Raw genomic sequence first — 56,948 nt, 5'->3', positions numbered from 1 at the left:
GGCCCCGCCGATCTCACCCGGCTCGATCTCGGCTGGCAGAAGTTCGCCGGCTGCGAGGTCGAACTCGCCGAGCCGCACGGCCTCGCCCAGCCGATCGTGATGGACGCGACCGTGGCGCAGGAGGACGGCTATCGCTTCGTCTATTGCCTGCCGTTCGCGGCGACGCGGATGTTCATCGAGGACACATATTACAGCGACACGCCCGATCTCGACGCCGCGCTGCTGGCCGAGCGAATCGACGCCTATGTCGCCGCGCGCGGCTGGCTGCCCGAGCGCGTGCTGCGCGAGGAGACCGGCGTGCTGCCGGTCGCGATGGGCGGCGATTTCGAGGGATATTGGCGCAGCGGCGGCGCGGGCATCGCCAAGGCGGGGATGCGCGCCGGGCTGTTCCATCCGATGACCGGCTATTCGCTGCCCGATGCGGTGCGGCTCGCGGCGCTGGTCGCGAAGGCGAGCGATCTGTCGGGCGCCGCGTTGCACGATCTCACGCACCGCCATGCGCAACGGCTGTGGCGTGCGCGCGGCTTCTATCGTATCCTCGCGCGCATGCTGTTTCGCGCCGCCGACCCTTGGGAACGATACCGCATCCTCGAACGCTTCTACCGCCTCGATTCCGATCTGATCGGACGCTTTTACGCAGGGACGACGACGATGACGGACAAGATGCGCATCCTGTCCGGCAAGCCGCCGGTGCCGATCGGCCGCGCGATCGCCGCGCTCGCGGGGTCGCGCTGATGCCGCCCGCCGCCCGTTCCGCGATCGTCATCGGCGCTGGCTTCGGCGGCCTCGCGCTCGGCATCCGCCTGCAATCGGCGGGGATCGACACGACCATCGTCGAGGCGCGCGACAAGCCGGGCGGTCGCGCCTATGTATGGGAACGCGACGGCTTCACCTTCGATGCCGGCCCCACCGTCATCACCGATCCGGCATGCCTGCGCGAGCTGTGGGGGCTGAGCGGGCGCGACATGGCCGAGGACGTGGCGCTGGTGCCGGTGATGCCGTTCTATCGGCTCAACTGGGCGGACGGCGTCAGTTTCGATTATTCGAACGACGACCCCGCGCTGACCGCCGAGATCGCGCGGCTCAACCCCGACGATGTCGCGGGCTATCGCAAGTTCCTCGATTATGCCGCCGGCGTGTACGAGGAAGGCTATGTCAAGCTCGGCGCGACCGCGTTCCTCGATTTCGCGGCGATGATAAAGGCTGCGCCCGCGCTCGCGCGCTATCAGGCGTGGCGCTCGGTCTATTCGGTGGTGTCGTCGTTCGTGAAGGACGAGCATCTCCGCCAGGCCTTGTCGTTCCACACGCTTCTGGTCGGCGGCAATCCGATGACGACGAGCGCGATCTACGCGCTGATCCACAAGCTCGAACGCGACGGCGGGGTATGGTTCGCGAAGGGCGGGACCAACCGGCTGATCGCGGGCATGGTCACGCATTTCGAGCGGCTCGGCGGCGTGGTGCGGCTCGGCGACGCGGTGACGAGCATCGAGACGGTCGGGGACCGCGCCACCGGCGTCACCACCGCGAGCGGATGGCAGGCGCAGGCCGACATGATCGCGTGCAACGGCGACGTGATGCACATCTACCGCGATCTGCTCAAGACCTCGCGCAGCGCGCAGCGCACCCGGCAGCGGCTGGAGGGCAAGCGCTGGTCGCCGTCGCTGTTCGTCGTCCATTTCGGCATCAAGGGCACGTGGCCGGGCATTCCGCACCACATGATCCTGTTCGGGCCGCGCTACAAAGGGCTGCTCGCGGACATCTACGATCATGGCGTGCTGCCCGAGGATTTCTCGCTGTACCTCCACCACCCCACCGTGACCGATCCGAGCCTCGCGCCCGAGGGTCATTCGACCTTCTATGCGCTCGCGCCGGTGCCACACATGGGCAAGTTCCCGGTCGATTGGGCGGAGATCGCGCCGGTGCTGGAAAAGCGCATTCTCGACGAGGTGGGGCGGCGGCTGATCCCCGACATCCACGACCGGATCGTCACCAAGTTCAGCTACACGCCGGCGGATTTCGCGGGCGACCTGAACGCGCACCTCGGCAGCGCCTTTTCGCTGGAGCCGATCCTGACGCAAAGCGCCTGGTTCCGCGTCCACAACCGCGACGACCAGATCCCGAACCTGTATTTCGTCGGCGCGGGTACGCATCCGGGCGCAGGGATTCCCGGCGTGGTGGGAAGTGCCAAGGCGACGGCGGCGTTGATGCTGGAGGACTTGAAGTGAAAAGTCTCGTCGCCCCGGCGCAGGCCGGGGCCGCCGCGTTACTGAGCGTGGCCGTCGTTTCGAACGATTACGCAACGGCCCCGGCCTGCGCCGGGGCGACGCTGTGAAACGCCTCGCGGTGTACTGCGGGTCGGCCTCGCCGGCTGATCCGGTTTATATCGACTCCGCCCGCCAGGTCGGCCGCGCGCTCGCCGAGCGGGGGATAGGCGTGGTCTATGGCGGCGGGCGGCTCGGGCTGATGGGGGCGGTCGCCGATGGCGCGCTCGAGGCGGGTGGCGAGGTGATCGGCATCATCCCGACCGCGCTGGTCAGCGCCGAAGTCGCGCATCGCGGCTGCACCGAACTGCGCGTCGTCGAGACGATGCACCAGCGCAAGCAGGCGTTCACCGATCTCTCGGACGGCTTCATCAACCTGCCCGGCGGCACCGGCACGATGGACGAATTGTGGGAAGCGCTCAGTTGGGCGCAGATCGGCTATCACGCCAAGCCGGTCGGGCTGCTCAACGTCGCGGGCTATTACGATCACCTGATCGCGTTCGTCGCCAAGATGGGCGAGGTCGGCTTCCTGCGGCCGCAGCACCAGCGCATCCTGATCGTCGATGACACGCTAGACGGGCTGCTCGCGCAGATGGCGGCGCACGAACCGATCGAGACGATCACCAAGATGCGCAAGGCGGATCTGTAAGCCGTGCCGTCCCCTCCTCCGTCCGGGCTGAGCGGGTTTTGAGCGTTTCGGAACCCACCCGCGCCGAGACGGTCGCCGCGGCGCAAGCCTCGATCGCGCACGGCTCGAAGAGCTTCGCCGCCGCGAGCCGGCTGTTCGACCGTCCGACGCGCGAGAAGGCGTGGCTGCTCTACGCCTGGTGCCGCACCTGCGACGATATCGCCGACGGGCAGGAACACGGCCATGCGATGCGCCGTGTCGCCGATCCGGCGCCGCGCCTTGCCGAGATCACCGCCAAGACCGACGCCGCGCTGGCCGGCGCTCCCGTCGGCGATCCGGCCTTCGACGCGCTGCGCATCGTCGCCGGCGAGACCCGGCTGCCGCACCGCTTCGCGCGCGATCTGATCGCCGGCTTCGCGCTCGATGCCGAGGAATGGCGACCGCGCGACGAGGCCGACCTGTACCGCTATTGCTACCATGTCGCCGGCGTGGTCGGCTGCATGATGGCGATCGTGATGGGGGTGTCGCCCGAGGACGATGCCACGCTCGACCGCGCCTGCGACCTCGGCATCGCCTTCCAGCTCGCCAATATCGCGCGCGACATCGCGGAGGATGATCGCGGCGGGCGATGCTATCTGCCGCAGGCGTGGCTCGCCGAAATGGACATCCCGCCGGGCGAGCATATGAAGCCGCCGTTTCGCGACCGGATCGCGGTGCTCGCGCGCCGCCTCGCCGACCGTGCCGCGCTGTACGAGGCGAGCGCGCGGCAGGGCGCGCCGGCGCTGCCGTTCCGATCGGCCTGGGCGGTGCTGTCGGCGGCGGCGATCTACGGCGCGATCGGCCGCGCGGTCGCCGCGCGCGGCGCACGGGCGTGGGACAGCCGCGTCACCACCTCGCGCGCGGACAAGGCGCGCTTCATCCTGCGCGCGCTCGGCCAGGCGCGCGGGCGCGCGCGCATGACGATCACGCCGCGCCCGGCGGATCTTTGGACACGGCCGCGCTGAGCTTCGCTTTCACGCGCCGCGCCGACACTGGCGAGGCGCGGGTCTCAGAGCTTGCCGAATTGCGCCTCATACGCGGCGCGATCGCCCGCGACGAGCAAGCGCGCCTGCTCGATCCAGCGGTCGCGCGCCATGCGCCCCTGAAACGCGCCGAGCCGCGCGTCGAGCGCTTCCGCTTCGGCGGGGGTGAGATCGGCGATCTGGTCGAGGCGGGTGTAGCCGAGTTCGGCCAGCGTCGCCGCGAGCTTGGGGCCGAGCCCCTTGAGCTGGGTGAGGTCCGAGCCGCCTGCGGAGGTCGAGGCGGGTGCGGGTGCCGGCGGAGCGACCGGCGCCGGCTCGGGTGCCGGCTCACGGGCGGGCGCGGGTGCCGGCTCAGGTACCCGCTCTGACGCCGGTTCTGGCGCCGGTCGGGGCGGGGCGGCGGGCACGGCCGGAACGTCGTCGCCCATCGGCGATCGCGTCGTCGGCGGCGCGGTCGCGCCGGCTTCCTCGGCGATCTCGCGATTCTCGGCGACCTGCCGCTCGGCGCGGCGGCGGCGGCGCACCAGCACGCCGCCGCGCCAGATGATGAGCAACGCGGCGAGCGCGAGCACCACCATCAGCGCGATGTGGACCGCCGTGATCGGCCCCATCGCGTCGATCGACGCGGTGCTGTGCTGGGCGCTCGTCGTGGTATCCATAGCTATGCTCCCTGGGCGTCAGCCCGTCCTAACGCACGAGCGCGGCAAAGCGCTACCGCGCGAGCGCCTCGGCGATCAACCGGCGTGAATTGGCGATGCCGTAGAGTGCGATGAAGCTGCCCATGCGCGGCCCCTGGCTCGATCCGAGCAGGGTTTCGTACAGAGCCTTGAACCAGTCGCGCAACGTCTCGAACCCCCCGACCCCGTCGAACTGCGTCTTGCCGATCTCATAGACGATGTTCTGGATCGTCTCGGCATCGGCGTCGGCCGGCAGCGCCGCCAGTTCGGCGTCGAGCCGTTCGAGCGCGGCCCGCTCGACCGCATCGGGCGCGCGCTTCACCAGCGTCGGCGCGACGAAATCGCGGCCATACGCAATCGCATAGCCGATCAGCCGGTCGAGCTCGGGATAGGCCGCGGGCGTCGCATCGGGCACGTAATTGGCGAGATAGCCCCACACCTGCTCGGCGGTCGCCTCGCCCATCACGCTGACGAGGTTGAGCAGCAGCCCGAACGTCACCGGCAGCGTCCCCTCGGGCAGCTTCCCATCATGGATGTGGTGGACCGGGTTGCCGAGCCGCTCCTTCACGCCTTGTGTCGGATAATTGGTGCGGAACTGCCAATATTCGTCGACCGCGCGCGGGATGACGCCCATGTGGAGCGACTTGGCCTTCTTGGGTTCGCGATAGGCGAAGAAGGCGAGGCTCTCGGGGCTGCCATAGGTCAGCCATTGCTCGATCGAGAGGCCGTTACCCTTCGACTTGGAGATCTTCTCGCCCTTCTCGTCGAGGAACATCTCGTAGTTGAACCCCTCGGGCGGGCGGCCGCCGAGCACGCGGCAGATCTTCGAGCTTTGCGTGACCGAATCGATCAGATCCTTGCCCGCCATCTCGTAATCGACGCCGAGCGCGACCCAGCGCATCGCCCAGTCGACCTTCCATTGCAGCTTGGCATGGCCGCCGAGAATCGTCTGGGTGATCCGCTCGCCGTCATCCTCGAACGCGATCAGACCGGCGTCGGCATCGACCACCTCGACCGGCACCTGGAGCACGATGCCCGACTTGGGGCTGACCGGCAGCACCGGCGAATAGGTCGCGCGGCGATCGGCGCCGAGCGTCGGCAGCATCACGTCGAGGATCGCTTGATAGTGGCGCAGCACCGCCTTGAGCGCATCGTCGAAACGGCCATCGGCGTAATAGTCGGTCGACGAGGCGAATTCATAGTCGAAGCCGTAAGCGTCGAGGAAGGCGCGCAGCCGCGCGTTGTTGTGCGCGGCGAAGCTCTCGTGCGTGCCGAACGGATCGGGGATGCGCGACAGGGGCTTGCCGAGATGCTCGGCGAGCATCGCCTTGTTGGGGACGTTGTCGGGCACCTTGCGCAACCCGTCCATATCGTCGCTGAACGCGATGAGGCGGGTCGGCTGGTCGCTGAGCGCGTGAAAGGCATTGCGCACCATCGTCGTGCGCAACACTTCGTTGAAGGTGCCGATGTGCGGCAGGCCCGACGGGCCGTAGCCGGTTTCGAACAGGATCGGCGCGCCGCCTGGTTTGCCGTCCGGATAGCGTTTGAGGAGCTTGCGCGCCTCCTCATAGGGCCAGGCTTTGGATTCGAGGGCGGCGGCGCGGAGGTCTTCTGTCATGGTACGATGCCGACTAGCGCCAAGTGAGTCGCGCGTCACCCCCGTGGCGATACCGCGCCGAAGCGCGGCATCGTCCGGTCCATCACGCCATGATCTTGTCGAGCGCGGTGCAGAAGTCCTTCATCTCGGCGGCCGAGCCGACGGTGATGCGGCTGACCGTCGGCCAGATCGGCCACGAGCGACCGATCTCGATGCTCTGCTTGCGGAACGCCGCCTGCACGTCGCGCGCGGGCTTGGTCTTCCAGTCGATCATGAACATGTTGGCTTCGGTCGGCTTGACCTCGATCCCCTTGTATTTCTTGAGGTGATCGAGCGTCAGCCCGCGCGCGGTCCGCATCTCGGCGCGGCGCTGCGCGATCAGCGGCGCGGCGGTGAGGCTGGCGGTCGCGCAGGCGAGCGAGGGCAGCGGCAGCGCGCCGGACTGCATGCCGCCGTCGTAGCGCATCATCTTCATCAGATTGTCCGGGTTGGTCATGATGAAGCCCATCCGCATGCCGGCCATCCCGAAGATCTTCGAAAAGGTCCGCATCACGATCACGTCCTTGCGCTTGGGCGCGAGGTACGATGCGGTCGGCACGCCGGCGAAGTGCGTATAGGCCTCGTCGATCAGCACCACCGCGTCGGCGGGCTTGTTGTCGAGCAGCCACTCGATGTCGGCGAGCGGGGTGATCGTGCCGGTCGGGTTGTTGGGCGTGCAGATATAATAAAGCCCGGCGTTGGGATCGGCGGCGACCATCGCTTTTACGTCGTGGGTATAGTCCTTGGTGAGCGGCACCGCCTTGACCGGCACCTTGAGCCACTGCGCGGTGCGCCCCGCCAGTTCGAAGGTCGGATCGGCGGTGACGAGGCCGCGCCCCGGCGAGCAGAAGGTGACGACCGCGCGCGACAACGGATCGCTCGACCCGGGCCAGGGCGCGACATGATCGTAGGGCACGCCCTCGACCGCCATCACCGCCTTGATGAAATCGCCGCGCTCGTCGTGCGGCGCATAGCGGTTGCCGCTGGCGATGATCGCCGCCGCCGCTTTCTGACCCGGTGCGAACGGGCCGGTCCAGCATTCGTTCGCACCGATCCGCACGCGCGCGGTGGGTGCGGGATCGGGCACGCCGCCCGACGCCCAGGCCGGGCGGCCGAGCGTCGCCGCCGCCGCGCCGACCCCGAACACCGCCGCGATCCGCGCGAGATCGCGCCGGCCGAAGCCGCGGCCCAACAGATCGTCCTGAACCTCTTCCGTCACCATCACGCTATCCGACATGGTTTTGCCCCTGAGAAAAAGTGAGAATTGCCAATAGATCGTTGAGCGATTCAGCGCAGATGCAGCGCCTTCATGAACATCGTCATCGAGATTACGACGAGATACAGGCCGAACACCTTCTTGAGCGGCGCCGCCGGCAGATTGTGCGCGACCGCGACGCCGTAGGGCGCGGTCAGGATCGACATCGAGGCGATCGCGAAGGTCGCCGGCAGATTGACGTAGCCGAGCGATCCCCACGGCAGCCCCTTCTCGCCGAAGCCGGTGATCATGAAGCCGATCGCGGTCGGGATCGCGATCAGCACGCCGATGCCCGCCGCGGTCGCGATCGCCTTGTGGATCGAGCGGCCGCACAAGGTCATCACCATGATCGCGATGCTGCCGCCGCCGATGCCGAGCAGCGAGGAGAAGGTGCCGAGCCCCCCGGCGATCGCGACGCGCGGCGCGAGGCCCGGCATGGTATCGGAAATAACGAAGTTGCTGAGCTTGGGCACGAGGAAGTTGACCGACATCAGCAGCACGCCGATCGCGAAGATCAGCAGCAGGATATGCCCGTCGACATGGTCCGCCAGCACGACGCCGGCGGCATCGCCCAGCACCAGCCACGGCGCCCAGGTCTTGAGCACTTCCATATCGACCGCGCCGCGCTTGGCGTGCGAGCGGAACGAGCGGATCGAGGTGACGATGATCGTCGCCGCCGACGTGCCGATCGCGACATGCGCATATTGCGATTTGTCGCCGCCGAGCAGCGGCAGCAGATACACCAACGCGGGCACCACGATGAAGCCGCCCCCGACTCCGAATATGCCCGCCGTGAACCCGGCCGCGAGCCCCGCCGCCAACAACGCCATCAGCGGGACGAGCCACGCCGTCATTTCCACCGTCATCAAGAACAACCCCCTTGTCGATCGTTCGTGCGCCTGTTCCGGCGCCGCGCCCCATTGTAACGAATCACCCAGAGCGAACCGCCATCGGAAATATCCTGCGGCAAAAGTTTTTCTGGGTAGGGCGTTGTTTTGCGCCGCAGCATCAAAGTCAACTCAATATGATTGCCCGACAGGAAAACGCGACGATCGGAGCGGGGCTGTGGCGCATTGGGCACAGCGCGGCGCGTGGCCGCATGTCCAGGCGGTTTTCCGGCCGACGCGCGCCGGCGCTTCGCGCGACTCGGCGGGGTGCGGGCGTGTCGGTGTCGGTCGGGCGGCTCAGCCCGCCGCGGCGGCCCGCAGCAGCATCGGGAAGCCGAGCTCGGGCACGAAGCGCGCGCCGATTTGCGGCTCGTGCGTGACGGTCCGGTTCCGCCCGGCGTCCTTGGCCGCGTACAGCGCCGCGTCGGCGCGGGCGGTGACGTCCAGGAAGAAGCGGTCCGCCGCCTCGCTCGCCGCGACGCCGAAGCTCGCGGTCAGCGGTGCGGCGACGTCGATCGCGCCCCGGTCGGCGGCGGCGAAGCGCTGGCCGATCACGCCCGCGAGCCGCGCGCCCTCCCCCGCCCCGGCGCCGGGCAGGAAGATCGCGAACTCCTCGCCCCCGGTCCGCGCGGCGACGCCGCCGGGGGGCAGCGCGGCGGCGATGATCGCGGCCAGCCCGGCGATCACGCCGTCCCCGGCGAGATGCCCGAAGCGATCGTTGACGCTCTTGAAATGGTCGATGTCGCCGATGATCATGCAGCCCTCCAGCGGCAGCGCCGCCAGCGCCTGTTCGAAACCGCGCCGGTTGAGCAGCCCCGACAGCGGATCGGTGATGGCGTCGCGCGCATAGCCCGCGACCACATCGAGCAGGATCGCCGCGAGCGCCGCCAGCCCCCACACCATGCCGAGGATCGCCGCGACCGACTGCATCTCGAACCCGTAGATCGTGCGCAGATAAGCCGGATGCCCGGCGAGCAGCGCGAGCGTGACGAACACCCCGCGCCCGGTGGTTTCGAGCGCGACCAAAGCGGTGATCGCGAACAGCAGGCGATCGATCTTCAGCGTGACGCGGCGGCGCATCGCGATCAGCACGGGCAGCAGCAGCAGCCCGCAACTGATATCCGAAGCGACATATTCGAGCGGCTGGTTGCGCGGGCCATAGATCGCATAGCCGCACACCGCCATCGTCGCCGCGGCGATGCCCAGCCGCGCGAGGCGGTGGCGATGCGGCCTGCCGATGTGGTGGAGCAGCCCCTGCCCATAGCCGAGGAACGACAGCGCGAAACAGCCGTCGGCGCCCAGCGCGCCGAGCGGAGCATCCTGCACGCTCTGCGGGAACAGCGGCATCGCGAAGCCGACCGCGCCCCACAGGAATCCGAACGCCCACCAGGCCGCGCCGCGCCGATACCAGCGCCACACCAGCCCGAACACGATCGTGAAGATCGCCATATAGGCGGGCAGCAGGAAGGCGAACGGACTGTCCATCGTCAACTGCCGCCGTCTGCCCCCTGCCCCGCCCGACTGCTAACCATCGTTGGTTAACGAAACGTTTGCCAGCGGCGCGTCAGTTCGCTGCCGCCACCGCCTCCAGCGCGGCGTCGATCGCCGGGGTGGCGCTCGCGCCCTCGGGAATGTCGTTGGCGAACAGGGCGAAGGTCAGCGTGCGCCCGCTCCGGGCGATCAGCCAGCCCGACAGCGCCGAGGTCGCGTTGAGGCTGCCGGTCTTGGCGAACAGCCGATGGTCGAGCGGTGTGCCGGCGAACCGCCGCGCGAGCGTGCCGTCGGCCCCGCCGACCGGCAACGTCTCGCGCCACGCCGCGCCCCAGCGCTGGCCGGAAATCCAGCGCAGCAGCGCGACCATGCCGCGCGGGCTGACGCGGTTGTAGGTCGACATGCCCGATCCGTCGTAAAGATCGAACGCGGCGCGCGCCACGCCCGCCTCCGCCAGCATGCCGCGCACCGCCGCCTGTCCGTCGGCGATCGCGCCGCCGCCCCGCACGCGCCCGATCCGCCGCAGCAGCAGTTCGGCGTGGAGGTTCTGGCTGGTCTTGTTGGTGATCCGCACGTCCTCGGCGAGCGGCGGTGGCACCAGCCGCGCCAGCGCCGGCGGCTCGGGCGGGTGCGCGATCGCCGCGCCGCCGCGCCGGGCGGGATCGTCGCCGGGGCTGGGCGGCCGGTGCCGCGCCGTCGCGTGCCCGCTCACCGTCACGCCCCGCGCGCGCAACAGGGCGCGAAAAGTCCACGCCGCGTACTCGGCGGGATCGTCGATGCCGAGGCGGTCGCGCAGCGGCGCGGCGCCGCGCGCGATCGTGCCGGTGATCCGCAGCACGGGGCGGTTCGGCGCGCGCTCGAAGCCGATCGCGGTCGCGCCGCCCGCCACGGTGATCGCGGCGTTCTCCACCGTGTAATAGGGGCTGGCCGTGACGCGCGGCGCCGCGCCGAGCGTGGCGGCGGGCGTCACCGTGATCGGAAGTTCGTTGTCGTCGAGCGTCAGCGCCGAAACACCGGTGCCCGAGCGGGTCTGGATGGTGTTCCAGCTCATCCCGGGGCTCCAGCGCAGGTCCGGGAACCAGCTATCGTCGCCGATCACATCGCGCACGACCCGCGTCTTCGCCGCCACGGCGTCCGCGAGCGTCGCGAGGCAATCGACCGTGCAACCGGCGGCGCTCGACAGCCGCGCGTCGCCATGCCCGGCGAGCACCACGTCACGCCCCTCGATCCGCACGCTCGCGCCGCCTTCGATATCGGGCCGGGTCAGATCGCCGAGCATCGCGAACGCGGTCGCGGTGGTGAAGATCTTGGTGTTCGAGGCCGGGACGAAGCGATCGTCGGGACGGACCGCGACCAGCTCGCGCCCATCGGCATCGACCACGAGCAGCCCGATTCGCGTGCCCGCCGGCGCGGTGGCGAGCGCCGCCGCGACGCGTGCGTCCACCGCCTCCGGTGCCTGCGCGGCGGCGGGGACGGCGAGGACGAGACACAGGGCAAAGCATAGGGGCAGCGCGCGCTTCATGCGCGGCACCGTAGCGCCCGATCACGGCACCGCAAACTTGACGCGGACTCCGTCCCGCGCGATGATCGGACGGAACCAACAGCCAACATTCAGGGAACTTCGAAGCATGGCGAGCCGCGTGCAGCCGCCGCTATGGCGTGAGACGGTGAAGGCTGGGGCGGTGCGCAGCACCCGCGTGATCGGCGCGATGGCGATCGTGATCGCCGTCGTCGCGTTCGTGATCGCGCTGGCGAGCTATCATTCGGGCGATCCCTCGTTCAACACCGCCTCGGCGGGGCCGGCGCGCAACTGGCTCGGCCCGGTCGGCGCGTGGAGCGCGGACCTGATGCTCTTCCTGTTCGGCCCGCTCGTCGTGCTGATGCTGCCGGTGCTGATGCTGATCGCGCTGCGGCTGTGGCGCGACGTGCCGGTCGGGCGCTGGCGGCTGATGCTGCTGCTCGCGACCGCCGGCGTGGTGCTGATGGGGACGACACTCGCGCTGATCTCGGCGACGGCGGTGCTGTGGCTGCCCGCCGGCTGGGGCGGGCTCGCGGGGCTCGCGATCGCCGAGTCGCTGCGCTTCGCGGTCGGCTTCGTTCCCGATCAGCAAGCGATGCTGTGGACGGCGCGCGCGCTGGGCGCGCTGATCGGGCTCGCCGGGCTTGCGTGCTGGGCGTCGAGCTTTGTCGTCGGGCTCGACGGCGCGAGCATTCCGAGCCGCATCAAGGCGCTCGCCGACCTGCGCGAGCGCGACCGTGACGGGCTGATCGAGGACGTGCCCGATCGTGTCGTCACGCGCGATCCCGCCGATACGCCGCGCATCAGCGTGCCGCGCCCGGTCGCCATGCCGGACGACCGCCCCGCGCCGGTCATCAGCGACCGCACGATGGCGAGCGCGGCGCCGCCGCGCCCGCGCGCGCAGCAGACCTCGTTCGATCTCGGCGACAGTTCGCAATTGCCCTCGATCGACCTGCTCAAGCCGGCCCCGCCCCCGACCGGCGGGCCGATCGACAAGGCCGCGCTCGAACGCAACGCCCGTCTGCTCGAATCGGTGCTCGACGACTTCCATGTGAAGGGTTCGATCGTCAACGTCCGCCCCGGCCCGGTGGTGACGATGTACGAACTCGAGCCGGCGCCCGGCATCAAGGCCAACCGCGTCATCCAGCTCGCCGACGACATCGCGCGCAATATGTCGGCGATCTCGGCGCGCGTCGCGACGATTCCCGGGCGCACCGTGATCGGCATCGAACTCCCCAACGCGCGCCGCGAGATGGTGGGCCTGCGCGAACTGATCGACGCGATCGAGGACGAACCCGGCTCGCTGCCGCTCGTGCTCGGCAAGAACATCGCCGGCGACGCGGTGATCGCCAACCTCGCGCCGATGCCGCATCTGCTCGTCGCGGGCACCACCGGCTCGGGCAAGTCGGTGGGCTTGAACAGCATGATCCTGTCGCTGCTCTACCGGCTCCGCCCGGACCAGTGCCGGATGATCATGATCGATCCCAAGATGCTCGAACTGAGCATGTACGACGATATCCCGCATCTGCTCTCGCCGGTCGTCACCGATCCCGCCAAGGCGGTGCGCGCGCTCAAATGGGCGGTCGAGCAGATGGAGGATCGCTACCGGCAGATGTCCTCGGTCGGCGTGCGCAGCCTCGCCAGCTTCAACGACAAGGTCCGCGCCGCCAAGGCCAAGGGCCAGCCGCTCGGGCGCAAGGTCCAGACCGGCTATGACCCCGAAACCGGCGCGCCGACCTATGAGGAGGAGACGCTCGACTATCAGATCCTGCCGCAGATCGTGGTGATCGTCGACGAACTCGCCGATCTGATGATGACCGCCGGCAAGGAGGTCGAGTTCCTCATCCAGCGGCTCGCGCAGAAGGCGCGCGCGGCGGGCATCCACCTCATCATGGCGACTCAGCGGCCCTCGGTCGACGTCATCACCGGCGTCATCAAGGCCAACCTGCCGACGCGAATCTCCTTCCACGTCACCTCGAAGATCGATTCGCGCACCATCCTCGGCGAACAGGGCGCCGAGCAACTGCTCGGCAAGGGCGACATGCTCTACATGCCCGGCGGCAAGGGCATCGTCCGCGTCCACGGCCCGTTCGTGTCCGACGACGAAGTTCATGCCGTGGCTGACCATTGGCGCTCGCAGGGGCGGCCCGATTACATCCAGTCGGTCACCGAGGAGCCCGAGGAGAGCTTCGCGATGGACGGCGCGCCCGCCGGCGAGGATTCGGCCGAGGACCAGCAATATCGCAGCGCGATCCAGTTGGTGTGCGAAAGCCAGAAGGCGTCGACCTCGTGGCTCCAGCGCCAGCTCCGCATCGGCTACAACTCGGCGGCGCGGCTGATCGAACGAATGGAGAAGGACGGCATCGTCGGCCGCCCCGACCATGTCGGCCGCCGCGAAGTGCTGCGCGATCGCGAGGGGAATCCGGTTTGAGGCGGTGAGATTTCCCCCGTTCGTGCTGAGTAGCGATTGAGTAGGGCCGAAGGCCCGTATCGAAAGCGTATCGAAGCACGGTAATCGCGCGGGGCCTGTCCTTCGATACACCACCTCGATACGCCCTGCGGGCTACTCGGTGGTTACTCAGGACGAACGGGGGATATGCACGGTCCTGAGGCATCGATTTCCGCATCGACTGCGGCGGGCACGCGATCCGCAGCCTCTGTTGACGATGGTTCAGAGCGGGTTCAAGCCACGCCGCGTAAGCGCGACCGCAGAATTTCGGGAGTTTTGACATGATCCGTTCTCCGGCCTGGGCGCTGCTCGCGGCGCCCGCCCTCATCGCCGCCGCGCCCGCGAACGAGGATCTCGCGCTCGTGCAGAAGCATCTGCGCAGCATACAGACGATGACCGCCGCCTTCACCCAGACCGATCGCAACGGCAAGGTCGTGACCGGCACGCTGACGCTCAAGCAGCCCGGCAAGATCCGTTTCCAATATCAAAAGGGCGTGCCGATCCTGATCGTCGGCGACGGCAAGGCGCTCACCTTCATCGATTATTCGGTGCGGCAGGTGCAGCGCTGGCCGATCGGGTCCACCCCGCTCGGCGTGCTGCTCAACCCCGATCGCGATATCGGCGGCATCGCGCATGTTGTCGACAGCGGCGATCCGCGCATCGTCTCGATCGACGCGACCGACCCCAAGCACCCCGAATATGGCCGCATCAATCTGGTCTTCACGCGCGACCCCGCCGCACCGGCGGGGTTGCGGATGGAAGGCTGGGTCGCGCTCGATTCGCAGAACAACCGCACCACCATCCGCCTGTCCGACGAACGCTTCAACGCCCCCGTGTCGGACGGCATGTTCCGCTGGAACGACCCGCGCAGCAAATCGCCCAAAGGCTGAGCTTCCCCGCGCAACACAATATTTCCAGGGGGAAACACAATAACGCGAATGTCATCCGAATCCGGCCCGGCCGTTCATAGTGGCGACAGGTTCGGGGGCCTAGATCGGTCTTGCGGTTGCGGGGACTTCGAGATTTCCCCCTGTTGCTCGAAGCTCCGCTCCCCGCCTGCGTGACGAACGCCGGTCGGCCCTCGCTCCATGCCCCCGGAGCGAGGGCCTTTCCTTTTAGAGTATCGCCCGTTCGTCCTGAGCGAAGTCGAAGAACGTGTTACAGGCGGTGCGCTTGGGACGCGCACTTCGACTCCGCTCAGTGCGGACGGTGGCGCGCAAACAACCGCGCTGGCGCCGCGCCGCCGCGATAGCTACATGCCCGCAATGCCTTCCTCCGTCGCCGACACGCTCAAGATCGTCTCCTGGAACATCAATTCGGTGCGGTTCCGCATCGAGATCGTCGAACGCTTCCTCCGAGACGTCGCGCCCGACATCCTGTGCCTTCAGGAGACCAAGGTGATCGACGGCGATTTCCCCGCCGCCGCGTTCAAGGCGCTCGGCTACAAGCATATCATGCTCCACGGCCAGCGCATGCACCACGGCGTCGCGATCCTCAGCCGCGTGCCCTTGGTCGAGGACGACCGGCTCGACTGGCAGGCGAATCGCGAGGCGCGGCATATCGGCGTGCGGCTGGCGAACGGGATGCGGATCGAGAACGTCTATGTGCCGGCGGGCGGCGACGTGCCCGATCGCGACGTGAACCCCAAGTTCGGCCAGAAGCTCGATTTTCTCGAGCGGATGACCGCCTGGTCGCAGAGCCTGACCGCGCCGACGCTGCTGGTCGGCGATTTCAACATCGCGCCGCTCCCTTGCGACGTGTGGGGGCACAAGCAGTTGCTGGGCACGGTCAGCCATACCCCGATCGAGGTCGAGGCGCTCGACCGGCTCAAGGCGTCGAATAGCTGGGTCGATCTCGGCCGGCATTTCCACCCCGCGCCCGCGCGGCTGCATACCTGGTGGAGCTATCGCTCGCCCGATTTCACCGTCAACGATCGCGGGCGCCGGCTCGATCATATGTGGGCGACCGCCGAGGTCGCGGCCAAGGCGGTGTCGCATACCGTGTTCGAGGCGTGCCGAAGCTGGCTCAAACCCTCCGATCACGTGCCGATCATGACCGAGTTCGCGGCATGAGCGACGCGCGCCTCACCGCGCTCGCGATCGACGCGCTCCGGCGCGGCTGGCCGATCGCGATTCGCGGGACCGACGGCGATCTCGCGCTGCTGCCGATCGAGACCGCTGATCCCGCCCGCCTCGCGGCGTTCGATTCCGAGGGCCGCGCCCCCGTGCTGCTCAGCGCCGGCCGCGCGGCGACGCTCAAGCTCGCCAACCAGCGCGACGCCGCCGTGCCCGACGCGCCGGTGCTGATCGAGCGCACGCGCTGGCTCGATTTCGCCGCCGCGACCGCGCTCGCCGATCCGCAGTTCGATTTGCAGAACCCGCTGATGGGTCCGTTCCGCGCGATTCCGCTCGCCGAGATGGCGGCGGCGGGCGCGGCGCTCGCGCTCGCTCGGATCAGCGGGATGCTGCCGGCATTTTTCGCGCTGCCGGGCGGATCGGCGGCGCTGACGATCACCCCCGCCGACATCGCCGCGCATGAGGACGCCGCGCGCCTCACCATCGCCACGCACGCGCGTCTGCCGGTGGCGGGCGCCGAACACGCCGAGATCTATGCGTTCCGCACGCCTGAGATGCCCGGCGAGCATGTCGCGCTGCTGATCGGCACGCCCGACGGCACGCCGCCGCTGGTGCGGCTGCACAGCGAATGCCTGACCGGCGACGTGCTCGGCAGCCTCAAATGCGATTGCGGTCCGCAACTCGACGCGGCGATCGCCGCGATCGCGGCGAGCGGCTGGGGCATCCTGCTCTATCTGCGGCAGGAGGGGCGCGGCATCGGCCTCATCAACAAGCTGCGCGCTTATGCACTGCAGGATCAGGGCTTCGACACGGTCGATGCCAACACGCGGCTCGGCTTCGCGATCGATTCGCGCAATTTCGCGGTGGCGGCGCGGATGCTCGCGCTGCTCGGGCAGGATGCGGTGCGGCTGCTCACCAACAACCCCGAGAAGGTCGCGCAGCTCGAAGCGGCGGGCATCACCGTCACCGAGCGCGTGCAGCACGTGCTGCCCGCCAACCCGCACAACGAACGCTATCTCGCGACCAAGCGCGACCGGACTGGGCATCAGTTCTGATCTGCTCCCTCTCTGATCAGGAGAGGACACGAGGGCAGAAAGTACCGGGCTTCGCACCTTTTGCCCCTCCCTGGAAGGGAGGGGTTGGGGGTGGGTTGCTCTCCGTATTAGGCGACGGCATCCTCATGCGATGCCTCGAATAGCCCCTCACATGACGGCAAACGCTCGCCTGTTGCGCAACGCCGCAACTGCGGAGGAGCGCGCCTTGTGGTCGCGCCTTCGCCACCTGCGTCCCCGCTTCACGCGACAACTTCCGATCGGCAGCTATATCGTCGACTTCGCGTGTCGCTCGATCAAATTGGTGGTCGAACTCGACGGCAGTCAGCACATCGATGCCGTCGCTTATGACGACTCGCGCACGCTATTCCTCGAGAGCCTTGGCTCGCGTGTCTTGCGATTCTGGAACAGCGAGGTTCGCGAGAATACCGATGGCGTGGCCGAAGCGATCATGGCAGCGGTCGCGCATCGTCTCGGGCCGACCCACCCCAAACCCCTCCCTTCCAGGGAGGGGCTTTAGTCTAGCGCCCGACGACAACCGCCCCACCTTCCCGAACGCCCCGCCCATCCCCATCTCCGCGCCCTCGCTCGCGCGATTTTGCCGGCGGGAGGGTGCGGATGTCACACGCACCCGCTAAGGGAGCGTCATGACCGAGATCACCGTCGCTGCGCTGCAGCTCGCCTTCAGCAACGATATTGATGCCAATATCGCCCATGTCTCAGAACTCGTCCGCGAGGCGGCGGGGAAGGGCGCGCAGGTGATCCTGCCGCCCGAACTGTTCGAGGGCGAATATTTCTGCCGAGTCGAGGACGAGGGGCTGTTCGCCACCGCCAAGCCCACCGCCGAGCACAAGGCGGTGCTGGCGATGCAGGCGCTCGCCAAGGAGCTGAACGTCTATATCCCGACCAGCTTCTTCGAGGCGGACGGGCCGCATCACTACAATTCGCTGGCGATGATCGGCCCCGATGGCGGGGTGATGGGCGTGTACCGCAAGAGCCACATCCCCGATGGGCCTGGCTATGAGGAGAAATTCTACTTCCGCCCCGGCAATACCGGCTTCAAGGTCTGGCCGGGTCCGCAGGCGACGCTCGGCGTCGGCGTGTGCTGGGATCAATGGTATCCCGAGACCGCCCGCGCGATGATGCTGATGGGCGCCGAGATCCTGTTCTACCCGACCGCGATCGGCAGCGAACCGCATGACGCCGATCTCGACACCTCGCGGCTGTGGCGGCGCGCGATGATCGGCCATGCGGTGTCGAACGTGGTGCCGGTGGTGGCGGCGAATCGAATCGGCACCGAACATGGCCAGACCTTCTACGGGCACAGCTTCATCTGCGACGAGCGCGGCGATCTGGTCGCGGAGTTCGGCGCGGGCGAGACGGGCGTGCTGACCGCACGGTTCGATCTCGATCGCGTCAAGCGGCACCGTGCCGCATTCGGGTTTTTCCGCGATCGCCGGCCCGAGCTGTACGGGCGGCTCTCGCAGGACGTGTGAACGCTATCATCGGCCCGGTTCCGCAGCTCAACCCCGCTGGACACCGTGTCGTCGCATTAATGCAATTGTAATTGCAAATTTTGCACTTGCGAGCAGCCGTGTTGCGGCGCACAAAGAGTGTGCCTTTCAGGCATCCTCTCCTAAAACTTTCATGGCCGGTCTCGTACCGGCCTTTTTTTTTGATTTCGACTCGGCTACGCCTCCGATTGTCGTAGCCGCCGTATCGAACATAAGAACGCCCTGGGGAGGACGCCGCCGGTAAGACCGGCACCGGCGATTGCGATAGCGCGGGGGATCGAGCGAGGCGCTCTCCCCCGTGCTCGTGTTTCAGGCATACCGCATGGCCGGCGCTGCCGCTCCACATCCCACCCGTTCGTGCTGAGCGAAGTCGAAGCACGTGCCAAGTACGTGGCGTTTGGGGCACGTGCTTCGACTTCGCTCAGCACGAACGGTGGAAAAGGCTAGCGCGCCCTCTCACCCCCCGCGCAGCTCCAGCGCGCGCGCGAACACCGCTTCGAACATCTCGGCGGTCAGCCGCCCGGTGTTCTGATTGTAGCGCGAGCAGTGATAGCTATCGATCAGCACGCGCCCGTCGGGCATGCGATGCTCGGCGAGATGCGCGAACCGCGCTTTGGGGAGCCGCCCGCCGAGCACCTTGACGGCCGATTGGTGCGCGATCTGCCCCAAGGCGATGAACACGCGCGCCTTGGGCAGCACCGCCACCTGATTCTGGACGAAGGGGCGGCAGGTGCGGATTTCCTCGGGGCTGGGCTTGTTCTCGGGCGGCAGGCATTTGACCGAATTGAGGATGATCGCGCCCTCCAGCCGGAGCGAATCATCGGGTCTGGCCTCGTACACGCCCGAGGCGAGGCCGAATTTGGCGAGCGTCGCGAACAGCAGGTCGCCCGCGTAATCGCCGGTGAACGGCCGCCCGGTACGGTTCGCACCGTGCTTGCCCGGCGCGAGGCCGATGATGCCGAGCCACGCATCCGGGTCGCCGAGCGCGGGCACCGGCGCATTCCACCAGCCCGGATATTCGACGCGCAGCGACTCGCGCAGCGCGACCAGACGGGGGCACAGCGGGCAATCGTGCGGCGGCTCGGTGTTGGGCAGCGGGCTTGGCGGCGGGCCGGCGGGCACCGACTCGGAGGGTATGGCACTTGGGGTCAGCATCGCGTTCGCGTAGGCGGGTGCCGCCATGCCGACAAGCTATGCCCTCGCGCTCGGATCGAACCGCCGCGGCCGCCACGGCGCCCCCGCCGCCGAACTGCGCGCCGCGATCACCGCGCTCGGCCGGCTCGGGGACGTGCGCGCGGTCGCGCCGGTGTTCGACACCGCACCGCTTGGCCCGTCGTCACGGCGCTTCGCCAACAGCGCGGTGGTGCTGGAGACGGAGATTGATCCCGCCGACCTGATCGCCGCGCTCAAGGCGATCGAGCGGGCGTTCGGGCGGCGGCGCGGGCGGCGCTGGGGCGAACGCGTGATCGACCTGGACATCATCCTGTGGAGCGGCGGGCGCGTGCGGATGCCCCACCTCGCCATCCCGCACCCGGCCTTCCGCGCGCGCCGCTTCGTGCTCGATCCGCTCGCGCGAATCGCCCCGCTCTGGCGCGATCCGCAATCGGGGCGTACCATCCGCCAGCTTGCCGCGCGGATACGCGCGGTTGACCGGCGGGCGAACCGTCCCTAACGGGCGTCCTTCGGTTTGGGGGCTCGTAGCTCAGTCGGTAGAGCAACGGACTTTTAATCTGTAGGTCCCGGGTTCGAATCCCGGCGAGCCCACCACCGCCCGAACCGCCGGTTCAGCAATCCGCAAGGTTTGCACCGGCATCGGGACCATGCAGGATCGGCCCGGGAGGCTTGACGATGCTGCGACATTACATCGTATCATGGTCGTCATAGCCGGAGCCTCCCAGCCCATGCCCCTTCGAATCCTGCTGCTATGCGGCTGCGCGCTGTTCGCCACGCCCGCCTTCGCTGACGATCAGCCGGCCCCGGCCCAGGCGCCGGCGAATCAGCCAGCCGACCAGCCCAAGGACATCGTCGTGACCGGCCGGCTCGACGCCGCGCGCGCCTCGATCCAGCCGAGCCTCGGCGCGACCACCTATTCCATCTCGAACGCGACGATCCAGGCGCTGCCCGGCGGGGACAACCAGCAGCTCAACCAGATCCTGCTGCAATTGCCCGGCGTGTCGCAGGACGGCGCGGGGCAACTCCACGTTCGCGACGACCACGCCAATCTGCAATATCGCATCAACGGGACGATCCTGCCCGAAGGCATCGCCGTGTTCGGGCAGACGCTTTCCCCCCGCCTGGTCGACCGATTCGATCTGCGCACCGGCGCGCTGCCCGCGCAATACGGGCTGCGCACGGCGGGCATCATCGACATCACCACCAAGAGCGGCTTCCAGAACGGCGGCGAGGTTTCGCTCTACGGCGGCAGCCGCGGCACGATCGAGCCGAGCGTCGAATATGGCGGCAACACCGGCAACACCAATTATTTCGTCACGGCGAGCTACCGCCACAACGATCTCGGCATCGAATCGGTCGATGGCAGCACCGATGCCCTGCACGACACCACCAACCAGTATCAGGGCTTCGTCTATCTCGATCACACCATCGACGACGGCAACCGCGTCTCGCTGATCGGCGGCTATTCGGACCAGCGCTTCCAGATCCCCAACCCGCGCGGGCTGCACCCCGACAGCGGCTACAGCGTCGGCGGCGTCACCGATTTCCTCAGCGATGATCTCGACGAGCGCCAGCATGAGAAGACCGCGTTCGGCATCCTCAGCCTGCTCCACGATGCCGGGCCGGTGACGCTGCAAGGCTCGATCTTCGCGCGCTACTCGTTACTGCAATACACGCCCGACGTGCTCGGCGAATTGCTGTTCAACGGCATCGCGCAGGCGGCGAAAAAGCAGGATTTCACCACCGGCGTCCAGGTGGAAGGCGTGTACCGGCTGAGCGGCGCGCATACGCTACGCGGCGGCTTCGTCGTGACGCGCGACCACGGCACCAGCCGCACCAGCACGCAGGTCTTCCCGGTCGACGCGTCCGGCGCGCAGACCGGCCAGCCGATCGCGATCGCCGACAATGGTTCGGCGACCGAGATGACCTACAGCGTCTATCTCCAGGACGAATGGCAGCCGATCGACCACGTCACGATCAACTTCGGCGGCCGGTTCGACCATTATGACGGCTATCGCAGCGAGCAGCAGCTCAGCCCCCGCGTCAACGCGGTGTGGTCGCCGCCGGGCGGGTTCACGATCCATGCCGGCTATGCGCGCTATTTCTCGCCCGCACCCTTCGCCAACGTCGCCACCACCACGATCGCCAAGTTCGTCGGCACCAGCGGCGCCGCGCCCGGCACCTACGGCGACGTGCCGTTCGCCGAGCGGCAGGACTATTTCGACATCGGCGCCGAACAGAAGATCGGCCCAGTCACGATCGGCGTGGACGCCTATCACCGCCGCTCGCGCAACCTGCTCGACGAGGGCCAGTTCGGCGCGCCGATCATTTTGACGCCGTTCAACTACCGGCGCGGGCGGATCGACGGGATCGAGGGCAATATCAGCTACACGCATCGCGGCTGGCTGATCTACGGCAATATCGCCCACGCCAAGGCGCAGGGCACCGACATCAGCAGCGGCCAGTTCAATTTCGATCCCGCCGATCTCGCCACGATCAGCCGCCAATATATCTATCTCGACCACGACCAGACCTGGACCGGCTCGGCCGGCGCGTCGTACCGTTTCGACGACGGCATCCTGCGCGACAGCAAGCTCGCGGCGAGCATGATCTACGGGTCGGGGCTGCGCCGAGACGGCGCGGTGCCCAATGGCGGCAAGCTGCCCGGCTATGCGGTGTTCAACATCAGCGCGAGCCACAGCTTCAAGGGGCCGGGCATCGAGGTCCGCGCCGACGTGTTCAACCTGTTCGACCATGTCTATGAGATTCGCGACGGCTCGGGCGTCGGCGTCGGCGCGCCGCAATATGGCCAGCGGCGCGGGTTCTTCTTCGGGATCAGCAAGAGCATCTGACAGAGTTCCCGCACGCTCCGCTCGACGCGCGGTGTTCCGAACCGGGAACAGGTTAACCCTCAATGCGCCTTCTCAGACCCTTCGCGCGCGGGCATTCCCCGCGCCCAAGGGAGTCTTGCCGATGCGTCCTCTTCTTGCCCTCGCCACGCTCGCGCTCGCCGCGCCGGTCGCGGCCCAGAGCGGCCCGCAGCCGTTCACCGTCCAGGGCGGCCAAGGCTTCGCGCGGCTCGACGAGGCGCTGATGGCGATTCGCGGGCAGGACGCCACGATCCTGATCGCCCCCGGCACCTATCACCAATGCGCGATCCAGCAGGCCGGGCACATCACCTTCAAGGCGGCGGTGCCCGGCCGCGTTATCTTTGAGCAGACGACCTGCGAGGGCAAGGCGGCGCTGGTGCTGCGCGGCGACGGCGCGGTGGTCGATGGCATCGTCTTCCGGGGGCTGCGCGTCGGCGACGGCAACGGCGCGGGCATCCGCATCGAACGTGGCGATCTCACCGTGCGCAACGCGATGTTCCTCGACAGCCAGGAGGGCATCCTCGGCGGCGCGGGCGCGGACATGGCGATCATGATCGACCACAGCACCTTCTCGGGGCTCGGCCAGTGCGACGAAAGCCCGAGCTGCGCGCACGCGATTTATCTGGAGACGCAAGGACCGGTCACCGTCACCCATTCGCGCTTCGAGCGCGGGCGCGGTGGCCATTACGTCAAGGTGCGCGGTCCGCGCGTGACGATCGCCGACACCAGTTTCGACGATACCGCCGGGCATAAGACAAACTACATGATCGACCTGCCCAACGGCGCGACCGGCACGATCCGCGGCAACACCTTCGTCCAGGGCCGCGACAAGGAGAATTGGACCGGCTTCATCGTCATCGCCGCCGAAGCGCACGATCATAGCGCGGCGGGCCTGCGGATCGAGGGCAACACCGCCACCCTCGCGCCGGGCGAGACGCGCAGCCCGGCCTTCGTCGCCGACTATAGCCACGAGCGCCTCGCGATCGGCGCCAACACGCTCGGCAAGGGCGTCCGCGCGTTCGAGACGCGCTAGGCGGCGTTACGCCGGCACGATCTCGATGATGTCGAGCATCGATTCGAAGCGCGGCGCGGGCAGCACCAGCCGCCAGCGCTTCGGCCCGATCCGCTCGATATAGCCGACCATGTCGCGCAGCCGGTCCTGCCCGTAGCGGAACGGCTTGTCCTCGTCGCCATACACCATCGTGCCGAGGAAGACCGCGCGCGCGCCATCGGGGTAGAGCAGCCCGTCGGGGCGCTGCACGCCGCCGGTCTTGTGGAATTCGAGCAGCCCGCCGCCGCCGACGATCTCGCAGTCGGTCGGCTCGAACGCGGTGAAATCGGCCATCGCGGTGCCGTTGGCGCCGATCTTGTACACGGTGCAGCGATACGCGCCCGCCGGCGGCAGCGGATCGGTGAGCGCACGGTCGGGATCGGCGAGTTCGTGCAGGCCGTCGATCGCGGCGCCACGCCCGCCCTTGCGCGCCTTGTCGACCGCCGCCAGCCAGGTGTCGCGCCAGCCGCGCAGCCGGTTGCGATCGTCATCGGTGGCGACCAGCCGCCAGTTCCGTTCGGGCGCGACCGCGCCGGCGGGGGCGGTGCCGCCCGGCGCGGGCCGATCCTTGCCGCCGCAGCCGGCGAGCGCCGCGCAGCCGCACAAAAGCCCAACGATTGCGGCGATTCTCAAGCGATCGTCTTCCTTGTCATCGGCGCACACCTAACCACGCGGGCCGGGCGTTGCCAAGGCCGCGCGCCGGAAGCCGCTCACACCCCGGCGACGATGTCCCGCAGCGCCGCCGCGACACCGCGCGTCTCTTCCTCGGTGCCGATCGTGATACGCAGGCCGTTCGCCAGCCCCTGGCCGGGCAGCCAGCGCACGATATAGCCGCGCTCCATCAACTGGGTGTAGGCCGTCTCGGCGGTCAGCGCGCCTTCGAACAGCACCAGCACGAAGTTCGCCTCGCTCGGCACCACGCGCAGGCTCGCCGCGCCCAGCTTCTCGATTTCCTCGGTGAGCCACGCGCGCCACACGCGATTGTGCTCGCGCGTCTTCTCGATCCACTCGTCATCCCGCACCGCCGCGATCGCCGCCGCCTGGCCCGCGATCGTGCAGCAGAACGGCGCGCGGATGCGGTGCATCGCCGCGACCGCCTCGGCCGAGCCGTACCCCCAGCCGATCCGCTCGGCGGCGAGGCCGTGGATCTTGGAGAAGGTGCGCGTCACGATCACATTGGGGGCGGTTCGCGCCAGTTCTAGCGCGCCGTCGTCGTCCTCGGGATCGAGGAACTCGGCATAGGCCTGGTCGATCACCAGCATCACGCGGTTGGGCAGATTGGCGTGCAGGCGCGCGATCTCCGCGCGCGAGGTGAAGGTGCCGGTCGGGTTGTTGGGGTTGGCGATGAAGACGATTCGCGTCTTGCTGGTCATGCACGCGAGGATCGCATCGACGTCGGTCGCGTAATCCTTGTCGCGCGCGATCACCGGCAGCGCGCCGACCCGCCGCGTCGCGATCTCGTACACGGTGAAACCGTAGCGGACGTGGATCACCTCGTCCCCCTGCCCGGCATAGGCGCCCGCGATGAGGTGGAGAATCTCGTCCGATCCGGTACCGTAGATGATCCGGTCCGGTTCCAGATCATATTTCGCGCCGATCGCCGCGCGCAGTTCGGTCGCGCTCGCATCGGGGTAGCGTGCGAGATCGCCGCTATGCGACGCGAACGCGGCGATCGCCTTCGGGCTGGTGCCGAGCGCGTTTTCGTTCGAGGAGAGCTTGACGGCCTTCGCGCCGCCATCAACCGTCGATCGCCCCGGTATGTAGGGGGCGATCGCCATGATCCAGTCTTTGGGTTTGGGTGCCAGCATGGCTGTCGCTTAGCGCCCGCATGGCACCCGCGCTAGTCCCGAGCGCAGGTCGTGCTCAGGTGTGCTCAATCGGCACCAGAGCGGGTCATGGTTACCGTCGAATTGCCGTCCCGCGTCCGTGCCGAACGGGGGCGCGCAGGGCCGCGATGGCCTCCGCGTGCCCGGCACGGACGGGGTCGGCGCGGGCGTCGCTTACCGCTGCGGCCGCTTGCCGCGCAGCGTCGGTCGGGCGGTGTGGCGCACCGGCGCCGGCCCGTTCGCGCGGCGTGGTCCGCGCGGGGCCTCCTGCGGCCCGTTGGCGAGTTGCTCGAACTGCACCCCGCCCTCGGCCTCCTCGCCCTGGGTGCGCTTGACCGAGGCGAGGAACTTGCCCGCCAGCGCGCGCGGGATCTGGAACGCGGTCTCGTTGGCGGCGATGCGGATCGCGCCGACCTCGTTCTTGGTGATGTGCCCGCGCCGGCAGATCAGCGGCAGGATCCAGCGCGGATCGGCATTCTCGCGGCGGCCGATGTCCATGCGGAACCACACCACGTCGTCGAAGCCGGCGCGATGATGCTCCTTGCCCGGCGCGCGCTCGGCCGGACCTTCGGCGAGCATCTCCTCGGGCGCGGGCATGCGCGCGCGGAACGAGCGGACCAGCGCGGCGGCGATCTCCTCCGGGGTCTTCTGTTCGAGCAATTTCGCGGCGAGCGCGCGATCGTCCTCATCGACCTCGACGGGTTCGAGAAGCTGGGTCATCAGCCGTTCGCGATCGGCCTTGCGGATGTCGTCCACGCTCGGCACCGGCAGCCATTCGACCGCGATGCGCGCGCCGCGCAGCATCATCTCGACCCGGCGCTTGCGCTGATACGGCACGATCAGCACCGCGGTGCCCTTCTTGCCGGCGCGGCCGGTGCGGCCCGAGCGATGCTGGAGCGTCTCGGCGTCGCGCGGCAGCTCGACGTGGATGACGAGCGTGACCGTCGGCAGATCGATGCCGCGCGCCGCCACATCGGTGGCGACGCAGACGCGCGCGCGCTGGTCACGCAGCGCCTGGAGCGCGGCGTTGCGCTCGTTCTGGCTATGCTCGCCCGACAGCGCCACCGCCGAGAAGCCGCGCTCGGTCAGCCCGGCGTGGAGATGCCGCACGTTGTCACGCGTCGCGCAGAACAGGATCGCGGTTTCGGCTTCGTGGAGGCGCAGCAGGTTGACGACGGCATTCTCGATGTCGGGCGGCGCGACCGTGACCGCCTGATAGCTGATGTCGCCATGCCCGCGATCCTCGCCGACCGTGGTGATGCGCAGCGCATCCTTCTGGTAGCGCTTGGCGAGCGCGACGATCGACTTGGGCATCGTCGCCGAGAACATCAGCGTGCGGCGCGAGTCGGGGGTCGCGTCGAGGATCTGCTCGAGATCCTCGCGGAAGCCCATGTCGAGCATCTCGTCGGCCTCGTCGAGAATCGCCGCCTTGAGCTGCGACAGATCGAGCGCGCCGCGCTCGATATGGTCGCGCAGGCGGCCCGGCGTACCGACGACGATATGCGCGCCGTGGCTGAGCGAGCGGCGCTCGCGCGAGGCGTCCATGCCGCCGACGCAGGTCGAGATGCGTGCGCCGGCCTTGCCGTACAGCCATTCGAGTTCGCGGCTGACCTGCAGCGCGAGTTCACGCGTCGGCGCGATGGCGAGCGCGAGCGGCGCGCGCGCCGGCGGCAGCTTGCCGTCCTCGGTCAGCAGTTGCGGCGCGATGGCGAGCCCGAACGCGACGGTTTTGCCCGAACCGGTCTGCGCGGAAACGATCAGGTCGCGGCCTTCGGCCTCGGGCGCGATGACGGCGGCCTGGACGGGAGTCGGCGCGGCATACCCGCGTGCGGTGAGCGCTTCGCCAAGAAGCGCGGGAAGGTGGGTAAAGGGCATGATTTTCCGAATGCTGGACGCGCAAGTCGCGCGATAAGCGCGGCTCCATAGCAGATACGGCGGAGAAACGCACGCCCCTAAGAAACAGTGCCTTCACCGGCGAACCGGTGCGCGGTTTTCCCGCCCCCGACCGGGTCCGGTTCGGGACGAACGGTTCATCCAGCCCGGTCTTTCGCGATGTCGTTACGGAGCCATTCAGCCGCGACGCGGTTATCGTGCGGTATGGACGCAGGATCAGCCCGCCGCCCCAGCGCGCGCCAGCATTATTGGGATACGCTCCGCGCGGCGCTGATGCTGCTCGGCATCCCCTATCACAGCGCGCTCGCCTTTCAGGCGGGCGGCTGGATCGTCGCGACCCATCGGCACGCGCCGGTGCTCGATTATGTCGCGGAGGCGATCCACCTGTTCCGCATGCCGGCCTTCTTCCTGGTCGCGGGCTATTTCGCCGCGCTCAGCCTGACCAAATATCCGCCCGGCGGCTGGTTCCGCGCGCGGCTGACGCGGCTCGGCATTCCGTTCCTCGCCAGTCTCGTCACGATTATTCCGCTGCTCAACATCGGCTGCGAACTGTCCAACTTCGCACCCGCGCAGGCGCTCGAATCGTGGCGGAATCTGTCGCTCACCTCGGGCGGCTATTGGGTGCGGCATCTGTGGTTCATCATCGTGCTGCTATATCTGTGCGGCGCGACCGCGCTGGCGGCGCGGATATGGCCGGCCCTGCGCACCGCCCCGCTGCCCGAGGGGATCGACCGCTGGGCGGCGCGCCGCCCGCTCGCCACGCTGCTGCTGCTCGGCATCGCCGTCGGGCTGTTCGAGGCGGTGACGATCGAGCTGTTCTACGCCGCCCACCTCAACACCACGCTGCCGCAGGAGATTTTGCGGCTCGACGATCTGCTCGGCGCGTTGCCGTGGTTCGTGCTCGGGCTCGCGCTCCAGCGCGCGCCGGAGACGCTCGCGGCGATGGGCGAGCGGCGGGCGGGGGTGGCGGCGCTGGCGGTGGCGGCGACCGCGCTGGCACTGGCGTTCTACGGGCATAGCTGGCCGCCGCTCTATCGCTTCGTCGGCGCGGGCGCGGCGATGCTGGTGACGCAAGTGATCCTCTCGGTCGCGCGGCAATCGTTCGATCGCGCCAGCCCGGTCACCGACCGGCTCGTGCGCGGATCGTTCGTGGTGTATCTGTTCCACGTGCCGGTGATCGTCTGGCTCGCGCTGGTCGTCGATGGCGTCGGGCTGCCGCCGGAGATCGGCTTCGTGGTGGTGGCGTGCGGCACGCTCGCGGCGACGCTCGGCATCGCCGCGCTGATCGAGCGCTCGCCGGCGCTGAGCCTGCTCTACAGCGGCACGCGCGGCGCGGCGCGGCCGCGCGCACGGCGGCAGGTGATGACGGCGGTGGCGGCGGAGTAGCGCCCCGCGTCCGGTCCGGGGCGGGCGGACTATGCCGCCGCGGGTTCGTCCACCGGCAGGATCGCCGCATTCTCGCGCTTTTCGGGCCGGATGTAGATCGACGAGAGGATCGGCAGGCGCGCCTTGAGATCGGTCTCGATCGTCTCGATGATCGTCTCGGCGTCGCCCATCGTCAGCGAGTCTTCGAAATCGGCGCTGATCGCGACGAACACGCTGTCGGGCGCGGTGTGGATGGTGCGGACATGGTTGACCGAGGTGATGACCGGATAGGCATCGACGATCGCACGCACCTCGGCCACGATCGCGGGATCGGCGCCCTCGCCGATCAGCAATCCCTTCGCCTCCCGCGCGAGCACCATCGCGATCAGCCCGAGCAACACCCCGATCAGGATCGAGGCGACGCCGTCGATGCGCGGATCGTTGAAATGATGGCTCGCCCACACGCCGACCGCGGCGATGACGAGGCCGGCGAGCGCCGCCAAATCCTCGAACAGCACGATGAACCCGGCCGGGTCTTTCGACCGCCGCACCGCGCTCCACCAGCCGCGTCCGCGATTGTCGGCGGCGAATCCGCGCATCGCGAGCAGCCACGATCCGCCCTCCAGCGCGAACGCGATGGCGAGCACGACATAGTTGACGAGCGGATCGCGCAGCGGCTCGGGCTCCTCGATATGGACGAGCCCCTCGTACACCGACACACCGGCGCCGACCGCGAAGATCAGGATCGCGACGACGAAGCTCCAGAAATACAGCTCGCGGCCATAGCCGAACGGATGGTCGATATCGGGCGGCCGCTTGCCGCGATGCTGCCCGTAGAGCAGCAAGATCTGGTTGAGGCTGTCGACGACCGAGTGGAACCCCTCGGTCAGCATCGACGACGACCCGCTGATCGCGGCGGCGATGAACTTGGCGACGGCGATGCCGAGATTGGCGGCAAGCGCCGCGAAGATAACGAGGTTCGATTCCCCCTGCTTGGACGACGACATGCAATTCTCCCGGGTGCAGCCTCGGCGTAGCGGGTGAACGGTTGAGGGCCAAGCGGGTGTGTGTTATAACATACGTATGAACGCGCCAACCGAACACGTCCGCAAGCTCAAGCTCATCAAGATCGGCAATTCGATGGGCGTCATCCTGCCCAAGGATGTCATTGCCGGACTGCGCGTTTCTCAGGGCGATTCGATTTATCTGAACGACGCCCCGAATGGCTACAGCATGTCGGCGACCGATCCCGATTTCCTCGCCGCGATGGAGGCCGCCGAGGACATCATGCGCGAGGATCGCGATATCCTCGCCGTGCTCGCGCGCTGATGCCGCATGATCGAACCGAAGTTCCTCAGCGCGGCGGTCGCCTACGCCGTTCATGATCGGCAGTTGGCCGAACATGGCGGGCTGGCGGGCGTCAAGGATGCCGGACTGCTCGAATCGGCGCTCGCGCGTCCCGTCAACAAACATGCGTATGGGGAGGATGATCCCTGTGCGCTGGCTGCGGCTTATGCGTTCGGGATCGCGCGCAATCATCCGTTCAACGACGGTAACAAGCGCACGGCCTGGGTGATCGCGCGACTTTTCCTCAAGCTCAATGGCGTGCAGATCGCATTCGACAAGGCCGAGGCGATCCGCATGGTGCTGGCGCTGGCGGCCGGATCGCTCGAGGAAGATGCCGTCGCCGACTGGTTCCGTGCGAGGATCATCCCCGCCTAGCCGCTTGAGCATTTCGCGCAGCGCGCTACCGAGCGTTGCCAATGTCGTTGCTTGCCGCCCATGCCCATGATCTCGCGGACCTCGCCGCGCGCGACAGGTTGCGGGGGCTGTTCCCACGCAGCGGCGTGGACTTTTCCTCGAACGATTATCTCGGCCTCGCCACGTCGGACCGTCTGCGCGGCGCCGTGATGGAGGCGCTGGCGCGCGGGGTCGCGGTCGGATCGGGCGGGTCGCGGCTGCTCCGCGGCAACGATCCCGAGCATGACGCGCTCGAAGCCGAAGCGGCGGCGTTTTTCGGGAGCGAGGCGGCGCTGTATTTTTCGAGCGGGTACGCCGCCAACGCCGCACTGCTCGGCACGCTGCCGCAGCGCGGCGACCTGGTGGTGTACGACGCGCTGATCCACGCCAGCGCGCATGAAGGGATGCGGCTCGGCCGCGCCGAGACTGTGGGCGTGCCACACAATGATCCACAGGGGTTTGACGACGCGATCGCCGCGTGGCGCGCGCGGGGCGGCACCGGACGCGCGTGGATCGCGGTCGAGAGCCTGTACAGCATGGATGGCGACCGCGCGCCGCTGGAGGATCTCGCCGAGGTCGCGGCGCGGCATGACGCCGTGCTGCTGATCGACGAGGCGCACGCGACCGGTGTGTTCGGCGCCAACGGACGCGGGCTCGCCGCCGCGTTCGAGGGGCGCGAGAATGTCGTCACGCTGCGGACGTGCGGCAAGGCGCTGGGCTGCGAGGGCGCGCTGGTGTGCGGTCCGCGCGTGGTCCGCGATTTCCTCGTCAATCGCGGGCGCGGCTTCATCTTCTCGACCGCGCCCTCGCCGCTGATGGCGAGCGCGGTGCGCGCCGCATTGCGGATCCTCGCTGACGAACCCGAACGGCGAGACCGACTGCGCACCCTGGTGGCGCACGCCGAGGCCGCGCTCGCGCCGTGCGGCGTCACCCCGACCGGATCGCAAATCCTGCCGCTGGTGCTCGGCGACGATGCGACGACGATGCGCGTCGCGAGCGCGGTGCAGGCGGCGGGCTATGACGTACGCGGCATCCGTCCGCCGACCGTGCCGGCGGGAACGTCGCGGCTGCGCATCTCGGTGACGCTCAACGCGTGCGAAGCCGATCTCGACGGGCTTGCGCGCGCAATCGAAGGGGCGCTGGCATGAAGACGATCATCGTCACCGGTACCGATACCGACGCGGGCAAGACGGTGTTCGCCGCCGGTCTCGCGGCGGCGCTCGGCGCGGCCTATTGGAAGCCGGTGCAGGCGGGACTCGACGACGGTACCGACGCGGCGCGCGTCGCCGCGCTCGGTGTGACGCGCGTGCTGCCCGAGGCGTATCGGCTGAACACGCCCTGCTCGCCACACCGCGCCGCCGAGATCGACGGCGTGACGATCGACCCGGCGCGACTCACGCCGCCGAACGTCGATGGCCCGCTCGTCATCGAAGGCGCGGGCGGGGTGCTGGTGCCGGTGACGCGCACGCTGCTGTTCGCCGATCTGTTCGCACGCTGGGGTCATCCAGTGGTGCTGGTCGCGCGCACCGCACTGGGGACGATCAACCACAGCCTGCTTTCGATCGAGGCGTTGCGCGCACGCGGAGTGCCGATCCTCGGCGTCGCCTTCAACGGCGATGCCAATGAAGACAGCGAGGCGACGATCGCCGCGATCGGCGGGGTCAAGCGGCTCGGGCGGTTGCCACGGCTGGAGACACTCGATGCGGAGCACTTGCGGGCGGCGTTCGCCGACAACTTCCGGTTGGAGGATTTCGCATGACCTTCCCTCCCCCGTTCGTCCTGAGCGAAGTCGAAGGACGCGCCAAAAGCGTCGCGTTTGAGACACGCACTTCGACTTCGCTCAGTGCGAACGGGTGGGGGCGGTGAGCGTCTCCTCCTCCTCATCCCCCTCGCCAGTCTGGCACCCTTTCACGCAGCACGGCCTCGGCGAGCCGATCCCGCTCGTCACGCATGGCGAGGGTGCCGCGCTGTACGCGCAGGACGGGCGGCGGATCGTCGATGCGATCTCGTCCTGGTGGGTGACGACGCACGGGCACCGCAACCCGCGCATCATGGCGGCGATCGCCGCGCAGACGCAAAAGCTCGACCAGATCATCTTCGCTGGCTGGACGCACGAACCCGCCGAGGCGCTCGCGCGCGGGTTGATCGCCACGCTGCCCCCCGCGCTCACCCGCGTGTTCTATTCCGATTCGGGATCGACCAGCGTCGAGGTCGCGCTCAAGATGGCGCTCGGCTTCTGGGCCAATCGCGGCGCACCGCGCCACCGCATCCTCGTGCTCGAGCACAGCTACCATGGCGACACGATCGGGGCGATGTCGGTCGGCGCGCGTGGCGTGTTCAACCGGGCCTATGCGCCGCTGCTGTTCGACGTCGGCACGATCCCCTTCCCAGCCGCCGGGCACGAACAGGCAACGCTCGACGCGCTTGAGGCGGAATGCCGGGCGGGCGCGGCGGCGTTCATCGTCGAGCCGCTGCTGCTCGGCGCGGGCGGCATGCTGATCTACCCGACCGAGACGCTCGCGGCGATGCGCGACATCTGCGCGCGCCATGGCGTGCTGTTCATCGCCGACGAGGTGATGACCGGCTGGGGCCGCACCGGCACGCTGCTGGCATGCGACCAGGCGGGCGTGGTGCCCGATATCCTCTGCCTGTCCAAAGGCTTGACCGGCGGTGCGATCCCGCTCGCCGTCACGCTGGCGACCGAGCCGATCTATGCCGCGCATTGTTCGCAGGACCGCGCGACGATGTTCTTCCACTCGTCGAGCTACACCGCCAACCCGATCGCCTGCGCCGCCGCGCGCGCCAATCTCGAGATCTGGCGCGACGAGCCGGTCGCGGCGCGGATCGCCGATCTATCACACCGGCAGGCCGTCCGGCTGGCGGCGCTCGATCACCCCGCGATTGGCGGCAAGCGCCAGCTCGGTACCGTCACCGCGCTCGATATCGCCGATCCAAACGGCGGCTATCTTTCGACTTTGGGACCGCGCCTGCTCGGCTTCTTCCGCGACCGCGATCTGTTGCTGCGCCCGCTCGGCAACACCGTCTATGTGATGCCGCCGTACTGCATCGACGATGCCGATCTCGACGCGATCTATGCCGCGATCGGCGACGCCTGCGCGATGCTCGCCGCCTGACAAAGCGATTGACCCGGCGCGCGCGCGGAGTAGCTTCGGCGCCGAGGGACGCGAAGGCGGGATGATCGACAGCCTGATCCAGTTCGAAGACGGCGCGCGCGGGGTCGCCGCGCTGATCGGCGGCTTCGCCCGGCGCATCAAGGGCGCCGCCACGCTCGCCGATCTCGCCGAACATGCGCTGGACACCGGCGTACCGCTCGCCGAGCTCGCGGAAGCCCGGCTGGGCGAGCCGCTCAACCTGCGCATGGTGCGGCTGCTCGCGCCGATCGACCTGCCCGATCCCACGCGGCTGCATGTCAGCGACAGCGGCGCGGCGGCGGCGGGGCGCGGTTCGGGCTGGCGCTATCGCGGCGACGGGCGTTCGCTGACCGGCCCGGGCACGGTACTGACGGTGCCCGAATTCGCGCTCGACGGCAGCGAGCGGCCCGAGATCGCCGGCCTGTATCTGATCGCGGCGGATCGCGCGCCCGTGCGGATCGGCTTCGTGCTCGGCAACCGCTTCCACGATCACGCCGCCGCGCGCACGCACCGCCATTTCCCCGCGCAGCTCAGCCCGCGCCCGACCGCGCTCGGCCCCGAGGTGCGGCTCGGCGAATTGCCGCACGAGATCACGGTGACGAGCCGCCTGCTCCGCGACGGCGTGGTCGAGCGCGAGCGCCGCTTCGGCGCGGGCGACGCGCATCTGCCGCATCCAATGGCCGAACTCGAACGCCGCCGGTTTGAGGGCGGCATCGTCGGTCGTCCCGGCGACGTGCTGGTGCATTTCTTCGTCGGCGCGAGCAGCGCCGCCGAGGATGCGGTGCGCACCCAGCCCGACGATGCGTTCGAAGCGACCGCAACCGGCTTCACGCTGCCGATGCGCAACCCGATCGCCTTCGCGCCAAGGGTGCGGGTGAAGGCGGGGCTGCTCTAACGCTGTCCTTCCCCCGATCGTGCTGAGCTTGTCGAAGCACGTGCGCCACGCGCAACGCGGCATATCTGGCACGCCCTTCGACAAGCTCAGGGCGAACGGGGAATGGTGCGCGTCTGATTAGGAAAGATCAGCCGAACCGGCCCACCGCCGCCCGCGCGCCGTCGGTTTCGAGTGTGGTCAGGTGGCGCACCAACGTCCCACGCACCTCGGCATCCGCCGCGAAGCCGAAGAATCCGAGCAGCGCATCCACCCGCGCCCCCGTATCCGACGCTCCGGCCGACAACGCGCCAAGCGTCTCGACGGCGGGATCGTCGACCGTGAACGTCTCGCCGGCATCGGTGACGCCCGCCTGCCAGCGCATCCACGCCGCCACCGCCAGCGCGAGCGCATCCACGGGAGCGCCCGCCGTCCGCCGCACCGCGATCGTCGCGAGCAGCCGCTGGGGGAGTTTCTGCGAGCCGTCCATCGCGATCTGACGGGTGCGGTGCTGGAGCGCGCTGTTGGCGAAGCGGCCCATCAGCGCGGTGCGATAGGCGGCGATGTCGAGCCCCTCGGGCGGATCGAGCGTGGTCTGCGCCTCGTCCCACAGCGCATCGACGAAGCCGCGCCCAGCCGGAGTCGCGACGAACTCATGGACGAACGCGTCGCCGCCAAGCGCGCCGAGATAGGCGATCCCCGAATGCGCGCCGTTGAGCAGCCGCAGCTTGGCATCCTCCCATGGCGCGACCGCCTGGGTGAGTTGTACGCCAAGCGCGGCGAAATCAGGACGTTCGGTGACGAAATGGTCCTCGATCACCCACTGGCTGAACGGCTCGGTCTTGACCATGGCGCGGTCCTCCACACCGAGATCGGCGGCGAGCGCAGCGACATCGGCGTCGGTGGTGGCGGGAACGATGCGGTCGATCATCGAGGCGGGGAACGCCACTTCGGCGGCGATCCACTCAGCGAGCGCGGGATCGTTGGCGCGCGCCACCGCCAGCACGGCTTCGCGCAGCAACGCGCCATTGTGGGGCAGATTGTCGCACGAGATCACCGTCAGCGGGCCGAGCCCGGCGCTGCGGCGCGCGGCGAGGCCGGCGGCTAGGAAGCCCGGCGCGGTACGCGGCGCGGCGAGCGATGCGCAATCGGCGGCGACATCGGCATCGTCGGCGAGCAAAGTGCCCTTGGCGCGATCGAGCTTATAGCCCTTCTCGGTGATCGTCAGCGTGACGATCCGCGCATCGGGATGCGCGAGCGCGGCGACGACGGCGGCGGGGTCTTCGGGCGCGACCAGCACCGCCTGTTCGGCACCGATGATCGACACGCTGCGCGCGTCGCCATCGCGAACCACCAGGGCGTAAAGGCAATCCTGCGGCGCGAGCTGATCGCGCACGCTGCCCGAGCGCAGCGACACCGAGGTGATGCCCCAGCGCAAATCGCCCGCCGCCAAGGCCGCCTCGAAATAGGCCGCCTGATGCGCGCGGTGGAACGCGCCGATGCCGAGATGGACGACACCGCGCTTCACCGCGCTTCGGTCATAGGCCGGACGCGCGATTTCGGCGGGCAGGCCGGCGAGGGCTTCGGTCGAGAGCCTCACAGCTTGTACGCCGCTTTGGCGAGATCATAGGCGAGCGCGCGCGCGACGTCATGCGCCTCGTCCTCGGGCAAACGATGCTCGGCGACGAGCTGCGCGAGCCACACGCAATCCATCCGCCGCGCGACATCGTGCCGCGCCGGAATCGACAGGAACGCGCGGGTATCGTCGTTGAAACCGACCGTGTTGTAGAAGCCTGCCGTCTCGGTGGTCCGCTCGCGGAAGCGGCGCATGCCCTCGGGGCTGTCGTGGAACCACCACGGCGGGCCGAGCCGCAGACAGGGATAATGGCCGGCGAGCGGCGCCAGTTCGCGGCTGTAAACATCCTCGTCGAGCGTGAAGAGGATCAGCGTCAGCCGGGGATCGGTGCCGAACCGGTCGAGCAGCGGCTTGAGCGACACCACGAACTCGCCCTGCGTCGGGATGTCGGCGCCCTTGTCGCGGCCGAACCGCGCGAGCACGGCGGCATTGTGGTTGCGGTGGACGCCGGGGTGAAGCTGCATCACCATGCCGTCCTCGGTGCTCATCCGCGCCATCTCGGTGAGCATCTGCGCGCGGAACAGCTCGGCGTCCTCCGCCGTCGCCCCCGCCAGCACCCGCGCGTAGAGCGCGGCGGCATCCTCGGGCGAGAGATCGGCGGTGCGCGCCGAGGGATGGCCGTGGTCGGTCGAGGTCGCGCCGGCTTCGCGGAAGCGCGCGCGGTGGAAGCGGTGCGCGGCGAGATAGCCCTCCCAGGTGGACACGTCTTCGCCGGCGGTCTCGCCGAAACGGCGGACGTTGTCGGCGAACTTGGCCGCCTCGGGATCGACCACCGGATCGGGGCGATAAGCGGTGACGACGCGCCCGCCCCAGCCGCTCGCGCGGATCGCGGCATGGTGGGCGAGCGGATCAAGCGGGCTTTCGGTGGTCGCGATCACCTCGATGTTGAAGCGTTCGAACAGCGCGCGCGGGCGGAACGCCTCGGTCTTCAATGCGGCGTCGATCGTGTCGTAATACAGGTCGGCCGTTTCGGGTTCGAGCAGCACGTCGAGCCCGAACACCGCCGAGAACACCCAGTCGAGCCACATCCGCGAGGGCGTGCCACGGAACAGATGATAGTTGCTGGCGAGCAGGTGCCAGATCTTGCGCGAATCGGTCTCGGTCAGGCTGCCGTCGACGGTCGGCACGCCGAGCGTCTCGAGCGCGACGCCCTGGCTGAACAGCATGCGGAACACATAGTGATCGGGCACGATCAGCAGCGACGAGGGATCGCTGAACGGCGCATCGGTCGCGAACCACGCCGGATCGGTATGGCCGTGCGGGCTGACGATCGGCAGATCGGCGACGCCAGCGTAGAGCCGCCGCGCGATCTCGCGAACGGTCGGCTCGGCGGGGAACAGCCGATCGGGGTGGAGCGTGAGCGGTTTTGTCATGCGGGCGACAGGTCCGATACGGGAGAGCGATGGGCAAGCCTTACCCGCGCGGGCGCGGCGCGGGAAGAGCGGTGTCTGACCAATTTCATGCGGCCTCGATCGTCACGCGGGCGAGCCGTGGCGACAGCACCTGCACGATCAGCAGCGCGACGAAATAGGCGGCGGCGGCGACGAGGAAGATCGGCGCGTAACTGCCAAGCTCCTGAAGCACGCGGCCGACATAGAGCGAGAACAGCATGCCCCCGACCCCGCCGATCGCGCCGCCGATGCCGATCACCGATCCGACCGCCGATCGCGGGAACAGATCGGACGGCAGGGTGTAGAGGTTCGCCGAAAACGCCTGGTGCCCGGCGGTCGCCAGACCGATGATGAACACCGCCACCCAGAGATTATCGACAGATTGCACCGCGAAGATCGGCAGGATCGCGCAGGCGCAGATCAGCATCGTCGTCTTGCGCGCCGCGTTGACGCTCCAGCCCGCCTTCATCATCCGGCCCGACAGCCAGCCGCCCGCGACCGAACCGATATCCGACATCAGATATACCGCGACCAGCGGCGGCCCGAACGATTTGAGATCGAGGTGATAGCGTTCGCCGAGATACCCCGGCAGCCAGAACAGATAGAACCACCAGACCGGATCGATGCAGAACTTGGCCGCCGCATAGGCCCAGGTCTCGCGGAACCGCACGATGTCGCGCCAGCGCATCGGCGTGGTCGGATCGGCGGGATCCTGCTCGATCCAGGCGCGCTCCTCGGGGGAGACGCGCGCGTGTTTCGCGGGCGAGCGGTACAGGATCACCCACGCGACCAGCCATATCAGGCTGACGACGCCGGTGATGACGAACGCCGGCCGCCAGTTGCCGGCGTATAGCGCGACCAGCCACGGCACCAGCAGCGGCGTGACGATCGCGCCGACGTTCGATCCCGCGTTGAACACGCCGATCGCGAAGGCACGTTCGCGCGCCGGGAACCATTCGGTGACGGCGCGGATCGCGACCGGGAAGTTGCCCGATTCGCCGATGCCGAGCGCGAAGCGCGCGATCGCGAACTGGGTGATCGTGTTGACGGCGCCGTGCGCGATGTGCGCGGCGGTCCAGATCGCGAAGGCGACCGCATAGCCCACGCGCGCGCCGACCACGTCGACGAAGCGGCCGAAACCGATATAGCCGATCGCATAGGCCGCCTGGAACCAGAAGACGACATTGGCATAGTCGATCTCGGACCAGTGCAGATCGCTCGCCAGCACGGGCTTGAGCACGCCGATCATCTGGCGATCGACGTAATTGATCGCGGTGACGGCGAACAACAGCCCGCAGATCACCCAGCGATAGCGGCCGCTCGGGGGCGTCGGATGAGACACCGGTGTCAGTTTTTCCGCGTCGGCTGCCGTCATCGCTCTCCCCTTCGCATGATCTACCGGCATGCTTTCATGATGTGGAATTGCGACTCAGATAATGCGGTTTCCGGGACATGTATAGCCGCTTTGCCTTGGGCTACAGCGTCACACCGCGCTTCCAGATCGCGATGGCGCGTTCCTCGTTGACCTCATTGCGGGTGCGCGCGCCCGAGGCGATCGCGACGATCCGGTCGAGCAGCCGGTCGGCGGCGACGTCGAGACCATCGTCGAGCACGGCGCCCGCGTCGAAATCGATCCAGCCCGGCTTGGCCGCCGCGAGCGCCGCGTTGGAGGCGATCTTGACGGTCGGCACCGGGCTGCCGAGCGGCGTGCCGCGCCCGGTCGAGAACAGGGTCATCGTCGCCCCCGCGGCCGCGAGCGCGGTGGTCGAGACGGCGTCGTTGCCCGGTGCCTCCAGCAAGGTCAGCCCGGCGCGGCGCACGCGCCCGGCATAGGGCAGCACGTCCGTGACGGGAACGTGCCCGCCCTTCTGCACCGCGCCGAGCGACTTTTCCTCCAGCGTGGTGATGCCGCCCCGGATGTTGCCGGGGCTGGGGTTTTCGGAGACCGGCTCGCCGTTGCGGACGAAATAGTCCTTGAAGCCGTTGACCAGCGAGACCAGCGCGTCGAATGTCTCGCGGCTGGTGCAGCGATCCATCAGCAATTGCTCCGCACCGAAGATCTCGGGGATTTCGGTGAGCAGCACGCGCCCGCCAGCATCGCCGACGCGGTCGGCGATGCGGCCGATCACCGGATTGGCGGTGAGGCCGCTCAACCCGTCCGAGCCGCCGCACTTCACCCCGAGCGTGAGCGCGGAGAGCGGCACCGTGCTGCGCCGGTCCCGCGCGGCGAGCGCGACCAGTTCGGCGATCGCGGCCAGTCCTTCGGCCATTTCATCGGCGGACGCCTGCGCGCCGACCACGCGGATCCGGTCGCGCCGTTCGGGCGGGATCAGTTCGAGCATGCCGCTGAGCTGGTTCGATTCGCAGCCGAGGCCAAGCAGCAGCACGCCGCCGGCATTGGGGTGGCAGGCGAGCGCCGCGAGCACGCGCGTCGTGCCGGCGAGATCGTCGCCGAGCTGCGAGCAGCCGAACGGATGCGGGAAGGCGACGACGCCGTCGACCCCGGCGGGCAGATCGCCCCCGGCGCGCGCGGCGAGCCGCTCCGCCGTGCGCCCGACGCAGCCGACCGAGGGGATGATCCAGATCTCGTTGCGCGTCCCCACCGATCCGTCGGCGCGGAGATAGCCTTCGAACGTGCGCGCGCTCGGCGCGGCCGCGGGCGCGGCCGCGACGGGCGCGTAGCGGTACGCGCCGGCGGTGGCGAGCGCGGTCGCGACATTGTGCGTGTGGACATGCGCGCCCGGCGCGATGTCCGCGCGCGCGGTTCCGATCGGGAAGCCATAGCGCAGCACCGGCCGCCCGGCTGTTACCGGTGTCACGGCAAATTTATGGCCGGCGGGAATATCCTCGGCCAGCCGCACGTCCACACCGCCGACCGTGACGAGATCGCCCGCCGGCAACGCTTCCATCGCCACCGCGACATCGTCGCGCGGGTCAACCTTGATCGCTCGCATTTCACACCTCTATTGTCTGAGTAATAGACGCGCCTGGCTTTTTCAAGCCGGCGTCACTCGCCCAGCACCGTGCTCGTGTCCTCGAGCGCGAGCGAAACCAGCGCGGTCATCGCCTCACGCGCGCGGGCGGCGTCGCCCGCCGCGATCGCCGCGAACACCGCGCCATGATCGTCGAGCGGGTCGCGCGGCACCGCGTTCTTCCGGTATTTGAACGCGGTGGTCCAGCGCACCGCCGCGGTGATCGTGCTCGACAGGGCCGCGAGCGGTTCGTTGCCGGTCGCGAGCAGGATGGCGCTGTGGAAATCCTGGTCGGCCTGCCGCCCCTCCGGCGTGCCGAGGCCGTGCCGCCCCATATCCTCCAGCGCCTGCCGCATCCGCGCGAGCTGCGGCTCGGTGCGGCGTACCGCCGCCAGCGCGGCGGCGGCCGGCTCGACGATCAGCCGCATCTCGAACAGGCTGCGCACGAACGGTTCGGGCGGCTCGTTGACGAACGCCCAGGCGAGCACCTCGGGATCGAGCATGTTCCAGCGCGCGCGTTCGCTGACGCGGGTGCCGGTCTTGGTGCGGCTCTCGACCAGCCCCTTGGCGGCGAGCATCCGCACCGCCTCGCGATAGGCGCTGCGCGAGACCTTGAGCTGCGCGCTGAACTCGATCTCGCCGGGCAGCACCGCGCCGGGCTGATACTGGCCGCTGACGATCGCGACGCCGAGATCGCGCGCGATGCTGGTATGAATCCGCGGAGCCGCCCCCGCGCTTGGTCTTTCGGTCACGCCGTCTCTCCCCTCGCGCGCTCATGCTCCCAACCATCGGCGCTGTCGAGATCGGCGCGGACGCGTTGACCGGCGCGCGCCGCCGTAGGATAGCGCGTCAACGATCGGAGAGAGGACGCGCATGTCGATCCACGCCTTCAGGATGCAGCTCAAGCCCGGCGTGGTCGACGAGTATCGCGCGCGCCACGACGCGATCTGGCCCGAACTCTCCGCGCTGCTCACCGCGAGCGGGATTTATGATTATTCGATCTTCCTCGACGAGGCGACGCTGAGCCTGTTCGCGGTGCTCAAGCTGACCGAGGACAATGCCCGCGACACGCTGCCCGATCATCCGGTGATGAAGCGGTGGTGGGATTACATGGCGCCGCTGATGGAGGTCGAGGCCGACAACCGCCCGCGCGAATGGCCGCTGCCGCTGATCTTCCACCACGCCTGACTCAAAACGTATGCGAAAGCCGCTTCTTGTTCTCCCGCGCATGCGGGAGTCCAGAGTCCCAAGAGCCGCACATCGGTGTTTGCTTGGCTCTGGGTTCCCGCTTCCGCGGGAAAACACGATACGATACGCGTTCGGCGGCCTTCGCAAAGATCCCGCCTGAAGCGAGCATATCCCTACCCGCGCCCTTGAGGAGATTGCCATGAAAGCCAGCCTGCCGTTGCTGATCGTCGCCGCGCTCGCGCTGCCCACGCCGGGCGTCGCCGCCTGGTCGCGGAGTTGGGCGGTCGCGCCGCAGAGTCCGGGCAAACCCGGCGACCTGCCCGACCTGACCGGGCGGACGCTGCGCCAGGTGGTACGGATCAGCAGCGGCGGCACGCGCATAAGGCTGCGGCTGACCAACGAACTGTCGGCGAGCGCGCTCAAGCTCGGCAGCGTTCATGTCGCGCTGGTCGATGCGAGCGGCAAGATCGTGCCCGGCAGCGACCGCGCGGTCACCTTCGACGGCGTCGCCGCGCCGACCATTCCCGATCGCGCGCCGCTGGTGAGCGATCCGATCGCGCTGCGCGTCGCGCCGCTCGCGCATGTCGCGATCAGCCTGTATTTCCCGCAAGGCGCGCCCGATCCGACCGTCCACGGCTATGCCGCGGCGACCGCGTGGATCGCGGCGGGCGACCAGACCGGCGCGGCGACGCTCGACGGCGCGACCAAGTTCACCCAGCGGATGGTGATCGACGCGATCGACGTCGACACGCCGCAGCGCGGATCGACCGTGGTCGCGTTCGGCGATTCGATCACCGACGGGGTGCGCGCCACCGCCGACGCCGACACGCGCTGGCCCGATCAGCTCGCCGAGCGGTTGCAGAAAGCGGGGCGCACCAGCGTCGGCGTCGCCAACCTCGGCATCAGCGGCAACCGCGTGCTGGCCGAGGGCGCGGGCAACAACGCGCTCGCGCGCTTCGACCGCGATGTGCTGTCAATCCCCGGCGTGTCACACGTCATCGTGCTCGAAGGCGTCAACGACATCGGCGGCGCGACCGCGCGCAAGACGCCGCTGCCGACTGTCGCCGATCTTACCGGCGGCTATCGCCAGATGGTCGCGCGCGCGCACGACAAGGGCGTGAAGGTGATCTTCGCGACGATCCTGCCGTACAAGGGCGCGGGCTATTGGGGCGCTGAGGGCGAGGCGGTGCGCAAGCAGGTCAACACCTGGATTCGCACCAACACCGTCGCCGACGGTTATGTCGATATGGCCAAGGCGGTCGCCGATCCGGCCGATCCCGATCGGTTCGCCAAGGCGTATGACAGCGGCGACGCGCTCCACCCGAACGACGCGGGCTTCACCGCGATGGCGGCGGCGATCGACCTCAAGCTGCTGCGGTAGCCCAACGCGCCCCCTCAACCCGTTCGTGCTGAGCGAAGTCGAAGCACGTGCCACCTGCGATTCGCCTGGGGCCCGCACTTCGACTTCGCTCAGTGCGAACGGTAGGGCACGCTCATCCCCCCAGGCTGTTGCCGTAGCCGATCACCACCGTCGCGAACACGAGCAGGCCGATGCCGGTCCACACCATCGCCCTGACGCGCGGCGCGGCGGCTTTCCATTCCTTGAAGGCGAAGCCCCACAAGGTGCCGAAAATGATGATGCTCGCCATGTGCAGCGTCCAGCTCGAAAAGCCGAACCGGCCCATCTGGCTTTCGCCCATCGTGTAGAAGAAGAACTGGAAATACCACATCGTCCCGGCGAGCGCCGAGAGCAGGTAGTTGAGCCCGAGCGGCGCGCCCGCCGCGACCGTACCGCGCCCGAGCCACTGGCCGGCGCTGCGGTTCTTCACGATCAGCCACGCGCACCACAGCCCGTTGGTGACCAGCCCGCCGAACATCACCAGGCACAGGATCGGCAGCCCGGTCCACAGCGGGCCGGTGCCGGCGGCGGCGGAGATCGCCTTGATCGGCTCGCCCGCCGCCAGCCCGAACGCGAAGCAGGAGGACATGACACCCGAAAAGATCGCAACCGCGACGCCCTTGCGGAAGTCGAACTCGGCCACGGTCGCAGCCTTTTCCGCATCGCTCAGCGCCGCGTCCTTGCGCGCGCCGGCGAGCGCGACCGTGGCGATCCCCGCGAGCGTGATGGCAAGGCCGAGCAGCACGATCCGCCCGGACGCGGTGTCGAGCAGCTTGGCCGCGAAATCCCCCTGGACGAGCGGCGGGATCAGCGTGCCGAACAAGGTGCACAGCCCGAGCACCACCGCCATGCCGAGCGACAGGCCGAGATAGCGCATCGTCAGCCCATAGGTCAGCCCGCCGAACCCCCAGAGCAGCCCGAACACCACCGGCCACAGCAAGGTCGGCAGCGGCGCCTGCCCGAGCACGCCGAGCAGATCGTTGGTCTGCAGCGATGCGAAGAACCACGGCGCGATCAGCCACGAGAAGACGCCCCCGGTCAGCCAGTAGATCTCCCAGGACCACCGCTTCACGCCACGATAGGGCACGTAGAAGGTCGCCGAGGCGAACCCGCCGAGCCAGTGGTAGAGTACGCCGATCAGCGGGTTGGGATTGCCGTTCATAGCGTCAGGCCCAGTCGATAGATGCGATTGGCGTTGCCGGCGAACAGCGCGTGGCGCTCCCCGGCGGTCAGATCGGCGACGATGTCGGCATAGGTGTCGAGGTGCCGCGCGAAGCTGCCGAACAATTTGTCGGTCGGGAAATCGCTCGCGAACATCGCGCGGTCGGTCCCGAACAGGTCGATCGCGCCGCGGATCTGGTCGCGCGCGAGCCCCGCGGTCCAGCGGCGGTCGCTGAAGCCGATGCCCGACAGCTTGACCGAGACGTTGGGAAGCGCCGCCAGCGCGGCCATGCCGCCGCGCCAGTCGGCTTCCTCGCCGGGGATCATCATCCCCATGTGGTTGATGATGACCGAAATTTCCGGGTGGCGCGCGATGAGGGGCGCGAGGCCGGGGAACTGGCCGGCATAGGCTTGCAGATCGAAGCTGAGGCCGTAGCTGCCCAGCAGCGCGAAGCCGGCGGCCCAGGCGTCGTCGCGCGTCACGTCGCGGGGCGTGTAGGTACGCCGGGCGTCGGCATGCCAGTTGACGATGTGGCGGATACCGCGAACATTGGCGCGCGCCGCATGCGCGGCGAGCAGCGCATCAACGTCCGGATCGTCGAGCGCGGCGAAGGCGACGATCGCATTGGGCATGCCGCGTCCATCAGCGATCCGCTGGAGCCAGTCGGTCTCGGCGAGCGCATCGGCGGCATCGGCGCCGGCATCGACATGGACGATCCCGCGCACGTCCCAGCCGGCGGCATCGGCGAGGTAATCGTCGAGCAGATAGGTGCGCGCGATCGGTTCGACGCTGCCGTTGGGGCCGTCATCGGCGAACGGCGGCGTCAGCCAGGGATAGCGCAGATGCGCCAGATCCCAGAGGTGGACATGGGCGTCGACGAAGGGACGTTGCTCGGACATGCACTCTCCTGGGTGGCGACGCTGTCTCTTGGCGGACAGTCGCGCGGTACGATTTCAGGCTCCGTTGGCCCTGAGCCTGTCGAAGCCTGTCCTGAGCGGCTGGCTTTGCCAGCCAGCCGAAGGGGGCGTGCCTCACCCGGTCCGCCTTGGGACGCGTGCTTCGACAAGCTCAGCACGAACGGAAGGGTTCGGCATCAGCACGAACGGCGGTCGGCTAGAATGTCGTCCGCCCGCCCGATGTGTCGAACGTGGAGGCCGTGGTGAAGCTGCATTCCTCGCTGACCATGAAGCATACCATCGCCGCGCTTTCATCAACCTCGCCGAGGCGACCCATCGGGATCTTGGAGCGCATGTAATCGACCTGGCTCTGCGGCAATTGCGCGAGGATCGGGCTTTCGAAGGTCGCCGGGGTCAGCGCGTTGGCGATCACGCCCTTCTCGGCGAGTTCCTTGCCGAGTGACTTGGTGAGGCCGATCACCCCCGCCTTCGACGCCGAATAGGCCGAGGCATTGGGATTGCCCTCCTTGCCCGCGACCGAGGCGAGGTTGGCGATGCGGCCATAGCCGTTCGCGAGCATGAACGGCACCACCGCGCGGCAGCAATAGAACAGCCCGTTGAGGTTGATGTCGATCACCCGCCGCCAGCTTTCGAGCGGATACTCATGCAACGGCGCGGTCGCGCCGGTGATGCCCGCCGAATTGACGAGGATGTCGATCTTGCCGAGCGCGTCATTGGCACCTGCCGCCGCCGCCTCGACCTGCGCCTGATCGGATACGTCGAGCGCGAACACCGCGGCCGCGCCGGTCTCCTCCTGCGCGGCGGCCAAGGCGTCGGCGTTGACATCCCACAGGGCGACGGTGCCGCCCTCGGCGACGATACGCTTGGCGACCGCCTTGCCGAGCCCGGAGGCGCCGCCGGTCACGATCGCGGTGCGCCCCGCGAACCGGCCCGCATAGGCGCTCACGCGAGCGTACCTTCGCCGAGGTGGCGCCACGCGACGACCTGCTGGCGCTGCGTGCCGAGCTTGTCGATCGCGAGTTCCATCACATCGCCCGCCTTGAGGTAGATCGCCTCGGGCTTCTTGCCCTCGCCCACGCCCGGTGGCGTGCCGGTGATGACGAGATCGCCCGGATACAGCGTGATATACTCACTCACATAGGAAAGGAGCTGCTTGACGTCGAAGATCATCGTCTTCGTGTTCCCGGTCTGCATCCGCGCGCCGTTGACGTCGAGCGCCATGCCGAGATCCTGGCAGTCGCCGACCTCGTCGGGCGTCACCAGCCACGGGCCGGTCGGGCAGAAGGTGTCATGGCCCTTGCCCTTGCTCCACTGGCTGCCGCGCCGCTTCTGGTTGAACCGCTCCGACACGTCGTTGACGAGCGTATAGCCGGCGACATGGCCGAGCGCGTCCTCCTCGCTGACATAGCGGCAGGTCTTGCCGATGATGACGCCGAGCTCGACTTCCCAGTCGCCATGGGTCGAATCCTTGGGCAGCATCACGTCGTCATTGGGTCCGGAGAGGCTCGACACCGCCTTCATGAACATCATCGGCTCGGTCGGGATCGGCAGGTTCGATTCGATCGCATGATCGCGGTAGTTGAGCCCGATCGCGACGATCTTGCCGACACCTTTCAGCGGCACGCCGTAGCGCGGCGTCCCCTCGGCGAGCGGCAGCGGGGCGACGTTGGCGGCGAGCGCGGCGGGAAGCGTCGCGATCGTCAGGTCGTCGATCACGCCCGACAGGTCGCGAAGCTGGCCGTCGGCATCGACGATGCCCGGCTTTTCCTGGCCCATTGGGCCGAAGCGGCAGAGTTTCATGAAGGTCTCGCTGTCTGGAGGATCAGTGGGTGTAGGGGCGGTGCGTCGCCACATCGGGATTGAAGGTGACGCCGAAGCCGGGCGCGTCGAGCGCGCTCGCCTTGAGGCGGCCGTTCTCGGGCACCGGCTCGCCGAGCAGTTGCGGCGCGAACATCGGCACCACTTCGGTCGGGCCGGGGTGCATCATCAGGAACTCGGCGAACGGCGAGTTGTGGCGGGTGATGACGAAGTGATAGCTGTACACCGATGATCCGTGCGGCACGACCATCTTGCCCTTCGCGTCGGCGAGCGCGCTGATCTTGAGCAACTCGGTGATCCCGCCACACCAGCCGACATCGGGCTGGATGATGTCGCAGCATTCCATGTCGAGCAGCATGCGGAAGCCCCAGCGCGTCGCCTCATGCTCGCCGGTGGTCACCAGCATCCCGCGCGGCACGTTGCGGCGCAGCTCGGCGTAACCCCAATAATCGTCCGGGCTGATCGCCTCCTCGATCCACTTGAGGCCATGTTCGTGCGCGGCGATCGCGAGGCGGGTCGCATAATCGACGTCGAGCGCCATCCAGCAATCCCACATCAGCCAGAAATCCGGGCCGACGCGCTCGCGCATGTCGGCGAGTTCGGCGATGTTCTTCTTGAGGCCCTCGACACCCTCGGCGGGGCCATGATGCAACGCCATCTTGCCGCCGATGAAGCCGAGATCCTTGGCGATATCGGGGCGCGCGCCGGTCGCGTAGAATTGCAACTCGTCGCGCACCGCGCCGCCGAGCATATGATAGACCGGCTCCTGCCTGAGCTTGCCGAGCAAATCCCACAGCGCCAGATCGACGCCCGAGATCGCGTTGATGACGAGACCCTTGCGACCGTAATATTGCGTCGAGAAGTACATCTGGTCCCAGATCTTCTCGTAGTCGAGCGGGCTGCGGCCTTCGAGGAAGCGGGCGAGATGCTTCTCGACGATGTAGCAGGCGGGTTCGCCGCCGGTCGTCACCGCGAAGCCGATCGTGCCGTCCTCCGCCTCGATCTCGACGACGAGCGTGCCGAGCACGTTGATGCCGAAGCTCTGCCGCGACTGACGATATTCGGGATAGCGGCTCATCGGCGTGGCGATGTGGTTGTCGATCCAATGGCCTTCGCCCTGGTCGTGATAATCGGCGCCGCCGCCGCGCACCGTGAAGGCGCGGACGTGCTTGATCTTCGACAGGCTCTTCAACGTCACCGGCAATCTCCTGGGCGTAGGCGGCAGCATCCAGAATGTGAAAGGAATCGCATCGACGTTCCACAATATGATACGGTGTTGTCTTGGACGATCCGGGTATCTTCACGAAGAAAGCTGCGCCGATCCTCCCTTTGCTGTTTACTTTCTCACTTAATGGGATAGGATATTAATTGATGAGACATGCCCCGTCAAACGAAGAATCGGAAAGCGGCGAGGAGCGCACCAAGATTCAGGGCAGCCAGACGCTGCTGCGCGGGCTCGACATGCTCGACAAGGTCATCGACGGGCCGGTCAAGCTCGCCGACCTGTCGGCGGCGATGGGGCTGACGCGATCGACCACGCACCGGCTCGCCAACGCGCTCGCCGATCGCGGCTTCCTCACCTTCCTGCCGCGCGAGGGATATCAGCTCGGGCCGAAGCTGCTCCAGCTCGGTTTCCTCGCGCAGAGCCAGGCCGATATCGTGCGGATCGCGCGGCCCCGGCTGGAGGCGCTCGCCGCGCGCAGCGAGGACACGGTGCATCTCGGCCGGCTCGATACCGATCTGGCGCTGTATCTCGACAAGATTCCAGGCCGCCGCCGCGTCGATATCTCCAGCCGGATCGGCGACCGTCACCCGCTATCCTCGACCGGGCTGGGCAAGGCGCTGCTGCTCGACACGCCCGAGGCCGAATGGCCCGCGCTGTTCGAGGCGTCGCGCGCGCGCGGCGCGCCGGCGGTCGATTACGCGGCCTGGGCCGAACGGATGCGGGGCTATGTCGCCGCCGGCCATGCCTATGATCTCGAGGAGAACGAGGATCTGATCCGCTGCGTCGCCGCGCCGGTGCGCGACGCGTCGGGCCGGATCATCGCCGCGATCAGCCTGTCGAGCGCCGCGCAATATATGGACGACGCACGCATGGCCGCGCTCAGCGGCGAGGTGCGCGCGACCGCCGACCAGATCGGCACCGATCTCGGCTGGGTGCCCGGCGCCCGGCCAAACCGCCGCCCAAGGCGATAACCACAGAAGAGGAAACGCTCACGTGAAGCTGCTCGAAGGCAAGACCGTTCTCGTCACCGGCGCCTCCACCGGCATCGGCCGCGCCGCCGCGATCGGCGCGGCGCAGCATGGTGCCGATGTCGTCATCAACTATCATAGCCGCGACGAGGATGCCGAAGCCTGTATCGCCGCCATCGAGGCGACCGGGCAGCGCGGGCTCGCGGTGAAGGGTGACGTGGCCGAGCCGGAGACCGCGAAGGACTTCGTCGCCAAGGCGGTCGAGGCGTTCGGCAAGGTCGACGTGATGGTCAACAACGCCGGCATCTGCCCGTTCCATGCCTTCCTCGACATGCCGGTCGAAACGTTCGAGCGGACGATGCGCGTCAACATGCACGGCGCCTATTTCATGGTGCAGGCCGCCGCCAACCAGATGGTCGCGCAAGGGCACGGTGGCGCGATCGTCGCGGTGTCGTCGATCTCGGCGCTGGTCGGCGGCGAATATCAGACGCATTACACGCCGACCAAGGCGGGGGTGCATTCGCTGATGCAATCGACCGCGATCGCGCTCGGCAAGCACAAGATCCGCTGCAACTCGCTGTTGCCGGGCACCATCCTCACCGAGATCAACAAGGACGACCTCGCCGACGAGGCCAAGCGCAGCTATATGGAAAGCCGCGTCCCGCTCGGCCGGCTCGGCGCGCCGGAGGACATGGTCGGGCCGATCGTGTTCCTCGCCTCCGACATGGCCGCCTACGTCACCGGCGCGGCGCTGCTCGTCGATGGCGGCATGTTCGTGAACCTGCAATGATCCGCGCCGGCCTCACCGCCGCCGCCGCGCTGCTGCTGGCTGGCGCCGCCCCCGCGCCGCTGCCGGGCTTCGGCAAGATCCTGATCGCGAGCGATTCGACCGCGTCGGTCTATGGGGCCGAAACCTATCCGCAGACCGGCTGGGGGCAGATGCTGTCGTGCGGGCTCGATGCGGGCACCGAGGTGGTCGATCTCGCGACGGCGGGGCGCAGCACGCGCACCTTCATCGCGGAAGGCCGCTGGGACGGGCTGATGGCGCGGGTGCAGCCGGGCGACGTGGTGCTGATCCAGTTCGGCCATAACGACGCCTACAAGGCCAAGCCCGAGCGCTATGCCGATCCGGCGACCACCTATCGCGACAATCTGCTGCGCTTCATCTGGCAGGTGCGCGGCGCGCGCGGGGTTCCCGTCCTGGTGACGCCGGTCGCGCAGCATATGTTCGGGCCGGACGGCAAGGCCAAGGCGAATTTCGCCGACTGGTCGGCGGTGATGCGCGACCTTTCCGTCACCACGCGGACGCCGCTGATCGACCTCGAGGCGCTGTCGCGCGACTGGCTCGATCGCACCGGCGAAGCGGCATCGCGCGGCTATTACCTGCATCTCCCCGCCAACGCCGCGCCCGGCTTTCCCAAGGGGATCGACGATGACACGCATTTCAGCGAACTCGGCGCGCGACGGATCGCCGATCTCGTCGCCGGCGCGTTGAAGGCGCTGGATCTGCCGCTGTCGGGGCATGTGCTGGCCGAGCGCCCCGATCTCACCCGCGCCACCGCGCTCGGCCACAGGGGATGTTCATGACGATCGACCGACGCACGCTGATCGCCGGCGGCACCGCGCTCGGCCTCGCCGCCACCGCGAAGCGCGCGCGGGCGGCGCAGGCGGCACAAGCGGCGGTACCGCCCGATTTCACCGTGCTGCCGCTCTGGCCGGGCAAGGTGCCGGGCGGCGAGCACGTCACCGTCGCGCAGGAACAAGGCCCGCGCTCGGCGACGAGCGACGCCTATGACACGTTCTTCGCGCACGTCACCACGCCGACGCTGACGGTGCTGCGCCCGGCCAAGCCCAATGGCGCCGCGCTGCTGATGATCCCCGGCGGCGGCTACCGCCGTGTCGTTCTCGGGCATGAAGGGATCAACATCTCGCGGCGGTTCGCACGCGCGGGCTTCACCTGCTTCTCGCTGCTGTACCGGCTGCCGGCGGACGGCTGGGCGGCGGGGCCGGAGGCGCCGCTCCAGGACGCGCAGCGCGCGCTGCGCACGGTGCGGTCGCTGGCGCCCCGCTACGGTTATGACGCGAACCGGATCGGCGTGATCGGCTTTTCGGCGGGCGGACATCTCGCCGGGTGGCTGACCAGCCGCCAGTCGGTCCAAACTCACGCGGTGAACGACGCGATCGACCGCGAGCCACTCAGCCCCCGCGCAGCCGCGTTGATCTACCCGGTCATCACCATGACCGCGCCGCTCGCGCACAACGGCTCGCGCGTCGAACTGATCGGCGAACCGGCGAGCGACGAGAAGCGCCGCGCCTATTCGCTGGAGAACGACATCCAGCCGACTACGCCGCCGACCTTCCTTGCCCATGCGATCGACGACAAGACCGTGCCGGTCGAGAACAGCCTGATGATGCTGGCGGGCCTGCGCGCCGCGCACATTCCGGCGGAGGCGCATCTGTTCGAAACGGGCGGTCACGGCTTCGGGCTGACCCTGCCGGACGGCACGCCCTCGCCCTGGCCCGACCTGTTCGAGAGCTTCGCCAAGCGCCACGGGCTGCTGTGACGCCCGCGCCCGCCCCCCGCGTCGCGCTGTTCGTCACCTGTCTGGTCGATCTGATCCGGCCGCGCGTCGGCTTCGCGGCGCTCCGCGCGCTGGAGGCGGCGGGCTGCACGGTCGTCGTGCCGGCCGGGCAGACCTGCTGCGGCCAGCCCGCGCTCAACTCGGGCGCGCGCGCCGAGGCGATCGCGATCGCCAAGCGCACGATCGCGCTCCTCGAAGGGCATGACGCGGTGGTGGTGCCGTCGGGATCGTGCGCGGCGACGATCCGGGTACACTATCCCGAACTGTTCGAGCACGATCCCGCCTGGCGGGGCCGTGCCGAGGCGGTGGCGACGAACACCTATGAGATCATGGCCTATCTCGACGAAGTGCGTGGTTGGCGGCCCGACACCGCGCTCGACGCCACCGCGACCTATCACGACAGTTGCTCGGGGCTGCGCGAACTCGGCATCAAGGCGCAGCCGCGCCGGTTGCTGCGCGGCGTCGCCGGCCTGTCGCTCACCCCGCTCGACGGCGCGGAGACGTGCTGCGGGTTCGGGGGCACCTTCTGCGTCAAATATCCCGCCATCTCGAACGCGATCGCGGGCGAGAAAGCCGCGGCGATCGACGCGAGCGGCGCCGAGCTGCTGTTGGCGGGTGATCTCGGCTGCCTGATGAACATGGCCGGCAAGCTCCACCGCGAAGGATCGCCGGTGCGCGCCTATCACGCGATCGAAGTGATCGCCGGCATGGGCGATGGCCCCGCGATCGGCGAGGACGCATGAGCGCGGCCTTTTCGCGCCGCGTCGATGCCGCGCTCGCCGACCCGATCCTGAAACTCGCGATCGACCGCACCGCCGGCACCGCCGAGGCCAAGCGCGCGCTCGCGGTCGATGGCTTCGCGCATTTCGAGCAAGCGCGCACCCGCGCCGCGGCGATCAAGGATCATGTCGTCGCGCATCTCGGCCATTATCTCGAACACTTCGAGGCATCGGCGACCGCCGCCGGCGCGCAGGTCCATTACGCGCGCACCGCCGACGAAGCCTGCGCGATCGTGATCGGCATCTGCAAGGCGGCGGGCGCGCGCACCGTCGCGCGCTCCAAATCGATGCTGGGCGAGGAGATCGGGCTGCCGCACGCGCTCGCCGAGGCGGGGATCGGGCGGATCGAGACCGATCTTGCCGAGCATATCATCCAGCTCGCCGACGAACGCCCGTCGCACATCGTCTGGCCGGCGATGCACAAGACCCGCGAGCAGGTCTCCGCGCTGTTCAAGCAGCACCATACTGCGCCGCATACCGAGGAGACGATCCCGGCGATGGCCGAGAGCGCGCGGCGGCATCTGCGCCAGGGCATGCTCGGGGCGGATGTCGGCATTTCCGGCGCGAACTTCCTGATCGCGGACAGCGGCGCGGTCTGCACCGTCACCAATGAGGGCAATGCCGAACTGTCGCTGGTGCCGCCGCGCGTCCATATCGTGACGGCGGGCATCGAGAAGCTGGTGCCGTCGATGGGGCATGCGGCGCAGTTGCTGCGGCTGCTGGCGCGCTCGGCGACCGGCGCGACGCTGACGCAATATACCACCTTCTACACCGGCCCCAAGCGCGCCGCTGATCCCGACGGACCGGAAGCGATGCACATCGTGCTGATCGACAACGGGCGCGTGAAGATGCGCGACGAGGGGCTCGCCGAGATGCTCCGCTGCATCCGCTGCGGCGCGTGCATGAACCACTGCGTGGTGTTCCGCCAGATCGGCGGCCACGCCTATGGCGGCACCTATCCGGGGCCGATGGGCGCGGTGCTGACCCCCGCGCTCGACGGGTTGGCGGCGAGTCGCGATCTGCCCAACGCCTGCACGCTCAACGGCAAATGCCAGGAGGTCTGCCCGGTCAAGATCCCGCTGCCGACCTTGCTGCGCGGCTGGCGCGAGAAGAGCTGGCGCGAGGGACTGGAACCGGCGACGATGCGGCAGGGCATCGGCGCCTGGGCGTGGGTGGCGCAGCGGCCGCGGCTGTATCGGGCGGCGGTGCGCGCGGCGATCTTCGCGATGCGCCGCTTCGGGCGCGGCTGGATCAGGGCGCTGCCACTCGCGCGCGGCTGGACCGCGCACCGCGACCTGCCCGCGCCCGACGCCGAGAGCTTCATGAGCCGCTATGCGCGGGGTGAGCGATGAACGCGCGCGAAGAAATCCTCGGCGCGCTCGGCACCGCCGCGCCGCCGCCGGGCGCCGCCGATGCGCTGCTCGCGGATCCGGTGCGCCCATCGGTTGCGGAGGACCGCGTCGCCGCCTTCCTCGCCGCGCTGGCGCTGCCCGCGAGCGGCGCGACCCACGCGCGGATCGGGTCGGTCGCCGATGCGCCGGCGGCGGTGGCGCGCTATCTCGCCGAACATGGCCTGCCCCCGGCGGTGTTCCTGCCCGACGATCCTCGATTCGCCGCCGACTGGTCGGGCTTCGCGCTCAGCCTGGCGATCACGCCCGACGAACCGGCGGTGATCGCATGGGCGCGGCTCGGTATCGCCGAGTCCGGCTCGCTGGTGTTCGAGACCGGGCCGCACGCGCCGATGCTGCCCAATTTCCTCGGCCTGCATCATATCGTGCTGCTGCGCGAAGCCGCGATCGTCTCGCATCTGGAGGACGCCGCGCTACCCGGCCCACAGCCGCGCGCGCATTACTGGGTAACGGGCGTGAGCGGCACGACGGATATCGAGGGGCAGTATATTCGCGGCGCGCATGGTCCGCGGTTTCTGCATGTTCTGTTGGTCGGCGAAGACTGACCGGTCGTGTCGAGCGCAGTCGAGACACCTGCGCTCGGGACGAACGGACGGGTTAGCGCCTGACGTCGAACTGCCCGGACAGGAACGCATCGATATCGCCCTGCCCGAACAGGCTCGCGTCACCGGGGAGCGAATGTTTGAGCACGGTCAGCGCCAGCCCCGACTCCGCCGCGCCTTCGATATCGTCCGGGTTGCGCAGCAAGCCGTGCAGCACGCCCGCCGCGAAGGCGTCGCCCGCGCCGATCCGGTCGATGATGCCCGAGACCTCGACCTCCTCGGTCTGTGCGACCGCGTCGGGCGTTTCCACGCGCGCGGAGAGCAGGTGGCGGTCGGCGGCTTCGACATGGCGCGCGGTCGAAGCGAGGTGCTTGAGGTTGGGGAACGCCGCGAACAGCGCCGCCGCCGCTTCACGCCGCCGGTCCTCGCCGTCGCTCGTGAAGCGGGTGGCGAGCAGCAGCGCGATGTCCCGGTGGTTGCCGAACATCATGTCGGCCATGCCGACCAGTTCGGACAGCACGCCGCGCGGATCGCTGTCCCACGCTTCCCAGAGCAGGGCCCGATAATTGCCGTCGAAGATCAGGGTGAGCCCGCGATCCTTCGCCGCGCGTGCCGCCGCGATCGCGAGGCGCGACGAATCCGGCCCGAGCGCGGGGGTGATGCCCGACATCAGCAGGTGCGTCGCACCCGCGAACACCGCGTCCCAGTCGAAATCGGCCTCGGTGGCGCGCGCGAACACGCTGCCGGCGCGATCGTACACGACCTCCGAGGCGCGCAAGCCGGCGCCAGGGGTGAGGAAATACAACCCCATCCGCCCTTCGGCACGTGCGACATGCGTGCAATCAACGCCCGCCCCCATCAGCACCGAACGCGCCATGTCGCCGAGCGGATTGGCGGGCAGCCGGCTGATCATGCGCGTGGTGTGACCGAGGCTCGCCAGCCCGATCGCCACGTTCGCCTCGGCGCCGCCGACCGCGAGATCGAGCGTGCGCGCGCTGCGCAGCAGCAGCTTGTCGGGCGGGGAGAGGCGGACGAGCAGTTCGCCGAAAAACGCTATCGAGGATCGCATGCCGTCAGCCTAGCGCGCGAGCCAGCCGCCGTCGACCGCGAGGATATGGCCGTCGACATAATCCGACGCGGACGACGCCAGGAACACCGCCGCGCCGCCGAGATCGGACGGCTTGCCCCAGCGCGCCGCCGGGATGCGCGCGAGGATCGCGGCGTTGCGGTCCTCGTCCTCGCGCAGCGCGGTGGTGTTGTTGGTGGCGATATAGCCGGGCGCGATCGCGTTGACGTTGACGCCCTTGGCCGACCATTCGTTGGCGAGCAATTTGGTGAGCCCGCCCACGCCCGATTTCGACGCGGTATAGCTCGGCACGCGGATGCCGCCCTGGAAGGTCAGCATCGAGGCGATGTTGATGATCTTGCCCGAGCCTTGCGAAATCATGTGCTTCCCCGCCGCCTGGCAGAGAAAGAACACCGATTTGAGATTGGTGTCGATCACCGCGTCCCAATCGGCCTCGGAGAAATCGACCGCATCGGCGCGGCGGATGATACCGGCGTTGTTGACGAGGATGTCGAGCCCGCCGAGCGTGGCGACCGTCTCCTCGACGATCGCGCCAACCGGGGCGATGCTCGACAGATCGGCGGCGACGAACACCGCTTCGCGCCCGAGCGCGCGCACGGCGGCGACCGTCTCGTCGCAGGGCGACCGGCCGACCGCGGCGATGTCCGCGCCGGCCCCTGCCAGCGCCAGCGCGATCGCCTGGCCGATGCCGGTGTTGGCCCCGGTCACGACCGCGACCTTGCCGGTGAGATCGAACATCGCGCTCACGCCAACTGGCAGATGTCGAGGACGTTCATGTCGGTATAATCCTGGTTCTCGCCCGCCATCGCCCAGATGAAGGCATAGGCCTTGGTGCCCGCGCCCATGTGGATCGACCAGGGCGGCGAGATCACCGCTTCCTCGTTCTGCATGACGATGTGGCGGGTCGCCTCGCCCTCGCCCATGAAGTGCATCACGCGATCCTTGTCGAGATCGTCGAGTTCGAAATAGAAATAGATCTCGCTGCGGCGCTCGTGGATGTGCGGCGGCATCGTGTTCCACACCGAACCCGGCTTGAGCACGGTCAGCCCCATCACCAGTTGCGCGCTGTCGCACACGCCGGGGATGACGAGCTGGAAGATCGTGCGCTCGTTCGATTCGGCGAGGCTGCCGCGTTCGAGCGCGTTCGCGTCGGCGATCGACAGTTTGCGCGTGGTGAACGCCTTATGCGCCGGGCACGAGGCGAGATAGAAGCGCGCGCCGTTGCCCGAAAAGCCGACGTCCTTCGCGCTCATCGTGACGTAGAGGCAATCCTTGTTGCCGAGCGTGAAAGCCTCGCCGTCGACCGTGACGATGCCGTCGACCGTGCCGACGTTGACGATCGCCAGTTCGCGGCGTTCGAGGAACGGATGCCCCGCCGCCGAGGGCGGCTCGGTCTGATCGGGCAGCTTGACCGTGCCGGTGGCGACGGCGACCCCGCCGATCACGAAGCGTTCGGCATGCGTATA

General features: G+C 68.6%; 53 protein-coding genes and 1 tRNA gene (2 of these 54 cut by a window edge). 30 read left to right on the top strand and 24 right to left on the bottom strand.

What is annotated here, in order from left to right; all coding sequences use genetic code 11:
* From crtY to BLS81_RS15085, 4 genes are all read left to right on the top strand, one after another.
* On the top strand, positions 1-735 hold the 3' portion of the coding sequence (gene crtY / locus BLS81_RS15100) for a lycopene beta-cyclase CrtY (RefSeq protein WP_093225063.1). 426 nt of this gene lie to the left of the window's left edge; only the last 735 of its 1,161 coding nucleotides appear in the window; the start codon falls outside the window, past its left edge; its stop codon occupies positions 733-735.
* Positions 735-2,225 (top strand): phytoene desaturase, encoded by a 1,491-nt coding sequence (locus BLS81_RS15095; protein ID WP_093225061.1) that lies wholly within the window; start codon positions 735-737, stop codon positions 2,223-2,225. The genes crtY and BLS81_RS15095 overlap by 1 nt, the downstream gene beginning before the upstream one ends.
* Positions 2,226-2,328: 103 nt before the next feature.
* On the top strand, positions 2,329-2,910 hold the full coding sequence (locus BLS81_RS15090; protein WP_093225060.1) for an LOG family protein: 582 nt from the start codon (positions 2,329-2,331) through the stop codon (positions 2,908-2,910).
* Between the two features lie 38 nt (positions 2,911-2,948).
* Positions 2,949-3,893, top strand: coding sequence for a phytoene/squalene synthase family protein (locus BLS81_RS15085; RefSeq protein WP_093225058.1), 945 nt, complete (start codon positions 2,949-2,951; stop codon positions 3,891-3,893).
* Positions 3,894-3,937: 44 nt separating this feature from the next.
* On the opposite strand, the gene BLS81_RS15080 is transcribed toward BLS81_RS15085, so the two are convergent.
* The 6 genes from BLS81_RS15080 to dacB form a co-directional block, all read right to left on the bottom strand.
* A complete protein-coding gene (locus BLS81_RS15080) occupies positions 3,938-4,570 on the bottom strand; it encodes a hypothetical protein (protein WP_256326263.1) in 633 nt (210 codons plus the stop codon).
* Positions 4,571-4,622: 52 nt separating this feature from the next.
* Complete coding sequence (locus tag BLS81_RS15075; protein ID WP_093225057.1) at positions 4,623-6,206, bottom strand: lysine--tRNA ligase; 1,584 nt, start codon at positions 6,204-6,206, stop codon at positions 4,623-4,625.
* An 82-nt stretch (positions 6,207-6,288) separates the two neighbouring features.
* Complete coding sequence (locus tag BLS81_RS15070) at positions 6,289-7,461, bottom strand: pyridoxal phosphate-dependent aminotransferase (RefSeq protein WP_093225055.1); 1,173 nt, start codon at positions 7,459-7,461, stop codon at positions 6,289-6,291.
* 50 nt (positions 7,462-7,511) lie between these two features.
* Entirely contained in the window at positions 7,512-8,345 is an 834-nt protein-coding gene (locus BLS81_RS15065; protein WP_093225054.1) for a sulfite exporter TauE/SafE family protein, read from the bottom strand.
* A 318-nt stretch (positions 8,346-8,663) separates the two neighbouring features.
* On the bottom strand, positions 8,664-9,851 hold the full coding sequence (locus BLS81_RS15060; protein WP_093225053.1) for a GGDEF domain-containing protein: 1,188 nt from the start codon (positions 9,849-9,851) through the stop codon (positions 8,664-8,666).
* Positions 9,852-9,930: 79 nt separating this feature from the next.
* Complete coding sequence (gene dacB, locus BLS81_RS15055; RefSeq protein WP_093225051.1) at positions 9,931-11,379, bottom strand: D-alanyl-D-alanine carboxypeptidase/D-alanyl-D-alanine endopeptidase; 1,449 nt, start codon at positions 11,377-11,379, stop codon at positions 9,931-9,933.
* Between the two features lie 106 nt (positions 11,380-11,485).
* On the opposite strand from dacB, the gene BLS81_RS15050 reads away from it, so the two are divergent.
* The 6 genes from BLS81_RS15050 to aguB all read left to right on the top strand — a co-directional run bounded on the left by BLS81_RS15050 (position 11,486) and on the right by aguB (position 18,448).
* Positions 11,486-13,807: a DNA translocase FtsK gene (locus BLS81_RS15050; protein WP_093225050.1), complete on the top strand. Its 2,322-nt coding sequence runs from the start codon at positions 11,486-11,488 to the stop codon at positions 13,805-13,807.
* Between the two features lie 299 nt (positions 13,808-14,106).
* The gene (locus BLS81_RS15045; protein WP_093225049.1) at positions 14,107-14,715 is read left to right on the top strand and encodes a LolA family protein; all 609 of its coding nucleotides are present in this window, start codon (positions 14,107-14,109) and stop codon (positions 14,713-14,715) included.
* 375 nt (positions 14,716-15,090) lie between these two features.
* A complete protein-coding gene (locus BLS81_RS15040; protein ID WP_093225047.1) occupies positions 15,091-15,897 on the top strand; it encodes an exodeoxyribonuclease III in 807 nt (268 codons plus the stop codon).
* A complete protein-coding gene (gene ribA, locus BLS81_RS15035; RefSeq protein ID WP_093225046.1) occupies positions 15,894-16,955 on the top strand; it encodes a GTP cyclohydrolase II in 1,062 nt (353 codons plus the stop codon). Before BLS81_RS15040 ends, ribA begins: the two co-directional genes overlap by 4 nt.
* A 130-nt stretch (positions 16,956-17,085) precedes the next feature.
* Positions 17,086-17,472 carry an endonuclease domain-containing protein gene (locus BLS81_RS15030; RefSeq protein ID WP_093225044.1) on the top strand — a complete coding sequence of 129 codons (387 nt, stop codon included), beginning with the start codon at positions 17,086-17,088 and terminating at the stop codon, positions 17,470-17,472.
* Positions 17,473-17,599: 127 nt separating this feature from the next.
* Complete coding sequence (gene aguB / locus BLS81_RS15025) at positions 17,600-18,448, top strand: N-carbamoylputrescine amidase (RefSeq protein WP_093225042.1); 849 nt, start codon at positions 17,600-17,602, stop codon at positions 18,446-18,448.
* Between the two features lie 474 nt (positions 18,449-18,922).
* On the opposite strand, the gene BLS81_RS15020 is transcribed toward aguB, so the two are convergent.
* Entirely contained in the window at positions 18,923-19,621 is a 699-nt protein-coding gene (locus BLS81_RS15020) for a uracil-DNA glycosylase (RefSeq protein ID WP_093225121.1), read from the bottom strand.
* A gap of 25 nt (positions 19,622-19,646) precedes the next feature.
* Here BLS81_RS15020 and folK point away from each other — a divergent pair, with 25 nt between their 5' ends.
* The 4 genes from folK to BLS81_RS15000 all read left to right on the top strand — a co-directional run bounded on the left by folK (position 19,647) and on the right by BLS81_RS15000 (position 23,542).
* The gene (folK, locus tag BLS81_RS15015; RefSeq protein ID WP_093225041.1) at positions 19,647-20,138 is read left to right on the top strand and encodes a 2-amino-4-hydroxy-6-hydroxymethyldihydropteridine diphosphokinase; all 492 of its coding nucleotides are present in this window, start codon (positions 19,647-19,649) and stop codon (positions 20,136-20,138) included.
* A 19-nt stretch (positions 20,139-20,157) separates the two neighbouring features.
* Positions 20,158-20,233: transfer RNA gene (locus BLS81_RS15010), tRNA-Lys, on the top strand.
* Between the two features lie 134 nt (positions 20,234-20,367).
* The gene (locus BLS81_RS15005; protein ID WP_093225039.1) at positions 20,368-22,491 is read left to right on the top strand and encodes a TonB-dependent receptor; all 2,124 of its coding nucleotides are present in this window, start codon (positions 20,368-20,370) and stop codon (positions 22,489-22,491) included.
* A 121-nt stretch (positions 22,492-22,612) separates the two neighbouring features.
* Positions 22,613-23,542 (top strand): right-handed parallel beta-helix repeat-containing protein, encoded by a 930-nt coding sequence (locus BLS81_RS15000; protein WP_093225038.1) that lies wholly within the window; start codon positions 22,613-22,615, stop codon positions 23,540-23,542.
* Between the two features lie 6 nt (positions 23,543-23,548).
* Here the strand turns inward: BLS81_RS15000 and BLS81_RS14995 are convergent, their stop codons facing one another.
* From BLS81_RS14995 to BLS81_RS14985, 3 genes are all read right to left on the bottom strand, one after another.
* Entirely contained in the window at positions 23,549-24,193 is a 645-nt protein-coding gene (locus BLS81_RS14995) for a DUF4893 domain-containing protein (protein ID WP_256326261.1), read from the bottom strand.
* A 77-nt stretch (positions 24,194-24,270) separates the two neighbouring features.
* On the bottom strand, positions 24,271-25,368 hold the full coding sequence (gene hisC / locus BLS81_RS14990) for a histidinol-phosphate transaminase (protein ID WP_093225035.1): 1,098 nt from the start codon (positions 25,366-25,368) through the stop codon (positions 24,271-24,273).
* 192 nt (positions 25,369-25,560) lie between these two features.
* Positions 25,561-27,261: a DEAD/DEAH box helicase gene (locus BLS81_RS14985; protein WP_093225033.1), complete on the bottom strand. Its 1,701-nt coding sequence runs from the start codon at positions 27,259-27,261 to the stop codon at positions 25,561-25,563.
* Positions 27,262-27,483: 222 nt separating this feature from the next.
* On the opposite strand from BLS81_RS14985, the gene BLS81_RS14980 reads away from it, so the two are divergent.
* Positions 27,484-28,665: an acyltransferase family protein gene (locus tag BLS81_RS14980; RefSeq protein WP_176787193.1), complete on the top strand. Its 1,182-nt coding sequence runs from the start codon at positions 27,484-27,486 to the stop codon at positions 28,663-28,665.
* A gap of 29 nt (positions 28,666-28,694) precedes the next feature.
* Here BLS81_RS14980 and BLS81_RS14975 read toward each other — a convergent pair whose 3' ends face one another.
* Positions 28,695-29,651 carry a cation diffusion facilitator family transporter gene (locus BLS81_RS14975; RefSeq protein WP_093225030.1) on the bottom strand — a complete coding sequence of 319 codons (957 nt, stop codon included), beginning with the start codon at positions 29,649-29,651 and terminating at the stop codon, positions 28,695-28,697.
* A gap of 76 nt (positions 29,652-29,727) precedes the next feature.
* On the opposite strand from BLS81_RS14975, the gene BLS81_RS20825 reads away from it, so the two are divergent.
* The 6 genes from BLS81_RS20825 to BLS81_RS14950 all read left to right on the top strand — a co-directional run bounded on the left by BLS81_RS20825 (position 29,728) and on the right by BLS81_RS14950 (position 34,431).
* The gene (locus BLS81_RS20825; RefSeq protein WP_176787192.1) at positions 29,728-29,973 is read left to right on the top strand and encodes an AbrB/MazE/SpoVT family DNA-binding domain-containing protein; all 246 of its coding nucleotides are present in this window, start codon (positions 29,728-29,730) and stop codon (positions 29,971-29,973) included.
* A 6-nt stretch (positions 29,974-29,979) separates the two neighbouring features.
* Complete coding sequence (locus BLS81_RS20820; protein WP_176787191.1) at positions 29,980-30,366, top strand: type II toxin-antitoxin system death-on-curing family toxin; 387 nt, start codon at positions 29,980-29,982, stop codon at positions 30,364-30,366.
* Between the two features lie 41 nt (positions 30,367-30,407).
* Complete coding sequence (locus tag BLS81_RS14965; protein WP_093225028.1) at positions 30,408-31,532, top strand: 8-amino-7-oxononanoate synthase; 1,125 nt, start codon at positions 30,408-30,410, stop codon at positions 31,530-31,532.
* A complete protein-coding gene (gene bioD / locus BLS81_RS14960) occupies positions 31,529-32,143 on the top strand; it encodes a dethiobiotin synthase (protein ID WP_093225027.1) in 615 nt (204 codons plus the stop codon). Before BLS81_RS14965 ends, bioD begins: the two co-directional genes overlap by 4 nt.
* Before the next feature lie 103 nt (positions 32,144-32,246).
* Positions 32,247-33,518 (top strand): adenosylmethionine--8-amino-7-oxononanoate transaminase, encoded by a 1,272-nt coding sequence (locus BLS81_RS14955; protein WP_093225120.1) that lies wholly within the window; start codon positions 32,247-32,249, stop codon positions 33,516-33,518.
* A gap of 61 nt (positions 33,519-33,579) precedes the next feature.
* On the top strand, positions 33,580-34,431 hold the full coding sequence (locus tag BLS81_RS14950) for an FAH family protein (RefSeq protein WP_143023368.1): 852 nt from the start codon (positions 33,580-33,582) through the stop codon (positions 34,429-34,431).
* A 127-nt stretch (positions 34,432-34,558) separates the two neighbouring features.
* Here BLS81_RS14950 and BLS81_RS14945 read toward each other — a convergent pair whose 3' ends face one another.
* From BLS81_RS14945 to BLS81_RS14925, 5 genes are all read right to left on the bottom strand, one after another.
* Positions 34,559-36,007, bottom strand: a complete 1,449-nt coding sequence (locus BLS81_RS14945) for a mannitol dehydrogenase family protein (protein ID WP_093225024.1) — start codon at positions 36,005-36,007, stop codon at positions 34,559-34,561.
* The gene (gene uxaC / locus BLS81_RS14940) at positions 36,004-37,416 is read right to left on the bottom strand and encodes a glucuronate isomerase (RefSeq protein WP_093225022.1); all 1,413 of its coding nucleotides are present in this window, start codon (positions 37,414-37,416) and stop codon (positions 36,004-36,006) included. Before uxaC ends, BLS81_RS14945 begins: the two co-directional genes overlap by 4 nt.
* Positions 37,417-37,501: 85 nt before the next feature.
* Complete coding sequence (locus tag BLS81_RS14935; RefSeq protein WP_093225021.1) at positions 37,502-38,809, bottom strand: MFS transporter; 1,308 nt, start codon at positions 38,807-38,809, stop codon at positions 37,502-37,504.
* 100 nt (positions 38,810-38,909) lie between these two features.
* Positions 38,910-40,388: a UxaA family hydrolase gene (locus tag BLS81_RS14930; protein ID WP_093225019.1), complete on the bottom strand. Its 1,479-nt coding sequence runs from the start codon at positions 40,386-40,388 to the stop codon at positions 38,910-38,912.
* A 53-nt stretch (positions 40,389-40,441) separates the two neighbouring features.
* Positions 40,442-41,158 carry a FadR/GntR family transcriptional regulator gene (locus BLS81_RS14925; protein WP_093225017.1) on the bottom strand — a complete coding sequence of 239 codons (717 nt, stop codon included), beginning with the start codon at positions 41,156-41,158 and terminating at the stop codon, positions 40,442-40,444.
* A gap of 121 nt (positions 41,159-41,279) precedes the next feature.
* Here BLS81_RS14925 and BLS81_RS14920 point away from each other — a divergent pair, with 121 nt between their 5' ends.
* Positions 41,280-41,594: an L-rhamnose mutarotase gene (locus tag BLS81_RS14920; RefSeq protein ID WP_093225016.1), complete on the top strand. Its 315-nt coding sequence runs from the start codon at positions 41,280-41,282 to the stop codon at positions 41,592-41,594.
* A gap of 199 nt (positions 41,595-41,793) precedes the next feature.
* Complete coding sequence (locus BLS81_RS14915) at positions 41,794-42,975, top strand: SGNH/GDSL hydrolase family protein (RefSeq protein ID WP_093225014.1); 1,182 nt, start codon at positions 41,794-41,796, stop codon at positions 42,973-42,975.
* 112 nt (positions 42,976-43,087) lie between these two features.
* Here BLS81_RS14915 and rhaT read toward each other — a convergent pair whose 3' ends face one another.
* The 5 genes from rhaT to rhmD all read right to left on the bottom strand — a co-directional run bounded on the left by rhaT (position 43,088) and on the right by rhmD (position 48,088).
* Positions 43,088-44,155 (bottom strand): L-rhamnose/proton symporter RhaT, encoded by a 1,068-nt coding sequence (gene rhaT / locus BLS81_RS14910; RefSeq protein ID WP_093225013.1) that lies wholly within the window; start codon positions 44,153-44,155, stop codon positions 43,088-43,090.
* Positions 44,152-45,054 carry an amidohydrolase family protein gene (locus tag BLS81_RS14905; protein ID WP_093225011.1) on the bottom strand — a complete coding sequence of 301 codons (903 nt, stop codon included), beginning with the start codon at positions 45,052-45,054 and terminating at the stop codon, positions 44,152-44,154. Before BLS81_RS14905 ends, rhaT begins: the two co-directional genes overlap by 4 nt.
* Before the next feature lie 214 nt (positions 45,055-45,268).
* Positions 45,269-46,018, bottom strand: a complete 750-nt coding sequence (locus BLS81_RS14900) for an SDR family NAD(P)-dependent oxidoreductase (RefSeq protein ID WP_093225010.1) — start codon at positions 46,016-46,018, stop codon at positions 45,269-45,271.
* Positions 46,015-46,872 carry a 2,4-didehydro-3-deoxy-L-rhamnonate hydrolase gene (locus BLS81_RS14895; protein WP_093225008.1) on the bottom strand — a complete coding sequence of 286 codons (858 nt, stop codon included), beginning with the start codon at positions 46,870-46,872 and terminating at the stop codon, positions 46,015-46,017. The genes BLS81_RS14900 and BLS81_RS14895 overlap by 4 nt, the downstream gene beginning before the upstream one ends.
* A 22-nt stretch (positions 46,873-46,894) precedes the next feature.
* Entirely contained in the window at positions 46,895-48,088 is a 1,194-nt protein-coding gene (gene rhmD, locus BLS81_RS14890; protein WP_371128290.1) for an L-rhamnonate dehydratase, read from the bottom strand.
* Positions 48,089-48,261: 173 nt separating this feature from the next.
* Between rhmD and BLS81_RS14885 the strand changes: the two genes are divergently transcribed.
* The 7 genes from BLS81_RS14885 to BLS81_RS14855 are packed head-to-tail and all read left to right on the top strand — an operon-like array spanning position 48,262 to position 54,398.
* Entirely contained in the window at positions 48,262-49,086 is an 825-nt protein-coding gene (locus tag BLS81_RS14885; protein ID WP_093225007.1) for an IclR family transcriptional regulator, read from the top strand.
* A gap of 22 nt (positions 49,087-49,108) precedes the next feature.
* The gene (locus BLS81_RS14880; protein ID WP_093225005.1) at positions 49,109-49,873 is read left to right on the top strand and encodes an L-rhamnose 1-dehydrogenase Lra1; all 765 of its coding nucleotides are present in this window, start codon (positions 49,109-49,111) and stop codon (positions 49,871-49,873) included.
* On the top strand, positions 49,870-50,670 hold the full coding sequence (locus BLS81_RS14875) for a rhamnogalacturonan acetylesterase (RefSeq protein ID WP_093225004.1): 801 nt from the start codon (positions 49,870-49,872) through the stop codon (positions 50,668-50,670). Before BLS81_RS14880 ends, BLS81_RS14875 begins: the two co-directional genes overlap by 4 nt.
* On the top strand, positions 50,667-51,647 hold the full coding sequence (locus BLS81_RS14870; RefSeq protein ID WP_093225116.1) for an alpha/beta hydrolase: 981 nt from the start codon (positions 50,667-50,669) through the stop codon (positions 51,645-51,647). Before BLS81_RS14875 ends, BLS81_RS14870 begins: the two co-directional genes overlap by 4 nt.
* Positions 51,644-52,408, top strand: a complete 765-nt coding sequence (locus tag BLS81_RS14865; protein WP_218123134.1) for a (Fe-S)-binding protein — start codon at positions 51,644-51,646, stop codon at positions 52,406-52,408. The genes BLS81_RS14870 and BLS81_RS14865 overlap by 4 nt, the downstream gene beginning before the upstream one ends.
* A complete protein-coding gene (locus BLS81_RS14860; protein WP_093225002.1) occupies positions 52,405-53,796 on the top strand; it encodes a lactate utilization protein B in 1,392 nt (463 codons plus the stop codon). The genes BLS81_RS14865 and BLS81_RS14860 overlap by 4 nt, the downstream gene beginning before the upstream one ends.
* On the top strand, positions 53,793-54,398 hold the full coding sequence (locus BLS81_RS14855) for a LutC/YkgG family protein (protein WP_093225001.1): 606 nt from the start codon (positions 53,793-53,795) through the stop codon (positions 54,396-54,398). Before BLS81_RS14860 ends, BLS81_RS14855 begins: the two co-directional genes overlap by 4 nt.
* 52 nt (positions 54,399-54,450) lie before the next feature.
* On the opposite strand, the gene BLS81_RS14850 is transcribed toward BLS81_RS14855, so the two are convergent.
* The 3 genes in view from BLS81_RS14850 to kduI are tightly spaced (at most 9 nt apart) and all read right to left on the bottom strand, a layout consistent with a single transcriptional unit that may run on beyond the window.
* Positions 54,451-55,464: a sugar kinase gene (locus tag BLS81_RS14850; RefSeq protein ID WP_093224999.1), complete on the bottom strand. Its 1,014-nt coding sequence runs from the start codon at positions 55,462-55,464 to the stop codon at positions 54,451-54,453.
* A gap of 9 nt (positions 55,465-55,473) precedes the next feature.
* Positions 55,474-56,229, bottom strand: a complete 756-nt coding sequence (kduD, locus tag BLS81_RS14845) for a 2-dehydro-3-deoxy-D-gluconate 5-dehydrogenase KduD (protein ID WP_093224998.1) — start codon at positions 56,227-56,229, stop codon at positions 55,474-55,476.
* On the bottom strand, positions 56,226-56,948 hold the 3' portion of the coding sequence (kduI, locus tag BLS81_RS14840; RefSeq protein ID WP_093224996.1) for a 5-dehydro-4-deoxy-D-glucuronate isomerase. Its footprint extends 120 nt past the window's final position; only the last 723 of its 843 coding nucleotides appear in the window; its start codon lies beyond the right edge, outside the window; its stop codon occupies positions 56,226-56,228. Before kduI ends, kduD begins: the two co-directional genes overlap by 4 nt.

The organism is Sphingomonas sp. NFR15 (genome assembly GCF_900103265.1).
Taxonomy (GTDB): Bacteria; Pseudomonadota; Alphaproteobacteria; order Sphingomonadales; family Sphingomonadaceae; genus Sphingomonas; species Sphingomonas pollutisoli.
The sequence above is the reverse complement of the archived record's forward strand: the minus strand, read 5'-3'. Positions and strand labels throughout refer to the sequence as shown.

Bases quoted from the DNA above. Each gene is read 5' to 3' on its own strand.
- BLS81_RS15045 (WP_093225049.1), top strand. From the start codon at position 14,107: ATGATCCGTTCTCCGGCCTGGGCGCTGCTCGCGGCGCCCGCCCTCATC.
- BLS81_RS20820 (WP_176787191.1), top strand. From the start codon at position 29,980: ATGATCGAACCGAAGTTCCTCAGCGCGGCGGTCGCCTACGCCGTTCAT.
- BLS81_RS20825 (WP_176787192.1), top strand. From the start codon at position 29,728: ATGAACGCGCCAACCGAACACGTCCGCAAGCTCAAGCTCATCAAGATC.
- BLS81_RS14870 (WP_093225116.1), top strand. From the start codon at position 50,667: ATGACGATCGACCGACGCACGCTGATCGCCGGCGGCACCGCGCTCGGC.
- BLS81_RS14985 (WP_093225033.1), bottom strand. From the start codon at position 27,261: ATGCCCTTTACCCACCTTCCCGCGCTTCTTGGCGAAGCGCTCACCGCA.
- folK (WP_093225041.1), top strand. From the start codon at position 19,647: ATGCCGACAAGCTATGCCCTCGCGCTCGGATCGAACCGCCGCGGCCGC.
- BLS81_RS14980 (WP_176787193.1), top strand. From the start codon at position 27,484: ATGGACGCAGGATCAGCCCGCCGCCCCAGCGCGCGCCAGCATTATTGG.
- BLS81_RS15020 (WP_093225121.1), bottom strand. From the start codon at position 19,621: ATGCTGACCCCAAGTGCCATACCCTCCGAGTCGGTGCCCGCCGGCCCG.
- uxaC (WP_093225022.1), bottom strand. From the start codon at position 37,416: ATGACAAAACCGCTCACGCTCCACCCCGATCGGCTGTTCCCCGCCGAG.
- BLS81_RS14875 (WP_093225004.1), top strand. From the start codon at position 49,870: ATGATCCGCGCCGGCCTCACCGCCGCCGCCGCGCTGCTGCTGGCTGGC.
- aguB (WP_093225042.1), top strand. From the start codon at position 17,600: ATGACCGAGATCACCGTCGCTGCGCTGCAGCTCGCCTTCAGCAACGAT.
- BLS81_RS15030 (WP_093225044.1), top strand. From the start codon at position 17,086: ATGCCTCGAATAGCCCCTCACATGACGGCAAACGCTCGCCTGTTGCGC.
- BLS81_RS14975 (WP_093225030.1), bottom strand. From the start codon at position 29,651: ATGTCGTCGTCCAAGCAGGGGGAATCGAACCTCGTTATCTTCGCGGCG.
- BLS81_RS14860 (WP_093225002.1), top strand. From the start codon at position 52,405: ATGAGCGCGGCCTTTTCGCGCCGCGTCGATGCCGCGCTCGCCGACCCG.
- BLS81_RS14895 (WP_093225008.1), bottom strand. From the start codon at position 46,872: ATGAAACTCTGCCGCTTCGGCCCAATGGGCCAGGAAAAGCCGGGCATC.
- BLS81_RS14950 (WP_143023368.1), top strand. From the start codon at position 33,580: ATGATCGACAGCCTGATCCAGTTCGAAGACGGCGCGCGCGGGGTCGCC.
- dacB (WP_093225051.1), bottom strand. From the start codon at position 11,379: ATGAAGCGCGCGCTGCCCCTATGCTTTGCCCTGTGTCTCGTCCTCGCC.
- BLS81_RS14905 (WP_093225011.1), bottom strand. From the start codon at position 45,054: ATGTCCGAGCAACGTCCCTTCGTCGACGCCCATGTCCACCTCTGGGAT.
- BLS81_RS15060 (WP_093225053.1), bottom strand. From the start codon at position 9,851: ATGGACAGTCCGTTCGCCTTCCTGCTGCCCGCCTATATGGCGATCTTC.
- BLS81_RS14965 (WP_093225028.1), top strand. From the start codon at position 30,408: ATGTCGTTGCTTGCCGCCCATGCCCATGATCTCGCGGACCTCGCCGCG.
- BLS81_RS15065 (WP_093225054.1), bottom strand. From the start codon at position 8,345: ATGACGGTGGAAATGACGGCGTGGCTCGTCCCGCTGATGGCGTTGTTG.
- BLS81_RS14930 (WP_093225019.1), bottom strand. From the start codon at position 40,388: ATGCGAGCGATCAAGGTTGACCCGCGCGACGATGTCGCGGTGGCGATG.
- BLS81_RS15095 (WP_093225061.1), top strand. From the start codon at position 735: ATGCCGCCCGCCGCCCGTTCCGCGATCGTCATCGGCGCTGGCTTCGGC.
- BLS81_RS14885 (WP_093225007.1), top strand. From the start codon at position 48,262: ATGAGACATGCCCCGTCAAACGAAGAATCGGAAAGCGGCGAGGAGCGC.
- BLS81_RS15050 (WP_093225050.1), top strand. From the start codon at position 11,486: ATGGCGAGCCGCGTGCAGCCGCCGCTATGGCGTGAGACGGTGAAGGCT.
- BLS81_RS15080 (WP_256326263.1), bottom strand. From the start codon at position 4,570: ATGGATACCACGACGAGCGCCCAGCACAGCACCGCGTCGATCGACGCG.
- BLS81_RS15040 (WP_093225047.1), top strand. From the start codon at position 15,091: ATGCCTTCCTCCGTCGCCGACACGCTCAAGATCGTCTCCTGGAACATC.
- hisC (WP_093225035.1), bottom strand. From the start codon at position 25,368: ATGCTGGCACCCAAACCCAAAGACTGGATCATGGCGATCGCCCCCTAC.
- BLS81_RS14855 (WP_093225001.1), top strand. From the start codon at position 53,793: ATGAACGCGCGCGAAGAAATCCTCGGCGCGCTCGGCACCGCCGCGCCG.
- BLS81_RS14915 (WP_093225014.1), top strand. From the start codon at position 41,794: ATGAAAGCCAGCCTGCCGTTGCTGATCGTCGCCGCGCTCGCGCTGCCC.
- BLS81_RS15075 (WP_093225057.1), bottom strand. From the start codon at position 6,206: ATGACAGAAGACCTCCGCGCCGCCGCCCTCGAATCCAAAGCCTGGCCC.
- BLS81_RS14850 (WP_093224999.1), bottom strand. From the start codon at position 55,464: ATGCGATCCTCGATAGCGTTTTTCGGCGAACTGCTCGTCCGCCTCTCC.
- ribA (WP_093225046.1), top strand. From the start codon at position 15,894: ATGAGCGACGCGCGCCTCACCGCGCTCGCGATCGACGCGCTCCGGCGC.
- rhaT (WP_093225013.1), bottom strand. From the start codon at position 44,155: ATGAACGGCAATCCCAACCCGCTGATCGGCGTACTCTACCACTGGCTC.
- BLS81_RS15070 (WP_093225055.1), bottom strand. From the start codon at position 7,461: ATGTCGGATAGCGTGATGGTGACGGAAGAGGTTCAGGACGATCTGTTG.
- BLS81_RS14935 (WP_093225021.1), bottom strand. From the start codon at position 38,809: ATGACGGCAGCCGACGCGGAAAAACTGACACCGGTGTCTCATCCGACG.
- BLS81_RS15005 (WP_093225039.1), top strand. From the start codon at position 20,368: ATGCCCCTTCGAATCCTGCTGCTATGCGGCTGCGCGCTGTTCGCCACG.
- BLS81_RS15000 (WP_093225038.1), top strand. From the start codon at position 22,613: ATGCGTCCTCTTCTTGCCCTCGCCACGCTCGCGCTCGCCGCGCCGGTC.
- bioD (WP_093225027.1), top strand. From the start codon at position 31,529: ATGAAGACGATCATCGTCACCGGTACCGATACCGACGCGGGCAAGACG.
- BLS81_RS14920 (WP_093225016.1), top strand. From the start codon at position 41,280: ATGTCGATCCACGCCTTCAGGATGCAGCTCAAGCCCGGCGTGGTCGAC.